General features: G+C 70.6%; 58 protein-coding genes (2 of these 58 running past the window's edge). 30 read left to right on the top strand and 28 right to left on the bottom strand.

Features of this window, described 5'->3' with window-relative positions:
* Nucleotides 1–108, top strand: the end of a protein-coding gene (gene deoD / locus WFK95_RS00790; protein ID WP_336669596.1) for a purine-nucleoside phosphorylase. The gene continues 600 nt to the left of window position 1, outside the view; only the last 108 of its 708 coding nucleotides appear in the window; its start codon lies beyond the left edge, outside the window; its stop codon occupies nt 106–108.
* Between the two features lie 6 nt (nt 109–114).
* Here the strand turns inward: deoD and WFK95_RS00785 are convergent, their stop codons facing one another.
* Complete coding sequence (locus WFK95_RS00785; protein ID WP_224651995.1) at nt 115–744, bottom strand: histidine phosphatase family protein; 630 nt, start codon at nt 742–744, stop codon at nt 115–117.
* On the bottom strand, nt 741–1,673 hold the full coding sequence (gene pheA / locus WFK95_RS00780; protein ID WP_224651993.1) for a prephenate dehydratase: 933 nt from the start codon (nt 1,671–1,673) through the stop codon (nt 741–743). The genes WFK95_RS00785 and pheA overlap by 4 nt, the downstream gene beginning before the upstream one ends.
* 87 nt (nt 1,674–1,760) lie before the next feature.
* Here pheA and WFK95_RS00775 point away from each other — a divergent pair, with 87 nt between their 5' ends.
* Nucleotides 1,761–2,738 (top strand): hypothetical protein, encoded by a 978-nt coding sequence (locus tag WFK95_RS00775; protein WP_336669595.1) that lies wholly within the window; start codon nt 1,761–1,763, stop codon nt 2,736–2,738.
* A gap of 92 nt (nt 2,739–2,830) precedes the next feature.
* Entirely contained in the window at nt 2,831–3,790 is a 960-nt protein-coding gene (locus WFK95_RS00770; protein WP_336669594.1) for a hypothetical protein, read from the top strand.
* A 12-nt stretch (nt 3,791–3,802) separates the two neighbouring features.
* On the opposite strand, the gene WFK95_RS00765 is transcribed toward WFK95_RS00770, so the two are convergent.
* Nucleotides 3,803–4,198, bottom strand: a complete 396-nt coding sequence (locus tag WFK95_RS00765; RefSeq protein ID WP_224651987.1) for a hypothetical protein — start codon at nt 4,196–4,198, stop codon at nt 3,803–3,805.
* Nucleotides 4,199–4,289: 91 nt separating this feature from the next.
* Here WFK95_RS00765 and WFK95_RS00760 point away from each other — a divergent pair, with 91 nt between their 5' ends.
* Nucleotides 4,290–5,024 carry a DUF2470 domain-containing protein gene (locus WFK95_RS00760; protein ID WP_224651985.1) on the top strand — a complete coding sequence of 245 codons (735 nt, stop codon included), beginning with the start codon at nt 4,290–4,292 and terminating at the stop codon, nt 5,022–5,024.
* Nucleotides 5,025–5,034: 10 nt separating this feature from the next.
* On the opposite strand, the gene WFK95_RS00755 is transcribed toward WFK95_RS00760, so the two are convergent.
* Together WFK95_RS00755 and WFK95_RS00750 are read right to left on the bottom strand one after the other, a co-directional pair.
* Nucleotides 5,035–6,564 (bottom strand): MFS transporter, encoded by a 1,530-nt coding sequence (locus tag WFK95_RS00755; protein ID WP_224651983.1) that lies wholly within the window; start codon nt 6,562–6,564, stop codon nt 5,035–5,037.
* On the bottom strand, nt 6,564–7,127 hold the full coding sequence (locus tag WFK95_RS00750) for a TetR/AcrR family transcriptional regulator (protein ID WP_224651981.1): 564 nt from the start codon (nt 7,125–7,127) through the stop codon (nt 6,564–6,566). Before WFK95_RS00750 ends, WFK95_RS00755 begins: the two co-directional genes overlap by 1 nt.
* A 78-nt stretch (nt 7,128–7,205) precedes the next feature.
* Here WFK95_RS00750 and WFK95_RS00745 point away from each other — a divergent pair, with 78 nt between their 5' ends.
* On the top strand, nt 7,206–8,042 hold the full coding sequence (locus WFK95_RS00745) for a hypothetical protein (protein ID WP_224651979.1): 837 nt from the start codon (nt 7,206–7,208) through the stop codon (nt 8,040–8,042).
* A 6-nt stretch (nt 8,043–8,048) separates the two neighbouring features.
* Here the strand turns inward: WFK95_RS00745 and WFK95_RS00740 are convergent, their stop codons facing one another.
* A complete protein-coding gene (locus WFK95_RS00740; protein ID WP_336669593.1) occupies nt 8,049–9,509 on the bottom strand; it encodes an NCS2 family permease in 1,461 nt (486 codons plus the stop codon).
* 64 nt (nt 9,510–9,573) lie between these two features.
* Here WFK95_RS00740 and WFK95_RS00735 point away from each other — a divergent pair, with 64 nt between their 5' ends.
* The 3 genes from WFK95_RS00735 to WFK95_RS00725 all read left to right on the top strand — a co-directional run bounded on the left by WFK95_RS00735 (nt 9,574) and on the right by WFK95_RS00725 (nt 12,561).
* The gene (locus tag WFK95_RS00735; RefSeq protein ID WP_336669592.1) at nt 9,574–10,353 is read left to right on the top strand and encodes a CPBP family intramembrane glutamic endopeptidase; all 780 of its coding nucleotides are present in this window, start codon (nt 9,574–9,576) and stop codon (nt 10,351–10,353) included.
* Between the two features lie 66 nt (nt 10,354–10,419).
* Entirely contained in the window at nt 10,420–11,892 is a 1,473-nt protein-coding gene (locus WFK95_RS00730) for an LCP family protein (protein WP_336669591.1), read from the top strand.
* A gap of 9 nt (nt 11,893–11,901) precedes the next feature.
* Nucleotides 11,902–12,561 carry a TetR/AcrR family transcriptional regulator gene (locus WFK95_RS00725; protein ID WP_224644942.1) on the top strand — a complete coding sequence of 220 codons (660 nt, stop codon included), beginning with the start codon at nt 11,902–11,904 and terminating at the stop codon, nt 12,559–12,561.
* Between the two features lie 30 nt (nt 12,562–12,591).
* On the opposite strand, the gene WFK95_RS00720 is transcribed toward WFK95_RS00725, so the two are convergent.
* The 7 genes from WFK95_RS00720 to WFK95_RS00690 form a co-directional block, all read right to left on the bottom strand.
* Nucleotides 12,592–13,488, bottom strand: a complete 897-nt coding sequence (locus WFK95_RS00720; RefSeq protein ID WP_224644941.1) for a DUF5926 family protein — start codon at nt 13,486–13,488, stop codon at nt 12,592–12,594.
* A gap of 10 nt (nt 13,489–13,498) precedes the next feature.
* Nucleotides 13,499–14,257, bottom strand: coding sequence for a glycerophosphodiester phosphodiesterase (locus WFK95_RS00715; protein ID WP_336669590.1), 759 nt, complete (start codon nt 14,255–14,257; stop codon nt 13,499–13,501).
* Nucleotides 14,242–15,075: a DUF4328 domain-containing protein gene (locus WFK95_RS00710; RefSeq protein WP_336669589.1), complete on the bottom strand. Its 834-nt coding sequence runs from the start codon at nt 15,073–15,075 to the stop codon at nt 14,242–14,244. The genes WFK95_RS00715 and WFK95_RS00710 overlap by 16 nt, the downstream gene beginning before the upstream one ends.
* On the bottom strand, nt 15,075–15,425 hold the full coding sequence (locus WFK95_RS00705) for a rhodanese-like domain-containing protein (RefSeq protein ID WP_336669588.1): 351 nt from the start codon (nt 15,423–15,425) through the stop codon (nt 15,075–15,077). Before WFK95_RS00705 ends, WFK95_RS00710 begins: the two co-directional genes overlap by 1 nt.
* A gap of 132 nt (nt 15,426–15,557) precedes the next feature.
* The gene (locus tag WFK95_RS00700; RefSeq protein ID WP_224644937.1) at nt 15,558–16,463 is read right to left on the bottom strand and encodes a S49 family peptidase; all 906 of its coding nucleotides are present in this window, start codon (nt 16,461–16,463) and stop codon (nt 15,558–15,560) included.
* Nucleotides 16,464–16,510: 47 nt separating this feature from the next.
* Nucleotides 16,511–16,930 carry a DUF2752 domain-containing protein gene (locus WFK95_RS00695; RefSeq protein WP_336669587.1) on the bottom strand — a complete coding sequence of 140 codons (420 nt, stop codon included), beginning with the start codon at nt 16,928–16,930 and terminating at the stop codon, nt 16,511–16,513.
* A 74-nt stretch (nt 16,931–17,004) separates the two neighbouring features.
* Entirely contained in the window at nt 17,005–17,403 is a 399-nt protein-coding gene (locus WFK95_RS00690; RefSeq protein WP_336669586.1) for a hypothetical protein, read from the bottom strand.
* 275 nt (nt 17,404–17,678) lie between these two features.
* On the opposite strand from WFK95_RS00690, the gene WFK95_RS00685 reads away from it, so the two are divergent.
* The 5 genes from WFK95_RS00685 (at nt 17,679) to WFK95_RS00665 (ending at nt 21,179) form a co-directional block, all read left to right on the top strand.
* Nucleotides 17,679–17,855 (top strand): hypothetical protein, encoded by a 177-nt coding sequence (locus tag WFK95_RS00685; protein WP_224644934.1) that lies wholly within the window; start codon nt 17,679–17,681, stop codon nt 17,853–17,855.
* A gap of 169 nt (nt 17,856–18,024) precedes the next feature.
* The gene (locus WFK95_RS00680; RefSeq protein WP_224644933.1) at nt 18,025–18,627 is read left to right on the top strand and encodes a superoxide dismutase; all 603 of its coding nucleotides are present in this window, start codon (nt 18,025–18,027) and stop codon (nt 18,625–18,627) included.
* A gap of 94 nt (nt 18,628–18,721) precedes the next feature.
* Nucleotides 18,722–19,327: a class I SAM-dependent DNA methyltransferase gene (locus WFK95_RS00675; RefSeq protein ID WP_336669585.1), complete on the top strand. Its 606-nt coding sequence runs from the start codon at nt 18,722–18,724 to the stop codon at nt 19,325–19,327.
* A 299-nt stretch (nt 19,328–19,626) separates the two neighbouring features.
* Nucleotides 19,627–20,361: a TMEM165/GDT1 family protein gene (locus WFK95_RS00670; RefSeq protein WP_336669584.1), complete on the top strand. Its 735-nt coding sequence runs from the start codon at nt 19,627–19,629 to the stop codon at nt 20,359–20,361.
* A 59-nt stretch (nt 20,362–20,420) separates the two neighbouring features.
* Nucleotides 20,421–21,179 carry an SDR family NAD(P)-dependent oxidoreductase gene (locus WFK95_RS00665; RefSeq protein WP_224644930.1) on the top strand — a complete coding sequence of 253 codons (759 nt, stop codon included), beginning with the start codon at nt 20,421–20,423 and terminating at the stop codon, nt 21,177–21,179.
* Nucleotides 21,180–21,182: 3 nt separating this feature from the next.
* On the opposite strand, the gene WFK95_RS00660 is transcribed toward WFK95_RS00665, so the two are convergent.
* The 3 genes from WFK95_RS00660 to WFK95_RS00650 all read right to left on the bottom strand — a co-directional run bounded on the left by WFK95_RS00660 (nt 21,183) and on the right by WFK95_RS00650 (nt 23,380).
* Nucleotides 21,183–22,295: an MAB_1171c family putative transporter gene (locus WFK95_RS00660; RefSeq protein WP_224644929.1), complete on the bottom strand. Its 1,113-nt coding sequence runs from the start codon at nt 22,293–22,295 to the stop codon at nt 21,183–21,185.
* On the bottom strand, nt 22,286–22,798 hold the full coding sequence (locus tag WFK95_RS00655; protein ID WP_068523328.1) for a hypothetical protein: 513 nt from the start codon (nt 22,796–22,798) through the stop codon (nt 22,286–22,288). Before WFK95_RS00655 ends, WFK95_RS00660 begins: the two co-directional genes overlap by 10 nt.
* 90 nt (nt 22,799–22,888) lie before the next feature.
* Nucleotides 22,889–23,380, bottom strand: a complete 492-nt coding sequence (locus tag WFK95_RS00650; protein ID WP_068523327.1) for a helix-turn-helix transcriptional regulator — start codon at nt 23,378–23,380, stop codon at nt 22,889–22,891.
* Nucleotides 23,381–23,564: 184 nt separating this feature from the next.
* Between WFK95_RS00650 and WFK95_RS00645 the strand changes: the two genes are divergently transcribed.
* Nucleotides 23,565–24,644: a hypothetical protein gene (locus tag WFK95_RS00645; RefSeq protein ID WP_336669583.1), complete on the top strand. Its 1,080-nt coding sequence runs from the start codon at nt 23,565–23,567 to the stop codon at nt 24,642–24,644.
* A gap of 82 nt (nt 24,645–24,726) precedes the next feature.
* Nucleotides 24,727–25,668 (top strand): iron-siderophore ABC transporter substrate-binding protein, encoded by a 942-nt coding sequence (locus WFK95_RS00640; protein ID WP_336669582.1) that lies wholly within the window; start codon nt 24,727–24,729, stop codon nt 25,666–25,668.
* On the opposite strand, the gene WFK95_RS00635 is transcribed toward WFK95_RS00640, so the two are convergent.
* Nucleotides 25,665–27,212 (bottom strand): TM0106 family RecB-like putative nuclease, encoded by a 1,548-nt coding sequence (locus WFK95_RS00635; protein WP_336669581.1) that lies wholly within the window; start codon nt 27,210–27,212, stop codon nt 25,665–25,667. The two genes, WFK95_RS00640 and WFK95_RS00635, sit on opposite strands and share 4 nt — an antisense overlap.
* 96 nt (nt 27,213–27,308) lie before the next feature.
* Here WFK95_RS00635 and WFK95_RS00630 point away from each other — a divergent pair, with 96 nt between their 5' ends.
* Nucleotides 27,309–28,004 (top strand): DUF6474 family protein, encoded by a 696-nt coding sequence (locus WFK95_RS00630; protein WP_068523324.1) that lies wholly within the window; start codon nt 27,309–27,311, stop codon nt 28,002–28,004.
* A 1,232-nt stretch (nt 28,005–29,236) separates the two neighbouring features.
* On the opposite strand, the gene WFK95_RS00625 is transcribed toward WFK95_RS00630, so the two are convergent.
* The 4 genes from WFK95_RS00625 to WFK95_RS00610 all read right to left on the bottom strand — a co-directional run bounded on the left by WFK95_RS00625 (nt 29,237) and on the right by WFK95_RS00610 (nt 34,787).
* Nucleotides 29,237–33,349: an ADP-ribosyltransferase domain-containing protein gene (locus WFK95_RS00625; RefSeq protein WP_336669580.1), complete on the bottom strand. Its 4,113-nt coding sequence runs from the start codon at nt 33,347–33,349 to the stop codon at nt 29,237–29,239.
* A 44-nt stretch (nt 33,350–33,393) separates the two neighbouring features.
* Nucleotides 33,394–33,981: a hypothetical protein gene (locus tag WFK95_RS00620; protein ID WP_211132559.1), complete on the bottom strand. Its 588-nt coding sequence runs from the start codon at nt 33,979–33,981 to the stop codon at nt 33,394–33,396.
* Between the two features lie 91 nt (nt 33,982–34,072).
* A complete protein-coding gene (locus WFK95_RS00615; protein WP_336669579.1) occupies nt 34,073–34,369 on the bottom strand; it encodes a WXG100 family type VII secretion target in 297 nt (98 codons plus the stop codon).
* An 85-nt stretch (nt 34,370–34,454) separates the two neighbouring features.
* A complete protein-coding gene (locus WFK95_RS00610; RefSeq protein WP_068627341.1) occupies nt 34,455–34,787 on the bottom strand; it encodes a WXG100 family type VII secretion target in 333 nt (110 codons plus the stop codon).
* Between the two features lie 573 nt (nt 34,788–35,360).
* Here WFK95_RS00610 and WFK95_RS00605 point away from each other — a divergent pair.
* From WFK95_RS00605 to eccCa, 5 genes are all read left to right on the top strand, one after another.
* The gene (locus WFK95_RS00605) at nt 35,361–36,782 is read left to right on the top strand and encodes a DUF4185 domain-containing protein (RefSeq protein ID WP_336669578.1); all 1,422 of its coding nucleotides are present in this window, start codon (nt 35,361–35,363) and stop codon (nt 36,780–36,782) included.
* A gap of 48 nt (nt 36,783–36,830) precedes the next feature.
* Nucleotides 36,831–37,127, top strand: coding sequence for a hypothetical protein (locus WFK95_RS00600; RefSeq protein ID WP_224644921.1), 297 nt, complete (start codon nt 36,831–36,833; stop codon nt 37,125–37,127).
* A 54-nt stretch (nt 37,128–37,181) separates the two neighbouring features.
* Nucleotides 37,182–38,540 (top strand): EsaB/YukD family protein, encoded by a 1,359-nt coding sequence (locus tag WFK95_RS00595; protein ID WP_336669577.1) that lies wholly within the window; start codon nt 37,182–37,184, stop codon nt 38,538–38,540.
* A 305-nt stretch (nt 38,541–38,845) separates the two neighbouring features.
* Nucleotides 38,846–39,568, top strand: coding sequence for a hypothetical protein (locus tag WFK95_RS00590; RefSeq protein WP_336669576.1), 723 nt, complete (start codon nt 38,846–38,848; stop codon nt 39,566–39,568).
* Between the two features lie 29 nt (nt 39,569–39,597).
* Nucleotides 39,598–43,761, top strand: coding sequence for a type VII secretion protein EccCa (eccCa, locus tag WFK95_RS00585; protein ID WP_336669575.1), 4,164 nt, complete (start codon nt 39,598–39,600; stop codon nt 43,759–43,761).
* A gap of 12 nt (nt 43,762–43,773) precedes the next feature.
* Here eccCa and WFK95_RS00580 read toward each other — a convergent pair whose 3' ends face one another.
* On the bottom strand, nt 43,774–44,334 hold the full coding sequence (locus WFK95_RS00580) for a M15 family metallopeptidase (protein WP_336669574.1): 561 nt from the start codon (nt 44,332–44,334) through the stop codon (nt 43,774–43,776).
* A 154-nt stretch (nt 44,335–44,488) separates the two neighbouring features.
* Between WFK95_RS00580 and WFK95_RS00575 the strand changes: the two genes are divergently transcribed.
* Nucleotides 44,489–45,349, top strand: a complete 861-nt coding sequence (locus WFK95_RS00575; protein WP_336669573.1) for a glycosyltransferase — start codon at nt 44,489–44,491, stop codon at nt 45,347–45,349.
* A complete protein-coding gene (locus tag WFK95_RS00570) occupies nt 45,346–45,975 on the top strand; it encodes a VC0807 family protein (protein WP_336669572.1) in 630 nt (209 codons plus the stop codon). Before WFK95_RS00575 ends, WFK95_RS00570 begins: the two co-directional genes overlap by 4 nt.
* 12 nt (nt 45,976–45,987) lie before the next feature.
* Here the strand turns inward: WFK95_RS00570 and WFK95_RS00565 are convergent, their stop codons facing one another.
* On the bottom strand, nt 45,988–46,479 hold the full coding sequence (locus WFK95_RS00565; RefSeq protein ID WP_336669571.1) for a hypothetical protein: 492 nt from the start codon (nt 46,477–46,479) through the stop codon (nt 45,988–45,990).
* 85 nt (nt 46,480–46,564) lie between these two features.
* Here WFK95_RS00565 and WFK95_RS00560 point away from each other — a divergent pair, with 85 nt between their 5' ends.
* On the top strand, nt 46,565–47,491 hold the full coding sequence (locus tag WFK95_RS00560; RefSeq protein ID WP_336669570.1) for an SGNH/GDSL hydrolase family protein: 927 nt from the start codon (nt 46,565–46,567) through the stop codon (nt 47,489–47,491).
* On the opposite strand, the gene WFK95_RS00555 is transcribed toward WFK95_RS00560, so the two are convergent.
* Nucleotides 47,474–48,232, bottom strand: a complete 759-nt coding sequence (locus WFK95_RS00555) for a helix-turn-helix domain-containing protein (protein ID WP_336669569.1) — start codon at nt 48,230–48,232, stop codon at nt 47,474–47,476. The two genes, WFK95_RS00560 and WFK95_RS00555, sit on opposite strands and share 18 nt — an antisense overlap.
* Before the next feature lie 125 nt (nt 48,233–48,357).
* On the opposite strand from WFK95_RS00555, the gene WFK95_RS00550 reads away from it, so the two are divergent.
* Nucleotides 48,358–48,711: a nuclear transport factor 2 family protein gene (locus WFK95_RS00550; protein ID WP_336669568.1), complete on the top strand. Its 354-nt coding sequence runs from the start codon at nt 48,358–48,360 to the stop codon at nt 48,709–48,711.
* 55 nt (nt 48,712–48,766) lie between these two features.
* Here the strand turns inward: WFK95_RS00550 and WFK95_RS00545 are convergent, their stop codons facing one another.
* Nucleotides 48,767–50,317, bottom strand: coding sequence for a succinic semialdehyde dehydrogenase (locus WFK95_RS00545; RefSeq protein ID WP_336669567.1), 1,551 nt, complete (start codon nt 50,315–50,317; stop codon nt 48,767–48,769).
* A 225-nt stretch (nt 50,318–50,542) separates the two neighbouring features.
* Here WFK95_RS00545 and WFK95_RS00540 point away from each other — a divergent pair, with 225 nt between their 5' ends.
* The 3 genes from WFK95_RS00540 to WFK95_RS00530 all read left to right on the top strand — a co-directional run bounded on the left by WFK95_RS00540 (nt 50,543) and on the right by WFK95_RS00530 (nt 52,805).
* A complete protein-coding gene (locus WFK95_RS00540; RefSeq protein ID WP_224644909.1) occupies nt 50,543–51,475 on the top strand; it encodes a type IV toxin-antitoxin system AbiEi family antitoxin domain-containing protein in 933 nt (310 codons plus the stop codon).
* 42 nt (nt 51,476–51,517) lie between these two features.
* The gene (rraA, locus tag WFK95_RS00535) at nt 51,518–52,009 is read left to right on the top strand and encodes a ribonuclease E activity regulator RraA (protein WP_224644908.1); all 492 of its coding nucleotides are present in this window, start codon (nt 51,518–51,520) and stop codon (nt 52,007–52,009) included.
* Nucleotides 52,010–52,082: 73 nt separating this feature from the next.
* Complete coding sequence (locus WFK95_RS00530) at nt 52,083–52,805, top strand: MerR family transcriptional regulator (RefSeq protein ID WP_336669566.1); 723 nt, start codon at nt 52,083–52,085, stop codon at nt 52,803–52,805.
* A gap of 4 nt (nt 52,806–52,809) precedes the next feature.
* On the opposite strand, the gene WFK95_RS00525 is transcribed toward WFK95_RS00530, so the two are convergent.
* A complete protein-coding gene (locus tag WFK95_RS00525; RefSeq protein ID WP_224644954.1) occupies nt 52,810–53,037 on the bottom strand; it encodes an RNA-binding S4 domain-containing protein in 228 nt (75 codons plus the stop codon).
* 23 nt (nt 53,038–53,060) lie between these two features.
* Between WFK95_RS00525 and WFK95_RS00520 the strand changes: the two genes are divergently transcribed.
* Nucleotides 53,061–53,921: an alpha/beta fold hydrolase gene (locus WFK95_RS00520; protein ID WP_224644906.1), complete on the top strand. Its 861-nt coding sequence runs from the start codon at nt 53,061–53,063 to the stop codon at nt 53,919–53,921.
* Here WFK95_RS00520 and WFK95_RS00515 read toward each other — a convergent pair.
* Nucleotides 53,884–54,024: a hypothetical protein gene (locus WFK95_RS00515; protein ID WP_224644905.1), complete on the bottom strand. Its 141-nt coding sequence runs from the start codon at nt 54,022–54,024 to the stop codon at nt 53,884–53,886. The two genes, WFK95_RS00520 and WFK95_RS00515, sit on opposite strands and share 38 nt — an antisense overlap.
* A gap of 198 nt (nt 54,025–54,222) precedes the next feature.
* Here WFK95_RS00515 and WFK95_RS00510 point away from each other — a divergent pair, with 198 nt between their 5' ends.
* On the top strand, nt 54,223–54,747 hold the full coding sequence (locus WFK95_RS00510; protein ID WP_224644904.1) for a DUF937 domain-containing protein: 525 nt from the start codon (nt 54,223–54,225) through the stop codon (nt 54,745–54,747).
* Nucleotides 54,748–54,810: 63 nt separating this feature from the next.
* On the opposite strand, the gene WFK95_RS00505 is transcribed toward WFK95_RS00510, so the two are convergent.
* On the bottom strand, nt 54,811–55,162 hold the 3' portion of the coding sequence (locus tag WFK95_RS00505; protein ID WP_224644903.1) for a glutamate synthase subunit beta. It continues 1,115 nt past the right edge of the window; 352 of the gene's 1,467 nt are visible here — the last part of the coding sequence; the start codon falls outside the window, past its right edge; the stop codon is at nt 54,811–54,813.

Genomic DNA, 55,162 nt, shown 5'->3' with positions numbered 1-55,162 from the left:
CTCACGGTCAGCGACCATCTCTTCCGCGAGGAGGCCATGCCGTCCGAGGACCGCGAGAAGAGCTTCGCCGCCGCCGCGGCCATCGCGATCGAGGCCGCCTTCAGCTGACGGGCGCTAGCCCATCGGGTCCAGGTGCGACGGTGCGTCGGCCCAGCTCACGAGCTCCCACGCGCCGCCGTCGACGGGGCGGAGCACGATCTCGCCGGTGTTCGGCAGGTGGTGTTTGTGCGCGTAGGCACCGTCGACCCCGGACAGGTGGAAGCCGACGAGCCGGATGGCGGCCCCGTGGCTGACCAGGTAGGCGTCGCCGCGCGGCAGGTGCTCGGCGCGGATCGCGTCGACGGCGGGCAGGTACCGCGCGAGCAGGTCCTCGGCGCTCTCCCCGCCGGGCATCGCGGCGGTCGGGTCGCCCTCGTACCAGCCCCGCACGACGTCCTGGAAGACCTTGATGGACGCCTCGTCGTGGAATCCCTCGAGGTCGCCGGCCTGCACCTCGTGCACCCCGTCGATCGCGGCGGTCTCCACGCCCCACGCGGCGGCGATGTGCCCGGCGGTCTGCTGCGCGCGGCGGGCGACCGAGCTGAGCAGCACGGCGGGCGCGGCGTCCGGCCGCTCGGCGCCGTAGCGGCGGGCCTGCTCCGCCCCCTCGGGCGTGAGCGGCGCGCCGGGCGGGCGGGTGTCGAGGATCCGCGCGACGTTCGCGGTGGTCTGGCCGTGCCGGACCAGGTGCAGCAGCCCCGTCATCGCTCGCCCCTGCGCAGGCCGTCGAACCAGGCCTCGGAGTCGCCGGGGTCGACGGGGGCCGTGCCGGGCCCGCCGGGGCGGGGCCAGGAGCCGAGGAAGCGCAGCTCGTCGCACACGCGGTGCAGGGCGCGCAGCGCCTCGCCGACCGCGGGATCGTCGATGTGGCCGACGCAGTCGAAGTGGAAGACGTAGCTGCCGAAGACCGTTCGCTTCGGGCGCGACTCGATGCGGGTGAGATCGACGCCGCGCAGCGCGAATTCGGCCATGCAGAGCGCGAGCGAGCCGGGGCGACTGGGCACGTCGAGCACCACCGAGGTGCAGTCGCTGCCGGTGCGCGCCGGCGCGGGACCGGGCTTGCCGCACAGCACGAACCGGGTGCGGGCGTCGGCCACGTCGGCCACGCCGGTCGCCGCCTCGGTCACGCCGTACATCCGCGCGGCGAGGGCCGTGGTGACGCCGGCGTCGACGCGCCCCTCGGCCACGTCGAGCGCGGCGGCCGAGTTCGAGGCCGCCGGAACCACCTGCGCCTGCGGCATGTTCGCGGCGAGCCAGGCGCGGACCTGCGCGGCGGCCACCGGGTACGCGCCGACGGTGCGGGCCTCGTCGAGGGGCTTCGCGGAGGCGATGGAGAAGGCGACGGCGAGGTCCGTCTCGGCGAAGATCTGCAGCGGCGCACCGAAACCGAGCGTGTCGAGCGTGGGCGTGACCGGCCCCTCGACGGAGGATTCGATCGGCACGCAGGCGAGGTCGGCGGCACCGTCGGCCACCATCTCGAGGGCGGCCACCTGACTGGGAGCGCTGATCCGTTCCGCGCCGACGAGCTCGACGCCCGGCACCGCCATCGCGCCGCGGGCGGCGAGCTCCTGGCACTGCAGCAGCGCCATCTCGGTGAACGTCCCCTCGGGGCCGAAGTAGGCGATGCGCGTCACGCCCCGAGCCTAGCCGGGCCGCCGCGGTGGGGCGGCCCTCCGGTGATTCAGTACAGTCATTTCGTTCTTGCAGAAACAGGGGGCGATATGGCGCAGGACGAGAATCCACTGGACCGGATCAGCGCGGGACCGGCGCCGACGGGCCCGAACCCGTGGCGCTCGAACCGGCTGCCCACGGGCAGCCCCTACGCGAACGGCCTGTACGGCACCGGCGACGTGCGGAACCCGCGCCGGCTGGGCCTGGCCGGCTGGCTCACCCTCGTCGTCGCTGTCGTGCTCCTCGCGGGCGCCGTCGGCTGGGCCGCGGTCTCGAAGTCCGACCGCGACGACGCGGCGCTGCCCGGGATCACCGGGCGGGCGACGCCGCCGCCCGCGCCGAGCGTCGCGCAGATCACCGCGAACAGCCTGTTCGCGACCACCCTCACGGCCCCGGCGTCGTGCCCGCTCCCGGCCTGGTCCACGGAGCGGGCGGCCATGCAGGCCTTCGCCCAGGCCGGGACCGGGTGCCTGGGCGGGATGTGGGGACTGCCCGCCGTGCGGGTCGACGTCTTCACCCCCGGGGCCGACGGCACCGTCCCCGGGGCGTGCACCGCGAGCAAGCACGTCGAGAGCATCGTCACCTGCGACGACGTCCTCCTCATGAACTACGACCGGGCGCGCTCCGGCATCGGCAGCCAGGCCGGCGCCGCACTGATGTGGCTCGCGCTCGACGTGGCCGGCCGCGCCGAGCGGCGCAGCGGCGTCGCCGCGGACGTCGACGCCCTCGTGCGCCTGGACGGCGGGCCGACCGGCGTCCAGGGCGGCGAGCACCTGCGCCGCCGGCACGTCCAGAACCTCTGCCTCGCGGGCGGCACGCTCGCGAAGCTGGTGGGCCACGGCATCCAGCCGCGCGACATGGAGGAGGCGTCGAGCGAGGCGGCCTCGTGGACGATCATCAGCGCCACGTCGAACCAGCCCGTGCTGGCCCGCGGCACGGCGCAGAGCTGGTTCGATCGCGGCCGCCTCTCGCCCACCCTCGACGTGTGCCGGACGGCCTGGACCGTCCCCGTCGACCAGGTCTCCTAGCCCGCAGTGCGACGAAGGTTACACAACCCCCATTGAGATTCTTCGTTAGACTCATTCCTCGCATTCACGACGATCAACGGGGGAAATCAGCGATGACCGGACCGCAGGACACACGGCCCGACCAGTACCCGGCGTTCGTGCCCTACGAGCCCCATCCGGCCGGCCCGCCGCAGCCCGCCGGGCTGTCCCGCAGGATGCAGATCGCCCTGGTCGTGCTGATCACGACGGTCGCCTTCCTCGTCGTCGCCGCGGTCGCCGCGGTCGCGATCCTGGCGGTCGGCGCCGCGACGAAGCCGGACCGGACCGCGGCGCCCACGCTCGAGCCCGCGACCCTCCACGTACCGACGATCACCACCCCGGCCGTCCCCACCGTGAATCAGGTGCGGTTCAACGCGATCCTGTCGAAGACCCTGAGTGCACCGGCGTGCACCCTCCCCGCCTGGTCGACCACGCTCGGCGGGATGCAGGCCTTCACCGACGCGGCCAACGACTGCTTCGGCCGGGTCTGGGGCACGCGGATGCCCCGGATCACGGTGTTCGAGTCGACCGGCAATCTCGCGCCCGCGTCCACCGGCTGCCCCACGGATCAGCCCACCCTCGGCTTCTGGGTCTGCTCCGGCGGCTCTGCCACCAACTACACGTCGATGGTGAGCAGCATCGGCAGCCAGCTCGGCTCCGGGATCGAGTGGCTGGCGCGGATCGCGGCCATCCGCGTCTCCTTCGACGGGGGCCAGCGCGCCGACGTCAAGGCGCTCGTCACGCAGGTCGGCGGCAGCGCGACCCCGCTCGGCACGGAGTACCTGCGGCGCCAGGCGGCGCAGCGCGCCTGCCTCACGGGCGGCATCCTCGGCATGATGGTCGACCACGGGATCAGCCGGGCCGACCTCGAGGGCGCGGCGGCGGCCGCCGCGCTGTGGACCGACCTGGACGAGGCGACGGGCCACACGCTGGCCGGGCCGGCGCTGACCACCTGGTTCAACCGCGGCGCGGCCGTGCGGACCACCTCGCCGTGCGCGGACGCGTGGTCGGCCCCCGTCGATCAGCTCCCCTGAACGGCCGCGGAGCTACTTCAGGCCCAGGGCGTGCAGGCGGTCGGTGAGCGCCTGTGGGTCGGGCAGCACGACGTGGCGCAGCCGCTCCCGCACGGCGTCCTGCGCCATCGGGTTGAGCGCGGCCAGGCGCGCCTCGTCGGGCGCCGCGAGCGCGGCCGGGATGTCGTCGCCGGTGAGCGCCGCGACGACGGCGCACAGCACGGCGACGGCCTCGTCGGCGTCCGCCACCGCGATCTCGAAACCGGGACCCTCGTCGTGCACGCCGTGCACCAGGAACTCCGCCAGCGCGGTGGGGTCGCCGGGCGCGTAGGTGCAGCTCGCACGGCCCGACGGTGCCGCCACGGCCAGCCCGTCGACCAGGGACATCGGCTCGCGCGGGGGTGCGAGCAACTCCAGTTCGATCGCCATCACGATGACCCTAACTCTTGCCCGGGGTTGCTCGCCGCATTAGGTTAGGGTTACCTTCATGACTGACAACCACCGAGCGAGAGGAGTCGTCATGAGCGCCCCGACCATCGCCGAGCCGACACCGGCCGAGCGCGTCCGTTCCATCGCGGCCGTCCCCCACGCCGCGGTCCTCGCGGCCGACGGCTACGAACCGATCACCGTCGCGCTGCACCACATGCTGGGCGATCGCCTGGTGGTCGCCGTCGCCGACGACTCGCCCTGGCTCGAGGGCGTGCGCGCCATGGTCGAGATCAACGACATCTCGCCGCTGCCGCTGCGCGAGCGCACCCGCTCGCTGGTGTGGCTGTCCGGCCGGCTGTCCGAGGTCGCCGACGGTGCCGCCCTCGCCGCCCGCATCGCCGTGGACAACCCGCTCGAGGCGCTGCTCGACGTGGGCAACGGCGCGCGGCTGCTGACCATGCCGATCGAGACGGCCGTGCTCGCAGACGCCGCCGGCGCCTCGTCGGTGACGGGCGACGAGCTGGCCGCCGCCGAGCCGGATCCGTTCGCCGGCTACGAGACCGCCTGGCTCGCGCACGTCGAGACCGGGCACCCGGAGATGGTCGGGCAGCTCGCCCGCCGCCTGCCCGGCAAGCTGCGCAACCACCGCATCCGCCTGCTGGGCATCGACCGCCTGGGCATCCGCCTGCGCGCCGAGCACCACGAGCTCTCCGACGTCGACGTGCGGCTGAACTTCGCGCAGCCCGCCGACGACATGGCCGCTCTGCAGCGCAGCATCCGCATCCTGCTCGGCTGCCCCTTCCTCAACGGCCTCCGCGCGAGCTGATCTGCCGAGCTCAGTGCGCCTGCTGCGTGATGTCGGTGCCCTTCGGGGTGAGCACGTAGACGCCCAGCGCGACGGCGAACAGGATCACGCCGCCGACCAGGCCGGTCGTCTGCAGTGACGCGGTGAAGCCGGTGGTCGCGTGCTCGGCGAGGGCGGGCAGGCCCGCCTGCTGCGCGATCGCCATGGCGGCGCCCAGCGACTCCCCGGCCGCGCCGGCGGTGGCCGCGTCGACGCCGGGGATCGAGCCGAAGTCGGCGTCGGCCGTGTAGAGCATGGCCGCGACGCTGCCGAGGATCGCGACGCCGAGCACGTTGCCCAGGTCGTAGCTCGTCTCCTCGAGCGCGGCGGCGTTGCCCGCCTTCTCCTCCGGCGTGCCGGACATGATCATCGCGGAGGCCACCGTCATCGCGCCCATGCCGACGCCGACCAGGACGAGCGGCGCGAGCAGGCCCGCGTAATCAAGCTGCGCGGGGGCCGCGATGAGCACCATGCCGACCGCCGCGGCGACGAGGCCGCCGGCGAGAACGACGCGCGCATTGAGCACGTTCGCCAGCCACGGCGCGGCGAGCGACGCGACGACCGCGGCCACCGCGACGGGCAGCAGCCGGACGCCGGTCTCGATGGGGCCGTACCCCGCGACCAACTGCATCCACTGCGCGAGCAGCAGCAGCGCCGCCGCCATCGCGAACATCACGCCGAGCGCCGCGAGGATCCCCGCGGAGAACTGGCGGCGCTCGAAGAGCCGCACGTCGAGCAGCGGGTCCTCCCGGCGCAGCGACCGCCGGACGAACAGCCCGAGCACCACGACCGCGAGCAGCAGGGCGAGCAGCCCCGGACCCGACAGCAGTGTGTGGTCCTTCGCTAACCGCTTGATCGCCCATACCAGCGCCACCATCCCGGTGATCGACATGAGCGCGCCGAGCCAGTCCCAGGCGCCGGTGGTCGCGACCTTCGACTCGGGGAGCAGGAAGACGCCGATGATCAGCACGATCACCATGATCGGCACGTTGACCATGAAAGCGGCTCGCCAGGAGAAGTTCTCGAGCAGCACGCCGCCCACGATCGGCCCGACCGCGGCGCCGACGCCCGAGACCGCGGCCCACAGGCCCAGCGCCTTGGCGCGCTCCGCCGGATCCGTGAAGATCACGCGCAGCATCGTCAGCGTCGTGGGCATGATCATCGCGCCGCCCACGCCGAGCGCAGCCCGCAGGGCGATCACCTGGGCGGGCGTCTCGGCCCACAGCACGAGCGCCGAGGCGACGCCGAAGACGACGTAGCCCAGCAGCAGCATCCGCTTGCGCCCGAAGCGATCTCCGAGCGAGCTGGTGGAGACGAGCAGGCCGGCGAGCACCAGCGAATAGACGTCGATGATCCAGAGCTGTTGCGCGGCAGTCGGCCTCAGGTCGGCCGCCAGGTCCGGCACGGCGATGTTGAGGATCGTCATGTCGACGGTGATGACGAGCAGGCTCGCCGAGAGCAGCAGCGCGGCGGCCCACCGTCGGGCGGCGGACGCCACGATCGGAGTCTGGAGGTCGGTCATCAGTTCGTCTCCTGTCGGGGGTTCCAGAGGGCGGTGATCGCGCGGTCGAGCAGACCCGGATCGGCCGGTCGTCCGGTGAGGGTGGTGTGCATGATCGCGCCGTCGGTGAACATGGCGACGGCCGCGGCGCTCTCGGGCGTGACGTAACGCTCGAGCGTCGCGGCGAAGTCCGCCGCCCACCGGTCGCTGAGCTCCTTGAGCCCCGGATGCAGCGGCGCGGCACAGGTCAGCGCGAAGTCGGCCCCGACGAGATTCGGGTCGCACAGGTAGCGGTGCAGCGCCGCGACGTAGGCCGTCGGAGATGCCCCCTCGCGGACGAACGTCGCCTCCAGTTCGTCGAGCCACTCCTCCGCCTCGACGATCAGCGACGTCAGGGCGGCGGCGCGCAGGTCGTCGAGGGTCGCGAAGTACTGCGTGGTCGAGCCGAGGGGAACCCCGGCGCGCGCGGCCACCTTGCGGTGGGTCAGAGCGTCGGGCCCCTCTTCCACAACGATCGCCGCGGCCGCCTCGACGATCTCGCGACGGCGGCGCTCGGGATCGCGCCGACGGGGTGCTGCGGGCATCACTCTCTCCTCATGGACGTTTGTACATGTACAAACGTACACTATGTGCGGCGGCAAAGATCGGGTTAGATTGGTGCGATGAGCGCCACACCGGACGATCCCACCCCCGACCAGCCCGAAGGCGCGTCGAAGCCCGACTTCGCGACGCGCGCGAAGACCCACGTCGACGACGCGACGACGCGGGCGAGGACCCACGTCGACGACGCGGCCACGCGGGCCAAGACCCATGCGGACGACGTGGCCACGCGGGCCAAGACGGCGGCCGGCGACGCCGCCACCCGCGCCGGGGACGCGGCGAAGAAGTGGCTCAAGCGCGCGATCGTCGCCGCGATCCTCGTGGCGGTCCTGATCGCCGCGTACTTCGCCCTCGCCGCCTACCTGCCGCGCAAGTGGGCGGACATGCTGGTCGGCTGGGTCGGCACCGACGGCGGCACGCTCAAGGGCACCGTCTTCGGGCTCGGCATCGGCTTCCTCTGCGCCGGGCTGCCGCTCCTGATCCTGTGGTTCGCGGCTAAGCGGGCGGCGAGCCATCCCAAGATCGCGACCGTGCTCGGGCTCATCGCCGTCGTCGCGGCCGTGCCGAACCTCATGACGCTGGCCGTCGCGATCGGCACCGGAAGCGGCGCGAACTACGCGCGCACCAAGCTCGACCAGAACGCCGCCGGGTTCCGGTGGTCCACGCTCATCGGCGTGATCATCGGCGTGGTGGCCGCGATCGCCGTCGCGATCTTCCTCGAGGTGCAGCGCCGCAAGCGCGCGAAGAAGAAGGAACAGAAGGCCGTCGAGAAGCAGGCCAAGGCGCTCGCCAAGCAGATGGACAAGGACGCGAAGGCCGCCGAGAAGGCCGGCCGCGGCCGCGCGCCGAGCTTGGACGAGTCACCGTCGGGCGATCCCACGGGCGGCGACGGGAGGTAGCTCCCGTCAGATCCCGAACAGCACCTCGATCGGCTCCTTCGCGAAGTACAGCAGGAACAGCCCGGAGACGATCCACAGCAGCGGGTGCACCTCCTTGGCCTTCCCGCGCGCGACGGCCATCACCACCCAGGTGATGAAGCCGATGCCGATGCCGTTGGCGATCGAGTAGGTGAAGGGCATCGAGACCACGGTGAGGAAGACGGGCAGGACCACGTAGAACTTGGTCCAGTCGATGTCCTTGAGCTGGCCCAGCATCATTGCGCCCACGACGACCAGCGCGGGAGCGGCGGCCTCGGACGGGACCACCTCGTAGAGCGGGGTGAAGAACATCGCGGCGAGGAAGAGCACGCCGGTCACGATGTTCGCCAGGCCCGTCCGGGCGCCCTCGGCGATGCCCGAGGCGGACTCGACGAAGACCGTGTTCGACGAGGCCGAGGCGCCGCCGCCCACGATCGCGCCCGCGCCCTCGACGGCGAGCGCCTTGCCGATGTTCGGGACGGTGCCGTCCTCGCGCATCAGGTCCGCCTCCTTGGTGAGGCCGGTGATCGTGCCCATGGCGTCGAAGAAGTTCGACAGCACCAGCGCGAAGACCAGGACGGACGCGGCCAGCACGCCGATCCGGGTGAAGGCGCCGAAGACGTCCACCTCGCCGACCAGCGAGAGGTCCGGCAGCCCGCCGAGGCTCGACGGGAGCTCGGGGATGTTCAAGCTCCAGCCGTGCGGGTCCTTGAACGACGGGCCGAGGCCGGCCACCTTCTGCACGATCAGGGCGACGATCGTGGTGATGACGATGCCGAGCAGGATCGCGCCCGGCACCTTGCGCACCACGAGCACGCCGATGAGCAGCACGCCGAAGACGAAGACCGCCGTCGGCCAGGCCGCGACGGAGTTGCCGATGCCGAGGCCGACGGGCACCGTCGTGCCGGCGGCGTCCGGGATGCGCCGGACGAAGCCCGCGTCGACGAAGCCGATGAACGCGATGAAGCAGCCGATGCCGGCGGCGATCGCGGCCTTGAGCTCGGCGGGGATGGCGCGGAAGACCGCGGTGCGGAAGCCCGTGACGCCGAGCAGCACGATGATGATGCCGTCGATCACCACGAGGCCCATGGCCTCGGGCCAGGTGACCTGCGGCGCGATGCTCACGGCCAGGAGGCTGTTGACGCCGAGGCCGGCGGCGATGCCGAAGGGGTAGTTGACGATCGCGCCGAAGACGATGCACATCAGGCCCGCGGCGAGCGCGGTCACGGCGGCGACCTGCGCGGTGGGCAGCACGTTGCCGAGCACGTCGACGTTCTTGGAGTTGCCGACGACGCCGCCGATGATGATCGGGTTGAGCACCACGATGTAGGCCATCGTGAAGAAGGTGACGAGGCCGCCGCGGAGCTCGCGGGGCACCGTCGAACCGCGCTCGGAGATGCGGAAGTACCGGTCGATGGGCCCCAGCTGGGGCTCGGTGGGTGCGGACACGCGTGTTCCCCTTCAGCGGCGGTAGGACCGCGCGATCGTACAACGCGCCCGATAGGGTGGCCCGGTGAACGCCCCCGAGCCCGTCCCGACCGCCGAGCGCCGCCCGCTGCGCGCCGAGGTCGCGATCGTGCTGCTGGTGACTTTCGCCTGGTCGGGCCTGTATTCGACGGTCCGCCTCATCGGTTACCAGCTCGGGCCCGGGGTCCGCGGGACGACGGTGACGCTCAACCCCGTCCGCAGCCCGCACGCGGTGATCGACTTCCTCCTCCAGGTGCTGGGCGCGGTGCAGCTCTTCGGCTGGGCCGCGCTGGCGCTGTACCTGCTGTACCGCTCCGGGATCCGCTTCGCCGACATCGGCTTCGCGCTGCGCCGGTCGCGGCGGCAGGTGCTGCGCGACATCGGGCTGGGCACCGGCCTCGCGGCGCTCATCGGCATCCCCGGCCTGGCGCTGTACGCGGCCGGCCGCGCGCTGGGCGTCACCGCGAGCGTGGTGCCCGCGTCGGGCGACGTGCAGTGGTGGCGGATCCTCACCTACGTCCTGCTGGCGGCGGGGAACGCCGTCGCGGAGGAGGTCGTGGTCGTCGGCTACTTCATGACCCGGCTGCGGCAGCTGGGCGTGGGGCGGGCCGGGTCCATCGCGGCGTCCTCGGTGCTCCGCGGCTCGTACCACCTGTACCAGGGCTTCGGCGCGGGCCTGGGGAACCTCGTGATGGGCGTGGTCTTCGGCGCCGCGTACGACCGCTGGCGGAAGCTGTGGCCGCTGGTCATCGCGCACTTCCTGCTCGACGTCGTGGCCTTCGTCGGCTACGCGCTGCTCCGCCCGCACCTGGGCTTCCTCGGCTGACCCGGCCTGCGACCCGGATCACGCGCTGAGCCGATTTCTCAGTTGCGGCCCGTACAGTCGATGTGCGTGAACGACGAACGACCGCGCGACGAGCGGAACCTCGCCTGGTCGCAGGTCCCCGAGGGCGACCCGCGCTCCCGCGCGCCCCGGCACCCGCAGGGCATCCCCCGCCCGCGCCAGGGCCAGCGGCCCGTCCCGCCCGCGCAGCAGCGAGCGGCCCAGCCGCCGCGCCGCCCCGCGCCGCAGAACCCCGCGAACCAGAACCCCGCACAGCAGGGCCGCGCGCCGCAGCAGCCCGCGCCCGCCCAGCCCCGCGCCACCCGCGTCGAGCGGCCGCAGCCGCAGCCCCGGCAGGAGTGGGCGCCGCGGCAGGAGCCCGAGCCCGTCCCCGCGGGCGAGGTCAAGCGCACCGTCGGGGCCCGGGGCAGCAGCGACGGGCGCGTCCCGCCGCCCCCGCGTCCGCCGCGCAACCGCAACCGCGGTCGTGACCGGGAGCCCGGTCGACGGTCCGCCGCCCCCGCACCCGAGGCGCCCGCGCCGAAGAAGGTCCGCCGCAAGCGCAAGCTGCACCCCTTCCGCTGGCTCGGCGTCTTCCTGGTGCTGCTGCTGGTCGGCACGGTGGCGGGCACGATCTACTTCGACGGCAAGCTCACGCGGATCGACGCGCTCGCCTCGTACGCGGGCCGCGTCGCCGACACGCCGGGCACGAACTGGCTGCTCGTGGGCACCGACGCCCGCGAGGGCCTGACAACCGCGCAGCAGAAGGCGCTCGCGACCGGCGGCGACCTGGGCGGCGCCCGCACCGACACGATCATGCTGGTGCACGTCCCGAAGTCGGGCGATGCGACGGTGGTCTCGATCCCCCGCGACCTCTACGTGCAGATCCCCGGGCAGGGCGGACACAAGATCAACGCGGCCTACTTCCTCGGCAGCACGTCGGGCAACGGCGACGCGGCCGGCGCGCAGCTGCTGGTGCAGACCTTCGAGAAGGCCTCCGGCGTGCGCATCGACCACTACGCGGAGATCGGCTTCGGCGGCTTCGCGAACATGGTCGACGCGATCGGCGGCGTCGAGATGTGCCCGAAGTACCCGATCAACGACCCCAAGGCCGGCCTGCGGATCAAGGCCGGCTGCCAGACGCTCGACGGTGCGCAGGCGCTCGGCTACGTGCGCACCCGCGCCACCCCGAACGCCGACCTCGACCGGGTCGTGCACCAGCGCGAGTTCATGTCGGCGCTGTTCAAGGAGGCGACCTCGCCCACGACGCTGCTCAACCCGTTCGAGATGTGGGGCCTGTCGAACGCGGTGGTCGACGCGCTGTCCGTCGACAAGGACACGCACCTGTGGGATCTCGCGCGCCTCGCGTGGGCCATGAGCGGCAGCACCGTCACGACCACGACGCCCACCGCGGGCAGCGAGTACACCAGCGACGGCGACTCCCTCGCGTGGGGCAAGAACACCGATGAGTTCTTCGGTCTCATCGCCGCCGACCAGCCCGTTCCCGCTCGCCTCCTCAGTGGGACCCCGGGAACCGGTTAAGGTGGCGCCATGACTGAACGCGGCCGGATCGGCCGTCCGCCGAAGGTGAACCGGGAGCAGGTCGTCGCCGCGGCGGCCGACATCCTCACCACCGACGGCCCGCTGAAGTTCTCGATGCGCACCCTCGCGGCGCGCCTCGACATCAGCGCGATGGGCATCTACCACTACTTCGACTCGAAGAACGACCTGCTCGGCGCGGTGCTGGAGCACCAGTCGTGGAACACGCCGGTGCCCGAGTTGGCCGAGGACCCGCACGAGCGGCTGGTGCAACTCCAGCTCACCGTGATCGACCACCTCACGCAACACCCGTGGGTCGTCGACGTGCTCTCTGCCGACGAGATCATCGACGCCTACTCGGCGTGGGCCTTCGACGAGTTCCTGCGCACCACCGACGAGATCGGCATCCCCGAGCAGGAGGCGCTGCACCTGCTGCTGGCGCTGTGGCGGTTCACGATCGGCGAGGTCACCGTGCGCACCAACCAGGCGATGCGCGACGCCCGCCCGTCGTCGAGCGCGTGGGTGGACCGGGAGATCCCGCAGCACGTGCTGGACCGGCCCCGCCTGTCGAGCGCGCTCGGCTCGCTGGCACCGAGCGCCGAGACCTACGACGTGCGGCAGACCATCCGCGCGTACCTCCGCGGCGCCCTCGGCGACCGCTTCCACGGCTGACCCGGCCGGGGCCGGATCAGCCGGCCCGGCCTACAGCGAGACCTGGCGGCCGCGCAGGCCGTCGCGGGAGCGTCGCTGCGCGGCGGTGAGCTCGGAGTCGTCCGTCAGGGCCTCGGCGAGGCGCTTCGCCAGTTCGACGGTGCCCGGCACCCACTCGTCGGGGTGCGACTCGCGGTCGAGGTCGAAGACGGGCACGAGCAGGCCGTCGGAGCGGAACGAGCCGGCGAACCGCGAGCCCTCGCCCACGGTGAGGCCTCCTGCGGCGTGCACGCGGGCCAGGGCGGCCATCAGCTCGTCCTCGGGCGCGGGGTGCACCCAGCGCAGGTGCGCCTTGGAGCCGGTGTCGGCCCACCACGGCGCGCCGATGCCGTCGGCGCCCAGGTCGAGGCGCGCGGCCGGGGTGATGAGCGAGTTGGCGTGCTCGACGAGCTGCCGGGTCTGCGCGTCGGCGTCGCCGGCGAGCCACCAGTCGAAGTCCTTGTGCACGGTGACCTCGAGCGGCGCGTCGGCCTCGAGGACCTCGAGCAGGGCACCGTCGGACTCCTCGGACAGCGCCTCCCCCACCGCGGCGTCGGCGGCGAACCGGGCGGCGCCGGCGAGCGCGGCGCCGGGCTGCAGCGGGCGGATGGCGGTCTGCAGGGCGGCGTAGCCGATGACCCCGTCGGCCTCCTCGCGGACGAGGGCCTGCGCGGCGCCCGGGAGCACCGTCGCGAGGCGGATCTCGCGGTTCGCTCCGGCGACCTTCAGCGGCGCGGTGGCGCTGGGCACGAAGTTGCGCAGCGCGACGATGTCGCACTCGGCGGCCAGGCCCTCGAAGGGACGGCCGGTGTCGGCGACGCTCGCCTCGGCGCGGGCGCGCTGGGCGGCCAGCTTCTCGGCACGGTTCGATCCCTCGCGGGGAGTGGCATTGCGTTCGCGTCTACCCATGCCCGGCAGCCTATCCCCGCAGCCAGGAGCGCGTGCGGGCCGGGTGGTTGGTGGCGACCCACTCCACGCCGAGGCCGTTGCACAGCGCCACGTCGGCCTCGGAGTCGACGGTCCAGCAGTAGGTGAACCGCCCGGCGGCGCGGGCCTTGGCGACGGTGTCGGGCCGCTCGCGCAGCGAGTCCACCGACGGCCCGATGCCCTGGGCGCGGACCGCGGTGGCCGCGCCGCCGCCGAGCAGCCGCGAGGCCTCCCCGAGGAGCACCGCGGGCACACCGGGGGCGTTGCGGCGCACGCGCCAGACCGCGGAGCCGGAGAAGGAGATGACGATGACGGGCGCGTCGGCGAGGTCGCCGGACTTGGCGAGGCCGTGGCGCTGCAGGGCCGCGAGCAGCTTCTGCTCGACCATGCCGCCGAATCGCACGGGGTGCTTGGTCTCGACGAAGAGCTTGCGTCCGGACGTGCGGGCGAGCTCGATCAGCTCGTCGAGGGTGACCACGGACTCGGGATGTCCGGGCCGCTTCCACGAGCCGAAGTCCATCGCCTGCAGGTCGGCGAGGTCGAGCTCGGAGACGGCGCCGGTCCCGTCGGACGTGCGCTCGACGGTGCGGTCGTGCAGGCAGACGAGGTGCTGGTCCTTGGTGAGCCGGACGTCGCACTCGATGGCGTCGGCGCCCTCGGCGACCGCGGCCTCGAAGGCGCTCAAGGTGTGCTCCGGGTATTCGCCGCTGGCGCCCCGATGCGCCACGATCCCCGCTACGCCGCCAACCATCGCGTCCCGTCCTCCTGCTCCCGGGCCGTCGGCCCCCCGTCGATCATCCGGACCAACCGTGCCGTGACCAGCAGGAACGCCCCGCTCAGCAGGTAGGTCAGCGCGGTGTAGACCATCGCGTCGGCGCCGTGCTGCAGGCCGCCGTCCGCGCGCGAGTACGCCGTGCACCCCACGGTGACGATAGTCAGCGCGACCCACCCGGCCCACCATCGCCGGATGAACATCGCGCGACGATCCGTCGGCTCCCCCGCCGCGCGCCGCTGCGCGTCGGCCAGTTCCAGCACGAGCACCGGCGCGGCCACCAGATTCACCACCGGGACCAGGCAGTACACCCACAGCTGCCAGGCCGGGCGCGGCTCGCGGGTGCCGAGGGCCGCGTACGCGCGCTCGCGCGCGACCCGCAGCCACAGCGCGAGCACCACGAACAGCGCGATCACCGCGATCACGGCGAGCCAGCCCGCCGCGAAGACGGCGACGGTGGCGATCACGGCGAGCCAGCCGGGCAGGGGACCGGATCGGTTGATCACGAGCAGGAGGTACGCCAGGCCCTCCACGAGGGCCGCCGCGAACACGATGCCGGTGGTCAGCCGCAGGACGAAGGGGGTCGCCTCGGCCGCGGCCTCCGCGGTGGTCGGCGCGGCGGGCGCGGCCGGGGTGAAGTCCTGGCGCAGGCCCCAGCGCGGGGTCGCGGGGTAGCGCGGCGTCGGCTTCGGGGCCGACGGTGCGCGCCGCGGCACCGGCAGCGTCTCCGGCGGGCGCCGGGCGAGCCAGCGCAGGCGGCCGCGGGGTTGCGCGGTGCGCGCGGGACTCGGGTGCATCAGACGGTCCCCTCGCTGCCGTCCGGCCGCACGACGGGCCGTCCCACGGACGCCCAGGCGATCATCCCGCCGTCCACGACGGCGGCTTCTATCCCCACGGTTTCGAGATAGCGCACGGCCTGTTCGGAGCGGCCGCCGCCGCGGCAGATCACGTACACCTGGTCGTCGAGGTCGATCTCCTCGAAGCGCACGGGCAGGTCGGGCAGCGGCAGGTGCACGGCGCCGGGCGCGTGACCGAGGTCCCATTCGCCCTGGTCCCGGACGTCGAGCACGGTGAGGCCCGCCGCCGCGGCGAGGTCGGCGGGCAACGCGTCGACGGGGATCGGACCGTCTGCGGGGTAGTCCGTCATGGCTCCAGTCTTCCACGCGCGCCGGGGACCGCCGACGATTCATCCACAGTTTCCACAGGCTCATCCACAACTTGAGGGTTGTGCGGCGAGCCCTTCACCAGCGCGGATTCCGCGCCCTGTGGATCGAGCATGTCAAGCCCCGAAATTCGCCCACAGGCCGCGGCGCTGCAGGCCGGCGATCGCACCGTCGAGCACGCCCGCCGTGACGGAGGCGGCGAGACCGGCACCGTCGACCGCGGTCCCGCCGAGCAGGCGGGCGAACAGCGGCTTCGGGGTGTGCATGGCCTCGATCTCGGCGTCGGGGAAGCGCTCCTCCAGGACCCCGCGCAGGGTGCCGACGCCGTCCGCGAGGCCCAGGTCGACGGCCTTGCGGCCGATCCACACCTCGCCGGTGAACAGGGCGGGGTCGTCGCCGAGGCGCTCGCCGCGGCGGCTTGTGACCCACTCGCGGAAGGCGCTGTGGATATCGCCCTGGAGGCCGTGCAGCCATTCGACGTCGCCCTCGCGGACGTCCTCGAACATGTCCAGCCGGTGCTTGGCGTCGCCCTCGGTGAAGACCCGGCGCTCGAGGCCGATCTTCCCGATCAGCTCCTTCGCGCCGAAGCTCGCGGAGATCACGCCGATGGACCCGACGATCGAGGTGGTGGTCACGAAGATCTCGTCGGCGGCGCAGGCCAGCCAGTACCCGCCCGACGCGGCGACGTCCTCGCAGAAGGCGAGCACGGGTAGCTCGTGCTTCGCTGCGAGCTGCCGGATCCGGGCGGCGATGAGCTCGGACTGCGCCGGGGAGCCGCCGGGGCTGTTGAGCACCAGTGCGACGGCGACGGCATCGTCGGTCTCGAAGGCGCGACGCAGCACCGACTCGACCCCGGCCAGGTTGAGGGTGCCGCGGCCGAGCCCGCCCGACATGGCGGGCGCCGCGATGGGGCCTTCGAGGCGCACGACGGGGACGACGCCGCCGGCCTGCCCGAGGGCGGCGCGCACGCGGTGGCTGGCGGCCTTGGCCGCGTCCTGCAGATCGGTCACGAGGGGACTCATGGACCCGACGGTAGCGGGCGAATCCGACACTCCGCCGTCGCCGCAGGTCAGGGCGCCAGCGGCGAACCCGGGAAGTTCCGCGCGACGGTCCAGACCACCGCCAGCACGCCGACGGTGATCCACAGGTACTTGTTCTGCGGCACCGCCGGCACGGTGAATCCGACCCGCCGGCCGAGCCAGGCGAGCCACAGCCACGCGAGCACGGCGCCCGCCGGGTAGATCAGGGCGTTCGAGCCGAGGGCGGCGAGGAACTCGCCGTTGGTGACGTCGTTGACGGCGCGCAGGCCCCCGCAGCCGGGGCAGTAGAGGCCGGTCGCCGCGTACAGCGGGCACACGCCCCAGCTGTTCTGGACGTGCGGATCGCGCAGGTGCAGCGCGAGGACGACGGCGCCGGTGCCCGCCGCGGCGGCGAGCGGCCACGCGGCCGCCCGCAGGCGTGCGGACGGCGACGGCGCGGTCGTGGTCATGGCCCCCAGGTTAGCGCCGGGCGCGGACCTGGCGCCCGGGCCCACCGCCTCGGGCCACGGCGTGGATCTGCGGGTCAGAAGGCGGAGGCGAAGGCGAGGCCGCCGAACAGGCAACCGAAGGAGACGAGGGCGTCGAGCAGGGCGTACCCCCAGGCGTTGCGCCGGTTGAGCAGGTTGAGCACCGCGTGCGCGCCGAAGGTGGTGCCGAGCAGCAGCGACGTGAGGAAGGTGATCGCCAGCACGTCGAAGGTGCCCGTGTAGGTGCAGGCCATGGCCGCGCACTCGCGGATCGAGGGCATGGCGCGCGCGGCGAGCGCCAGGTTGACGATCGTCGCCGTGAAGGACACCACGAGCAGTGTCATCGACACGATGATGTCGGCGCGGGTCTGGCGGCCGCCGACGAGGGTGCGAACGCGGCCGGCCCGATCCCCGCTGAGGCGCTGGGTGCGCGCCCCGAAGCTGGTTCCGGTCATGTCCACCATGTTCCCGCGCCGCACCCGGGATTCCAAGCGTTTGCGATAGGAACCGACCGCGTTTCTATCGGACGGCGTCGCGCCGCCGCAGGTGGACGCCGTAAATCAATCCATCGGTCTAATAGGTCACATTTGCTTGAATGAACAACAAACATCGGACATTCTCGGCCCGACTGTCCACCGGCGCCGGATCCCGCCGTGTTCCGGGATCGATTTCCTACAGCCCTGAAGGTCCGCTACAGTGTTCCACACCACATCTGTGACGAGCTTCACAGGTGCAACACACGGAAGGCGGCGCGATGACGGTCAAGCACTCCCACTCCCTCTCCGCCGGTCCCGACGCCGCGTCGCGCAGCTCCTGCACCGTGTACTTCTCGCGCTCGCTGACCCGCACGCTGCTGACAGTGGGCGTGCTCGCACTCGCGCTGGTGCTCATCGTCGTCCTGGGCTGACACCCGGCCTGAACGCCCCGTCGGCTCTCGCCGGTCCGCGCCGCGAACCTCAACTGCACTTCATGCGCTTTCGGCCGTCCTTATTGCGGAACCATTCCAGATAAGAAAGGCTGGAAGAGTACGAAGGACGAAACAGGAAGCGATCGCTTCCGCAATCGAAGGGAAAGACGTGGCCGTCTACACTCTGCCGGAACTCGACTACGACTACAGCGCTCTCGAGCCCTACATCTCGGCCGAGATCATGGAGCTGCACCACAGCAAGCACCACGCCGCGTACGTCGCCGGCGCCAACCAGGCCCTCGAGCAGCTCGCGGAGGCCCGCGAGGACGGCTCGATCGCGACCAAGGCGCCGCTGCTGAGCAAGAACCTCGCCTTCCACCTGGGTGGCCACACCAACCACTCGATCTTCTGGAAGAACATGTCGCCCAACGGTGGCGACAAGCCGGTCGGCGACCTCGCCGCGGCCATCGACGACCAGTTCGGCGGCTTCGACAAGTTCCAGGCCCACTTCAACGCCGTCGCGATGACCCTGCAGGGCTCCGGCTGGTCCGTGCTCGCCTACGACCACATCGGCCAGCGCCTCATCATCCAGCAGCTGACCGATCAGCAGGGCAACATCTCGGAGGCCCTCACCCCGCTGCTCCAGCTGGACATGTGGGAGCACGCCTTCTACCTGCAGTACAAGAACGTCAAGGCCGACTACGTCAAGGCCTGGTGGAACGTCGTGAACTGGGACGACGTCGCCGCGCGCTACGCCGCCGCCACCGCCTGAGTCCTTCTTCCTCAGCCTCGAGACCCCGTCCAGCGCATCGCGCCGGCGGGGTTTCGTCGTTCCCGGTGTCAGTGCCTCCTGACACAGTGGGCACATGACACAACCGGGATACGACGCCCTCGCCGACACGTACGCCGAGATGTTCCCGGAGCCGTACCAGTACCCCATCGAGCGGCACGCCGCGGCGGCGTTCGCGGAGGCCGCCGCGGGGCGCCCGGGCCGGACGGTGGACGTCGGCTGCGGGCTCGGCCACGTCGCCGCCGACCTGGCCGGGCGCGGCCTGGACGTGATCGGCGTCGACCCCAGCCCCGGCATGCTCGCGTACGCGCGCCGCCTGCACCCGGAGGTCCCCTTCGTCGACGGTGACGCCTCCCTCGCCGCCCTGCCCGACGGCCCGATCGCCGCGATCCTCGCCCGGTTCAGCCTGATCCACGTGGAACCGGCCGAGGTCCGGTCGACGGTGCGCGCCTGGTCGCGACGCGTCGACGCGGGCACACCCGTCATGGTCGCCTTCCAGGCGGCCGACGATCCCGGGCCGCCGCTCGCCTTCGACCACGCCGTCGCCCCCGCCTGGCGCTGGCATCCCGACGAGTTCGCCCGCGTCCTCGCCGAGGCCGGCTTCGAAGAAGCGTGGCGGATCGTCGTCCGCGACAAGGACTACCGCTTCCCCATGGCGCAGCTCCTCGCCGTCCGCGACTGACCACGCGGCACCGTGCCGGGCGCCCGGCACCGTCGGATCCGGGTACCCGAAACCCTCGGGCCGGGCCCGTGAAGAATCAAGACAGGGCTCCAAAACTCCTGCGCTACTTGTCATTTCAGAGACACGCGACTAGCCTGGAGCTCGCACGAAGGGGAGTAGCCCCCAATCGCGCGGTCGACACACTGGCGAGAGCCCGGCCGCGCGAACCGGAAGACCTCCGGTGGGCGAGACCTTTGTGCCACTTGCGCGGTCCGACGGTCGGATCCGTGTGGCACAGGTCTTCGCAGGAGGTATGCACCGTGCTCAACGCGTTGCTCATCAGTTTCGCCGTGGTCTTCGTGGCCGAGCTCGGCGACAAGTCCCAGCTCATGGCGATGACCTTCGCCGCCCGCTTCAAGTGGTGGGTCGTGCTGCTGGGCATCACCGCCGCCACGGCGCTGACCCACATCGCGTCGGTCGGCATCGGCTTCGCGCTCGGCTCCGCCATCCCCACCCAGCTCATCACCGCCGTCGCGGGCATCTCGATGCTGGTCTTCGCCTTCTGGACCTGGCGCGGCGACACCCTCTCCGACGACGAGAGCGGCACCGCCGACCGGGTCACCCGCTCCGTCTTCCTCGCCGTGGCGTCCGCGTTCTTCCTCGCCGAGCTCGGCGACAAGACGATGCTCGCCACCATCACCCTGACGACGCAGCACAACTGGTTCGGCGTGTGGGTCGGCTCGACGCTCGGCATGGTCGCGGCCGACGCCCTCGCCATCGCGGTCGGCGCGCTGCTCGGCTCGAGGCTGCCGGAGCGGGCCATCGCCATCGGCGCGACGATCCTGTTCTTCGGCTTCGGCGCGTGGCTCCTGGCCGAGGCCTGGCCGGAGCTCGACGGTGCCGGCCGGATCGTCACCGGGCTGGTCGTCGCCGTCACGATGATCGGCGGCGGGCTCGTCGTGCGCCGGGCGCACCGCGCCGCGGCGGCGGCACCGTCGAACCCCGAGGTCCCCGAGGAGAGCACCCCCGGCCCCGGAAGAACCGCCCTTCACTAATGTGAGGTGGGTCGCGCCGCCCACCGGCGAGTGCGCTCCACTACAGAAGGGAACCAGCCATGGACGTCTCCGGCTCCTCCGTCATCGTCACCGGTGGCGCATCCGGCCTCGGCGCCGCCACCGCGAAGCGCTTCGCCGATGCCGGCGCCACCGTCTTCGGCCTCGACCTGCAGCCGTCGATCGACAAGGCGACCCCGGTCGAGAACGTGCACCTCGTCGCGACCGACGTGACCAAGGAGGACGAGGTCCTCGCCGCGATCGCCGAGGCCGTCAAGGCGGGGCCGCTGCGCGTGGCCGTCAACTGCGCCGGCGTCGGCTGGGCGGGCCGCATCCTGTCGAAGAACGGCCCGCACGCGCTGGAGCTGTTCCAGACGGTCATCAACATCAACCTGGTGGGCACGTTCAACGTGATGCGCCTGGCCGCCGACCAGATGAGCAAGCAGGAGGCCGTCGACGAGCAGGGCTCCCGCGGCCTCATCGTCAACACCGCCTCCGTCGCGGCGTTCGAGGGCCAGATCGGCCAGATCGCCTACACCGCGTCCAAGGGCGGCGTGCACGCCATGACCATCACCGCCGCGCGCGACCTGGCGCAGTTCGGCATCCGCGTGAACACCATCGCCCCCGGCACCATCAACACCCCGATGCTGGCCGGCGTGACCCCGGAGTTCAAGAAGACGCTCGAGGCGGGCATCCCGTTCCCGTCGCGCCTGGGCGAGCCGAGCGAGTACGCCCAGCTGGCCTACTTCCTCGCGGAGCACGATTACATCAACGGGGAGACGATCCGCATGGACGGCGCACTCCGCATGGCTCCGCGGTAGCCGTTAGATCTGCAGTTCCTCCGCCGGCGTCGCCCCGACCGCGTCCGACAGGACGAGGAGCGGGGCGGCGTCGTCGTCGATGGAGGGGCCGTCGGGCGGCAGCACCATCGACGACGGTGCCGGGGCCGCCCCGGCCTCGTTGCGCAGGTCGATCGCGACGAGCAGGTTGTGCACGTTCTCCTCGGGCACCCCGTCGCCGAAGTCCTCGGGCAGGTAGGGGCTGAGCTGCACCAGCACGTCGCGGATCTCGACGACGCGGCGCTGGAAGCGCAGGTGCGGGTCACGGCGGGCCTTGCCCGCGTCGAGCACCACCTCGGGGACCGCGGTGGTGAGCAGCGTCCACAGCGGCTCGAGCCGCTTGTAGTCCCGGCGGTGCTTCTTGCGGTACTGCATCTGCACGACGAAGCCGCGCACGCCCGGGTAGCTCAGGCCCACGACGAACAGCAGGATGCCGCCCGCGGTGCAGGCCTGCGACAGGGTGAGCAGCACCGGCCAGGAGGCGACGTGGCCCGCGCTGGTGAGCACGAACGCGACCTGGGTGAGCGAGCCGACGGCGGTGATCGCGAGGCCCGCCGACATGAGCCGCAGCGACGTCGTGAGGTAGCCGTCGGCGAAGGGCATCAGCCGGGTCAGGGAGAGCACGCAGTCCGCGAGCCCGTACATCAGGTAGCCGCCCGCGATCACGAAGAAGACCGCGAAGCCCAGTTCCTGCACGGTGAGCGTGTCGAGGCTGGCGTCGCGCAACGACGGCGGCGTCACGTTCATGGCGACGGACAGGCCCACGACGGCGGCGATGAGCGGGATCGCCTCCATCCCCGCGCGACGTTGCCGGGCGGATTCGGTGGGGCCGTAGAAGAAGGCGACGGCGAGCGCCGCGACGCCCAGCGCCAGCGAGGCGTAGCCGCCGAGGCGGGAGGCGCCGCGCCAGAGCGCACCGTCGATGGTGGGAGCGAGCGGCGAGCCGAGGAGGAGCACGGCGAGCGTGAGCGCGGCGATGGCGACGGTGACCGCGACGGCCTGGATCCCGGCCTTCGCGCGGTAGAGCCGGTCGATGCGCCAGCACAACACCAGGGTGAAGAACGCGACGCCGAGTACGTTCACGAGCTTCACAGCCACCGGGAATGACCTCCCAGGGCGCGCTGGATGCCGCGCAGGCTGTCGTGTTTGGCGGTGCGACCCGCGAGGGCGCCGGCCTCGGAGGCCCAGCCGAGAATGATGGAGGCGATCATCTCGGCCTCCCACTCGTGCTCGTCGTCGTAACAGGTGCGGTGCAGGGCGGCGTCGGCCTCCGGGGAGGACATCTCCGCGGTCTGCGGTGCGGCCGCTGTTGGACCGGCGTTCTGGTGGCCTGCGATGAGGTGGCCGAACTCGTGGATGATGATCTGGTCGCGGTGCGTCCGCGAGGTGTTCGCCTGATAGAAGAAGTAGTCCGCGTCGTCGCCCACGAGCCACAGCCCGTTCGGCATGCCGACGGGCAGCGGCTGCGAGATAACGAGGATGTCGCGGCCGCGCCGCTTGCCGTACTTCTCGCACAGCTGGACCGCGTCGAAGGGCAGGTCCAGGTCGAGGCTGCGCACCTCGTTCTCACACAGGCGGCGCAGCGCTTTGACGGAACGCATAGCCCACCTCCACACGGTCGTAGAGGGACGACGCGCGCCGGAGGCACACTCACGGCGCCCGGACGGGCTGCGGCGTGTCAGCCGGTGAGGCTAGAGCCCCTCATTTTCGCGCGAGTCTACGGGAAGCTCGGGCGGGTCGGCGGGCAAGCCCTGCTGCACTCGCAACACCTTGATGAGCTCGTTGACCATGTTCACCGAGTCGGGCGAGAGCCCTGCCAGGCGGAACGCGGCCATCTGCACCTTGGTGTCGGCCTGCAGGCGCATGAGGTGGATCTGGTCACGGGTGCGCTGGGCGGCCTCGTCCTCGAGGAAGTAGTGCACGTCCACGCCGAACGCGGCCGAGATGCCCTCGACGGTGCGGAAGGACGGCGACTTCGCCTTGCCGGAACGCAGCTGGCTCAGGTACGACTCGCCCAGGCGGAAGCCCAGGGCGGTCGAGCGCTGGGCGATCGCCTTCGCGGTGAATGCGCGGCCGTTCGGGCCGGGCACCGTGCGGAACAGCTCCTCGAGCCGACTCGCGAACAGGCCCTGGCCCACCAGAGCGTCGCTGTCGTACTTATTACCTGTATCCACTTGTGCCATCCCTCTCTATCACCGGCACGACCTGTGACCCGCGGAACACATTATGTTGCGAGTCCACAAGCCTCGATCACACTATAGCGCACTTCACCATGGAACACGACCGCTTCGTGATCGACTATCGTCCGCATGGGCGGATACTGTATTCTTACCTACGCCTGTGGATGAAGAGCGGAAGGGGTGTGTTGTGTCGCGTCCGACCCATCTCCCGCGTCGACTTCGCGCCATCGGCATCACCGCTCTCGCCATCGGCGCCATCGCCTCCGCGCCCGCTTGGGCGACCCCCGATTCGTCGGATTCCGACAACAGCTCCGGCTCGGGTAGCTCGACCTCGCAGAGCACCGGAAGCAGCGACTCCTCGTCGTCGAGTGATGCCGGCGACGCATCATCCACGTCAGGTACCGCGGGTCGAGCGACGGGCAACGACTCCCGAATCGGCAGCAACGGCTTCGGAGCCGGCAGCAGCTCCTCTCGCGGCAGCGGCTCGGACGAGCCGAACGACACCGGGTCATCGAACGGCGCCGGCACGACAACGGGCGACGAGACCGAGACGGGCAGTAACAAGCCCGACAAGGACAAGGGCCACGGCCACGGCGGCGGCCTGATCGGCATCATCGGCGGCATCTTCGGCGGTGGCGGCTCGAGCAGCGGCGGCTCGACCGGCACCGCGACCCCGCCCACGATTCCCAGCGCGGGAGGCTCCGATTCGGGCTCGTCGTCGAGCTCGTCCGCCGGCTCCACCAACTCGACCGGCTCCGGCGGCGCCTCGATCTCCAGCGGCAGCGGCGTCCGCACCGGCAATCCGCTCCCCGAGTCGACGTCCTCGGTCAACGACGGCAGTGATGGCGGCACCGCGCAGTCCCCCAGCGTTCCGGCGGCGCGTCCTGCGGCAGTAGCGCCCGCGGCCCCCGTCGTCGTGGCGCCCGTCATCGTCCCGCCGATCGTCGTGGCGGGCCCGGTGCTCCCGGCCCCCGCTCCCGCACCGGCGAAGCCCGCCGCCCCGAAGCCGGCGGCTCCGGCCCCCGCGGCCCCGGCACCGTCGAACACCGACCGCACGCCGACGGAGCAGAGCTCCGGCAGCAGCGGGAACAGCACCGTCTTCGCGGCGGCGTACACCTCCGCGCAGCGCGTGGCGCCCGTCGCGGCGGAGACGGCGCGGCAGCTCTCCCCCGCGATGATCGCCATCCTCGGCGGCATCGCACTCCTGGGCAGCGGCAGCTTCGCCGACGCCCTGCGCCGCGCGCATATGCGCCAGGCCCAGGCCTAGCCCCCCGAGCAGATCCCGAGTCCCTCTCGCCGGCACGAGGGCGCCCGCACCACTCCAACTATCCTTAGCCTAACCTAAAGCGATGACCTCCCCGAGTACTCGCTCCCCGCTGCGCCGCCCCCTCAGCCGACGATCGCTGCTCCTCGGCGCGGGCGGCCTGGGCGCCGCTGCCGCGCTGTCCGCGTGCGGCGCCGACGGCACGTCCGCGCAGACGGGCGACGACGGCCCGAAGCGTGTCGTGGCGCTCTCCACCGGGCACCTGGATCATTGCCTCGCTCTGGGGACGGTGCCGGTCGGCCTCGCGGTGGTCGCCCCGGAGGCGAGCAACAGCACCGGGATCCCCCAGTTCATCCGCGACGCCTTCGGCGACAAGTACGACCTCGACGCGATCCGGATCGTCGGCGAGCGGATGACGCCGGACCCGGAGAAGATCGCCGCGCTCAAGCCCGACCTGATCCTGTCGAACAAGCGGGCCGACAAGTCCCTCAACGAGCAGCTGGCGAAGATGGCCCCGACCGTGCTCACCGCGGGCGGCTCGGAGGCGTTCAAGACCGATCTGACGACCGTCGCCGAGGCGCTGAAGCGGCAGCAGGCCGGTGAGAAGCTGCTCGCCGACTACGAGGGCCGCGCCCGCGCGTGGGCACAGTCGCGCGGCGACGCCGCGACCGTCTCGCTGGTCCGGGCGCGGGGCGATCAGTACCTGTACTTCGGGACGCTGGCCCTGGCGAGCATCGTCGGCACGGACGCCGGCCTGACCCGCCCTCCGGCCCAACGCTTCTCCGACGTCGCGAGCCGCGCGCTGTCGCCGGAGGAGGTGGGGATGCTCGACGCCGACTGGCTGTTCTACTCGTTCCCGAAGGCCTCGCGCGACATGACGGAGGCGGCGCTGTGGAAGAAGCTGCCGGTCGTCGAGCGCGGGCGCGCCTTCGAGGTCGACGTCGACCCCTGGTTCCTCAACGCGTCCACCGTCGCCGCGGAGCGCGTCCTCGCCGACATGCAGAGGTTCACGGCCGGCAGGCCCTAGCCGCCCACGACCGGCAGCGCGAGCACCTTCTCGCTCGACATGAACGCGCGCAGCGCCGCGGTGGCCTTCACGTCGTCCTCGTTGTAGTCGAGGATCCGCTGCCGCTGGACGGCCCGGTCCTCGTCGGCGAAGCCGGCGTCGATCCCGACGCCCACGCGGTACCAGAGCATCGACGCCTCGCCGCCGGCCTCCGCGTCGCGCCAATGGAATCCGGCGACCGGCGCCACCTTCTTCAGGCCGCGACCCTCGAGGGAGAGGAAGGCGTCGCCGACGGCGTCGAACATGTCGACCCACTCGGGCGAGGCGATGAACTCCTCCACCGCCCGCCGCACGGGCACGCCCGGCTCGCCCGCGAACCGGTCCGCAGAGGCCAGCAGCCACTTGTTCTCGGCGTTCTGCGAGTAGCAGTACGCGGCGAAGGTCTTGCCCGCGGCGTGCGCCTCCGCGCGACGGTCCATGAGGAAGGCCCAGAACTCGGCGAACGAGCGGGCCTCGTCGCGCGTGGGCACGGGGTCCCAGGTGACGAAGGGCCGGTAGCCGAGGTCGACGCCGTCGCGCCGCAGCCATGTGCCCCACAGGTAGGCGCCGTACTCCTGGTAGCTCTCCATGTCGACGTCCACCTCGACGTCGGCCCGGCGCACCTTCACCTCGGGCTGCCGGCGCACGAGCACCTGCCCGTCCCGCCACGCGCGGGCCATGGCCCGCAGGTCGGCGATGGGCACGGGCACGTCCTCGGGCTGGGGCCCCGCGTACTCGGCCAACTGGTCGACGGTGCCGATGCCCGCCTCGCGCAACCCGGGCGCCGAGCGCCCGTCGGCCACCAGGCTCACGTCCCGCGCGAGCGTCAGGGTCTGCGCGCACTGCGGCCACCACGGGCACCGTCGGCACTCGGCCACCCGCACGGGCTCGGTCTCCACGGTGCCGGCCAGCACGGCCCGACGGTCCGCGAACCGCTCGTCGTAGGCGGCGAGGAGCGGCCCGACCTCCTGGACGACGATGCGCGCACCGTCGACCCCGATGCTCCCGCCGAGCAGCGTCCGCGACGCGAAGCCCGCGTCCTGCAGCATCCGGGTGAGGTGCGCGAGGCGCATCTGGTCGCCGCGGTGCTGGCGGGAGCGGACCGTCTCGTCCTCGCGGGGCTCCCAGCGGTCCAGCGGCGACGTCACCGCGCCGGCGCCGGGGTCGCAGGTCTTGTGGTTGACGACGATGACGGGGATGTAGCCGTCGGCGAGGCGGACGAGGAGCTCGCTGTGACCGCGGCGGTCGTGCGCGGTGGGCAGCACGGCGTTCCAGATCCGATCGGCTCCCGCCTCCATCGCGGCGAGGGTGCGGCGCACCGCGCCCTCCCCCGGCTCGATGACGGTGAGCCCCGGCAGCCTGTCGCGGACGGACGCGCGGAAGCCGGCCGCGGCCTCCACCCGGAGCGCCATGCCCGGGTCGGGCTCGCCCTGCGGGGCGCGGGCCTCGAGCGCCAGACGGTGCCGACAACCGGTGAGCGAGCGCGCGCTCACCGGAGTCGTCTTGATGCCCTGGTCGATGTCCACTGCTTAGCAGTATGGCGGGCGGCACCGACAACCCGCGGAGCCGCGCTGTGCAATGCTGTACCGGACGGCAGTACTGACCTACAAGGACGTGCACTGATGGGTTTGTTCGGCAAGAAGACGAAGTCCTCCCGCGCGGAGCGCCGCGCGCAGGCCAAGGCGCTCAAGTCCAAGGGACGCCTCGAGGCGAAGCTCGCCGCCAAGAACGCGGACCGTGACGCCAAGCGCGTCGTGAAGAACGCGTCGAAGAGCGAGCGCAAGGCGCTGAAGGCCGACCTGCAGCGCTCGAAGATCGTGGCGAAGGCGCAGGGCAAGGCCGATGCGGCGAACCTGAAGATCGCCGAGACCCAGGCCCGCGCGGCCGTCGACGGCAAGCTCCTCTCCGAGGCGCGGCTCAAGCGCTACATCTCGACCGCGCGCCTGCTCGCGCCCGTCGTGGTGCCGATCGCCTATCGCGCGGCGCAGGCCGGCCGGAACCAGCTCGATGCGGCCAAGGCCTCGCGCCTCGGCGTGCCCGTCGACGAGGTCGCGGCGTTCGCCGGCTACGGCGGCGGCCTCTCGGCCCGCGTCGCCGCGGCCCGTCGCTCGCTGGACCAGCTGGCGGCCACGCACCCCGATGCGGAGACCAAGTCCTTCACCACCGCGGTCGCGCAGCGCCTCGACGACCTGGGCACGGCCATCACCGCGTCCGAGTCGATGCCGCCCGCGCGCCGCCGCCCGGCACACCAGGCCATCGCCCGCGAGCTGGACGGCATCGACGCCGACCTCCTCAACCGCCTCGGCGTCAGCTCCTAGTCCTGCGCTCCGCGCGGCGGTTATGCGCTGCCGCACGGAGACGTCGGACAAGTTGAGGACTGTTGCCGAACGAGAATCGGCCTGGCAATCGCCCTTCCTCGTTTGAAGACGGCATTCGCCTCACGTTCGATCGATTCGAAGGCGCGGCACAGAGGAAAGAAGCCTTCGTCCGTGTGGTGGGGGTAGAACGTGGTCGCGCAATCGCGCGCTTCATTGAATGACCAGTGGACACTCTTCTCTTTAGCGTCGCGCCGTCGATGACATTCAGATCATCCTCGGCCGAACGTATTGTATTGGATGATACCGTCGCAGCCGGGTACGGTGCTGGTTCGGTGATGCGGCGACTCTGCTGCCTTCGGAATTGACGAACCGAACATTCTCAGAGGTCGCTGCAATTGATCTGCCCCCAATCGATGCGATAGCGACAATGGATTTTGTTGAGCATCTCACTGTTGCCTTCAAACGCCTTCTCGATCTCGGTCGATCAGAACATGTTCCGGAATGCGTCCGTCGGGCGTCCGTCGGATGCCAGTCATCTGACCCTTGCAATGCATTCGCGGTTTCTCCGGCGCGCGGTTCACGTACTCCCAGCCGGGGATGGCGCCTCCCTTCGACCAGGTTGCCTTAGGAAGGCTTGAGGGCCATACACCAGTGTGCTACGGGTCGCCGGATTTATAGTGCGCCCCCTGGTTTGGGGCAGATACGTGCCGGGGAGTGGGCGTGTTCCACATCCCATACGCAGTTGTAGTACATGAGTGCCACCACACGCTCGGTGGAACCGCGCGATGGGTACGGGACTTGAAAGAAGTCGGGCGTTGCGAGCTCGGACAGGCCTTCCCTGCCTTCGATGATCGGCATTAGCCTGTCCGCATCGTCACCCGCGTCGTGTTAATCCCGGCCAGCCACGCCCGACATCGACACCGAGGGACCACCGTATCGTCGGGCCCGCACTGCTGCTGCGAGATGTCATCTTTTCGCGTGCGGTAACGCCCGTGGGGAATTAACAGGCGATCAACGTCCCCTACTCATCAAATTTCGGAGAAGCCTCTGTCGTTCGCCCATCCAGGTAAGCCTGTTGCCTCTCAGCTTGAAACGCCTTCAAGTTGCGTTCAGCTTCCTCGATTTCAGCAGGAGCTAATGGTTCCAAACCGAATTCTTCAGGACTTCCGAAAGTTCTTCCATTTACTGATTCCGACACTCTACGTCCACCTCTCTTGGTTTTTTCGGCCATTTCAAGGAGCCACCCTCTGGATCATTGCAATGATGGTTTCTCCGGTGACCGGATCCACACTCTTGCTCAGCACTTGGAATAGGCTATCCGTAGGAAACAGTACTTCCATCTCCCCGGGAATCGCAGAGAGGGGCTCGACATACTTTCCAGATGTCGATTGAATAATGAATCTGGTATTTCCAGAGAAGGCTTTAGTCGGATCGATGGTCGTACTTGTGAATGGCGCCTCCCGCACGACAGCCCCTGGCTGATATCGCGCAAGATCGGCCGGACTCAGATCGACGCCGCGAACGACTTGCCCGCTGTAGTCGGGAAGCTTCGCCAATGCTGCGTTAATCGCATTGGCCATTGTTCGCTGCTCTCCGGTAACCACACCGCTCCTCAATCCTGCGTTCAAGGTCTGATAGTGCTTATTACCAGTGTAGTCGAGAATCGCCTGCCTGTCCGCCCCAGTAAGACTCTGCCTAGCTGCGATTCCGCTGGCTTCGTCTGTGGTTGTGCGGAGGGCTGCTACCGCAGCCTTCTCGCCACCTTCCTTGAGGGCATTGGATGCGATCTGCTCTCCGCCGACTCGGAGAAGGCCTCCGAGTGCGCGGCCTGCGCCAGGTGCGGCGGCGGCGACGCCGACGACGTCGAGGATGCCGAGGAATGTGTCCAGGCTCTTGTCCTGTACGACGCCCTTCGACATGTACTGCGTGCCTTCGTACCCGTTGGTCGAAGAGATCGTCGACGTGTTTATTCCCATCCCGACGTCTTGGGCGACGCTAAACCCGCCGTCAGGGCGTGCGACAATATTAGCCATCAACGGCTTCCCGTTACCACCGATGATGGGCTTTCCGTCGGGGCCGGTCATCGGCGCCTCGTAGGTGCCGTTTCCGGTCTGGATTATCTGACTGGGGTCGAACTTGGGGACGAGGCCGTACTCGCCGAGGGCCTCAATGAGTGCAGCGTAGGTCCTCTTTACCTGCCCTTGAGCGGCAGTAATCGCCGCCCCGTCACCCGGGCTCATATACAGGTCGCGCACCGCACGCTCGTAGGCTTCTTGGGCGGGCTTGACCTTTTCGTTGAAGATCTTCAGGCGTGCTGGATCGCCGAGCTCGTTGATGCGGCTCGCGGCGAGGACCTCTTCGTCGACGCCGTTGATCCGATAGTGCTTGGCGAGACCTTGCTGCCCCATATTCGTGATGGTGGACTCGATCACGTCTCCGTTGGCGTTTACGCCGGTCGTCTCGTAAACGTTGCCTGTCTCGCCCGTGGTGATCGTGTCGGTGTATCCGCCGCCGTACTGGTCCGCAACGTCGACATGGGTGCGCTGTTGGGGGCTGGTGTTGTCGACGGTTCCTTGGTTGCCGGGTGTGTCGGTCCACGTCGAGGAGACGGGCTTTCCGTCAGGGCTGAGGGTGGTGTGGCCGTCGATGCGGGTGCCGTCGAAGGTCTGGGTGATCGTCTCGATCCCGTCGAGGGTGCGCGTCGACTGCGTACGGCTGGTCGCACCGTCACCACGCACGAGGTAGGTGTCTACCTGCTTGCCGGGGTCGCCGATCGACACTGAACTGATGTCGTTGTCCTGCGGCGTCCCCGGCACCGGGGACTTGACTTTCACCTGCGCTCCGCCGGCTTGTAGCTGCGGCACGATCAGCCCCGCCACCGGGCTCTGCCCCAGATCGGGGGCGAGCTCTACCGACACGATCGGACCGGTGTCCTTGACGACCTTGCCGCTGGGATCGATGTGGTAGCCGAGGGCCTGCAGCATTGCCGAGTTCATCAATCCTGACTGGACAAGTCGGGTCAGCTCAGCCGACCTGTCACCAGGCGCAGGAACGCCACCACCAGTGTTGACGTTCGGGTCGGCGACGCTCTTGACACCGACCTCGGAGCCCGAAACGTCCTGGAAACTGCTGCCGGTGTCGGTGACGGCTCCGACGTAGGTGTCGGGCTGCTTGTCGTCCTGACCAGATTCGGCGTCCGGCTTCGGCGGCGCCTCTGGTGCGGGGGTGGGCCGGTACGGCTGCGGGTCGGTGTTCGCGGTACCACCACTGCTTGCTCCAGCAGAAGGACTGTAGGGCTCGGATTGGACGTTCGGGGTCGTGGTGCCCCCATTGCCCTGTGGCCGCTCGAAAGGGGCGTTGACCGCGTTCGTCGTCGTCGGCCCCGAAAAGCCATCGGACTGTACCGTCGGCGCCGAGCCGCCCGCAACCTGCCCGACGGAAGCGCCAGCACTAGCGCCTGCGGTGGCCCCGCCGCTAATATCCGCGATCTGCGATCCTGAAGGCGGCTTGATCTGCGCCCCCGCAGGAGCGTCCGCGATCAGGGGGTACAACGCGTTCTTGTTCGGGGCGATGTGTTGGGTGATCGTCGACGTTTGGTCGTCGACCTTATCGATGGAGTACCAGGTGGGTTGATCGCGTCCGACTGCGTCTTTCGCCCACGGAGTCTTGATCGTACGGACGATCTGTCCGGTGCCGCTGTTGACCAACACGACGGAGCCGTCGGCGCGTTCGATGAGTTCCTCATCGGGACCGGTCGCGACGTTGGTGGTGAAGTTTCCGGGGCTATCAGGGGTGGCGAGGATGTACCAGGCTTTGGGTTCTCCGCCTTCGAGATCGGGGAGGGTGAAGGTGACGTATCCGCCGTTGTCGGCGTGGATGTCCACGTCGGGCGTGGTGACGTGCACTTCGCCGGTGTTGGCGACTGCCTGGCCTGCTTCGAGGTTTTTGAGGGTGAGGGCGTCCAGGGCGGAGGTGAGTGTTTCCTTCGCGCCTTCGCGGGCGAGTTCGCCTGGCTTGGTCGCCCACTCCACCAGCCCGTAGACCCAGCCGACGAACGGCACCGCGGCGGGCGCATGGGTTGCCGCCGAGCCGGCTGCGGCGACGGGGTCGGCCAGGATCTGCTCGGGTGTCGCCGACGCCACGGCACGACCAGCACCCGCAACGGGGCTGGTGACGTTCGAGAGCAGCCCCGTCCACGCGCGCACGGGGTCACCACCGACACCGATCAGCGCGGCATTGCCGGCGATGGTGTTACCGAACCGGTCGACGGCTCCGCCGACGAACCGTCCCGGCACCGAGACCACCTGACCGACCGCATTCTCCGCGATCGACTGCGCCTTCGACTCCTCACCCGACCATCTACGCCCGGCCGACTTTTTGCGCGGCTGCTCGCGCAGCAGGGTGTTCGGGGAGGCGAGCATCATCATCGCCGTCGGAACACCAGTGGGATCGAGTCCGAGGATGTTCGTCGCCTGCCCGTCCCGCACGAGCTTCTGTGCCTGCTCGCTCGTGGGATCGGTGAGGAGCTGGTCGCCGACCTTGATCCCGTCCGGGGTCACCTGCGGCGCGAGTTGCTGGCCGCGGGCGGTGATCTGCTGCGGAACCGAGGTGACCGCACCGGCTACGGCACCCAGCCCATCGGCGGTCGCCTTCGCGGCGCGTCCCGGAGCACCGGTCACGCCACCGGCAGCGGAGGCCGCACGCGAGGCGGTCGACCGCGCACCCTGCGCCACAACACCACCCGCCACCGCTCCGCCAGGCAGCGTGGAGAAGTAGTCATTGACCGGCACCATCGCCTCGGTGCCCGCGTTGATCACCGCGGCCGCCTGCTGCCCGGCCACCGCCACCCGCTCGTGCACCACACCCGCGGCGCGAACGAGCTCATCCCACTCGCTGCGCAATCCCGAGTACTCCGTGAACGGAACGTTGACCTTGATCCATACCTTCTGCATGTGCTCGAACACCGCCCGCGCCCGCGCTTCGAGGGGTTTCAACGCTGCTTGGGAGGCGTCGAGTTCGCGGGCGAGTTCCTTGATCCCCGAACCGACTCGGGAGTACGACTCCACCGCCGCGCCGAGTTGCATCGCCAGCTCGCCGGGGACTCGGCCGCGGAAGAACTGGCCCTCCACACCGACGAACTCGGGTACCTCGAGTCCGCGAACCCGCGAGTGCGCCGCCTGCGCGGCCTCCGCGAATCCCAGATACAGGCGCGCATGATCGAGTACCTCATCGACGCTCACCCCCGGCAGCGTGAACACCGCCTCCGGGAACCCGCCGACGATCAGATCACCAAGCAGCTCCAACTCCCCGACGATGCCGTCACCAGGAGTGATGTCGAAACTCATCGCAAGAGGCCTCTCTAGGCAGTGACTATGGGGCGCGGAGGGGGTCAGGCGGGCAGGCGGATGCCGTAGCCGCGAAGAAGCTCGTTCTCCAGCTGCGGCAGTCTGTTCCGGTCGAAGGTGCTCACACCGACGTAGATGGCCAGTGTCTCCTTGCTCGTCTGCGCCGCGGTGTAGCGGCCGCTGACGAAGTACTCCCGCTCTGTCGCGGTCGCTGCGTAGCGGATTGTCACCGCCTCGGTGGGCAGGCCGCAGGGTCCGGCGACGGACCGCCGGGAGAGCACCTGCTTACGGGCGGTCTCCACATCGGCGAGCTGGGCGGAGGTGGTGATCTTCTTGTCGGTGGGCACACCGATCCACGCGTCGAGAGCGTCGCGGTTGGATGCGTCCACCAATCGGCCGAGTGCGAGGCGGGACGCACCAGCGGGGACGGCGCCCTCGTGCCACCCCGGTGCGGCAGGAATCTCCACGCGGACTGTGCCTTCCGCGCCCAGCGTCAGTGCCGGTTGAGGTACGGCACGGCAGCCGGCCGTGGTCGGTGCGGCTTCGGCGGGCGCGACGACAGCACCGGCGATCGCGATACTGGTCAGCGCCGCTACCGACAGCCGCTTGGCAAGGGTGAAAATGGAGGACATCAGCTCAGTGATCCTTCGATAGACAACGACAGGGACGCGGCCGCGCAGGCACAGCGCGGCCTTGAGGACTATGACGAGCTCGTGAGGACAGTCAGTTGCGCGACAGCGCGGAGCGCACCTGCGACCGCATGCCACGAACCTGCTCGGTGTTCGTGCCGAGCGCGGTCTTCATCTGCCCGAGGATCTCGCTCACCGACGCCGCGGCGTTGTTCCACTTGGTCTGCACGCCGCGGTAGAGCACCTGCTCATCCGCGTTCCACTGCGACTCCACCGACGCGACGTACCCCTGCAACTGCTCCAGGTTCGCTTCCAACGCGGCGACGATCGACGCCAGATCATCACCGGCGGTCTCCGCGCCACCCTCGTCGTACGCATACATCTCAGACATGATCATCCCCTCATCGGAAGGCTCAGAAGCAGCTCACGGAAGTCCGTGGCTGCAGATCAAAAGTCGGGCTCGAAAAGCCCCAGAGTCAGCGGAACTTCGCCTGATCCCAGGCCATACCCCGAGCCGCCTGCTCAAGGTTCGCCGCCTGCTGCTGCTCACCGGAGGTGTACAGCTGCCCCGCCTGCCCCACCGACTCACGGATCGTCGTCAACGCCGCATTGAGCTCCTTGAACGAAGCATCCCACCGCGTCGTCAACTGATCCCACGCGATGAACGACTGCCCCTTCCACGACGCCGGCAGCGCCTCCACCGCGGAGACGAACCGCTTGCCCTGAGCGTTCAACGCCCCCGACACCTGCTCGATGTTGGTCGCGTGCGTGGTCACCGCATGATTGGCGACTGAGAAACGAGTACCCATGGCCGTCGTGCCCCTCCGGGAATCTTCCGGGGCAAGACACCCCAGGTTGAATTTGCGCAGGACACTACAAGCGGTTACGACCGTTCGCAACAGTTACCGCAACCAACGTACCCTTCGTCACATCAAGTAGCGAGGGCTGAATCCGCGCGATAAGGTCGCCGCGATCCATATGAAAATCTCAGGTTTACTGGAGCGGCACTCCAGCGAACCCAGACCAGCGGGGAGCACGCCGTGGCGAAACATGCTGTACGTCACAACCGATCTCGAGGTACGTCCGTGCTCCTCTCGCGCGTGCGTGCCGCTGCGGTCGGCTCCGTGGCGGTGTGCACCGTCGCCGCGTGCTCGACTTCCTCAGCACCCTCTCAGACGGTGGAAGCGGGCGCGCAGCCCTCTCAGGTCAGTGCCCAGGGTTCATTTCCCTACGCCGTGCCCCCCGCTCCCGGGGTTCCGGGGCTCCCCATCGTCGCAGCCGCACCGAACGGTCCCGGCGGGCCGGGCGGACCCGCGAAACCGGCCGCTCCGGCCGCCGAACCTCCCGGGGCCGGACAGCCCGCCCTCCCGCAGGGTCGATCGGTGACGAACGCCTTCGTCTCGAAGATCACTGGCGCCCAGTCGTATTCACACACCGACAAGAACTGGGGCGTCGCCGGCGCGGCCTGGGCCGTGCCGTTCGCGGACTCGCGGGGACGAACTCTCGTCGCGTTCGGCGATACGTTCAGCGGCCCGCGCGCGACCGGCGAGCAGGCCACGACTCCGCCGCTGGTTGACGGTAGCGGATTGAACGTGCCGATCATTCCCTCGGCGGTCAAGATCCCCGTGCCCGACATCCCGTTGATCAACATTCGCGCCGGCGGCCAGCAGGGTTCAGGGTCCGGCAGCGGCGGCTCGGGCAGCTCCTCGGAGGGTTCCGGCGGCGGCACCGGGCAGCAGAGCCCCGGCGTCGGTTGGACGGGGACCACGGGACCGACGGGATTCGACTGGAGGTCCAATTCGCTCGCAGTCGCAGACGTCTCCAATCCCTCGGCGGGCATGAAGATCACCTCGTTCATCTCGGACCGCCCTGGCCACGCCAAGGAGATTCTGCAGAGCGCGAAGGCGAAGGGTGCCGAAGAGACCGTCATCCCGACCTCCGGGTTCGCGATCGGCGACCGCACCTTCCTGACCTACACCTCCATTCGGAACTGGGGTCCTTCGTCCGGGCAGTGGGTGTCGAACTACTCGGGCATCGCCTACTCGGACGACGGTGGCTCCACGTGGTTCAAGGCCCCGAAGGCCGTCTGGCGCAACTCCGAGCGGAACACGGCCTTCCAGATGACCTCCGCCGTCGTCGTCGGCGACGAGGTCTACCTGTACGGGAGCCCGCCCGGCCGCATCGGCGGCGTCTTCGTGTCGAAGACCAAGACCAAGGACGTCCTCGACTCGTCGAAGTACAAGGTGTGGAACGGCGGCGAGTTCTCCGCGGCGGAGAAGACCGCCCCGTCCCCCCTCGCCTGGGGTGCGCTCGGCGACTTCAACGTCGCCTATCATCCCGGCGTTCAGCGGTTCGTGATGGTCAATACGGACATGGTGCGCAACGCCATCGTGATGCGTCAGTCCGCGTCAGCGCTCGGCCCGTGGTCGGATCCCGAGATCATCGCCTCGGGCACCGACTACCCCAGCCTCTACGCACCGCGGGTCCTCCCCGGTTCCTCGGGCAACGATCTGTACTTCGTCGTGTCTCAGTTCAATTCGTACAACACGTACCTGATGCACACGAACGTCACCAAGCAGAATCCCAAGCCGCCGGCGCAGTTGGCCCCGGTCACCCTGCCCGGTGGAGCTCAGGTCCCGTCGATCCCGGTGCCGGACGTGGGCCAGAGTCCGCTCCCGAACGCGCCCTTCCTCCCGCCCGGGCCGGCGCAAGGGGCGCCCACCGGACCGACCAGCCAGCTACCTCCCACCACCGGCAAGCCCTCCCCCTCGTCGTCCACCGCGACGGCGCGGGCCGCGTCCTGACCGTTCCTGCTCCGCATCTCGCCATCTCGACCGGAAGGGCCGAAGCCGATGAACTCCTCGTTCTCCCAGTTCCCGCTCGACGACCTGCTCGACGCGAGCAGCAGTCTGCGGGTGGTATCCGCGTCGCTGTCGGCCCCGGCACGCCCCGCCGTCGCCGGCGCAGGAGCGGAAGCAGGTGCGGCGGTCAACGCAGCCATGGCCGGTCATGCCGAGGTCGGCGGGGTCTTCACCCAGCAGCTGATCGCGAACATCGCCGAGTTCGGCCGCGCCGCCGACGGTATCGCCGCGCGGGCATCGGCGTCGGACATCGCCGGCAAGGCCCTGTTCAACCGCGTGCAGGCGTGACCGGGCACGCGTCGAACGGCGCACACCTCACCTCCGCCCGGGCGGGGACGTTCCGTGGCTGAGTTCGTCCGGGTCACCGTCATCGGCCCGGAGGACAACGCCGCCGACGTCACCGCGCCGCTCCGACGCCCCGTCGCCGAGGTCGTCGACCAGGTCGCCGCCGTTCTCGGTCTCGATCCGTCCGACGAGACCGGATGGCAATTCGCGTCGGTGGCGGCCGGTCCCCTCGCCGCGCACGGGAAGCTCAGCGACTACGGCGTCGTGGACGGGGACCTGCTCTACATCGTGCCCGCCGCGAGCGAGGTCGCCGCACCGGAGATCTTCTCCGCGATCGACGTGGTCGCCGACTACGTCGAGGACGACCGCCGGATGTGGACCGGCAGCGCCCGGCATTCCGTCGTCGTGGGCTACGCGGGAATGCTGGTCATCGTGGCGGCCGTCGCCTTCGCCGTCACGGGGGGCCTCGTCGCCGGCGCATGCGCCGCAGCGATGGGCGCGTTCATCCTCGCGACCTACGCAGCCCCGGAGCCGGCCCGTCACCTCGTCTGGATCACTCCGATCTGCTTCGCCGCCGCGTCGGCGGCGGTGTTCCACGCGTCCCCGTGGCCGCAGGTCGTCCTCGCCACCGTCGGCGGCGGCCTGTGCGGAATCGCCATCACGACCTTCGTCCTGTCACCGGCCCGGTGGGCGATCGTCGCATCGTCGTCGATCGCCGGCGCAACCGCGATCGCCGCTGTGATCGCGATCCGGTTGGGAGTCAACGCGACCGCGCTCGCGGCATGGACTTCTCCGGTCCTCATCATCGGCCTCGCCTGCGCCGGACGGCTCTCGGTGGCGTGGTCGGGACTGGGCGGCGTCGTGGCCCGCACCGAGGAGGAGTCTCCCGCCGCCTCGTACGAGGCCGGACGTGGGCGCCCCGGTCGCCCCGAGATCGTGCGGCGGGCGGTCATCGCCACCGACCTCCTCGACGGGATCGTGTGGGCGTGCTGCGCAAGCGCCGTGGGAGCCGTTCTCGTGCTGGCGATCACCGGCGTGTGGGAGCAGGCCGCGTTCGGCGCCTACATCGGACTGGCCTTTCTCCTGCGGAGTCGAAGCTACTCGGAGGTCCGGCACGTCGCGCCGATCATCGGCGTCGCGGTGACGAGTGCGTTCATCGTGCCGGTCGCCCTGATCGGTCAGCGCATCGGGGAGTCGGCGACGTTCATCACCGCGGCCGCGACCATGGTCATCGCCCTGCTCCTCGGCGTGATCATTCTGTTCCTCGGCTACTTCGAGCTCCCCACCGTCACCGGCGCACGCCTGGCTCAGCTCTGGAACGTCGTCGATGCGCTCGTCCTACTGGGGCTGATTCCCATGCTGTTCTGGGCTCAGGGCATCTACCAGTACATACTTGGTACCGACCTGGGGCGCTGATTGTGACTTCGCACCCATCCAGCCGGCGATCCACACTCCCGCCAGCACCGCCGCCGCGGCGATCGCCGCGATCGCTACCGACCACAGCACGAGCATCACGACCGATGCCGTCGACCGCGGGGGGAGCTTTCCGTTCAGGACCGCGGCAGTGGTCAATTTCGTACGGAGCGAATGCGCCTGCAGAATCCGCTGTCGTTCCGACCGTTCCCAGTGCACCCGCTGCACCTGCTGACGCGAACCCGCTACCTGATCGTCGACCTGCATTCCGCAACGGTATCGCGTGCACGACCTCGAGAGGCCACTCCGTGACGAAATCGACAGCCCGAGCGCCGCAGCATCATTCGGCACACTTCACCGGTGCCGTCCGCGGCGTCACGATCGCCGTAGCCGTGGTGGTTCTGCTAACCGGATGTTCCGCGCGCCTGACGCGAACACCCGACGCCCCCGCTTCCTCGGCCTCCAGCGCGCCGTCGACACCGCGTGCGGCGGCAGCGATGGCCAAATGGGCTGCCATTCACAGCGGCCCCTACCTCACCCCGACGACGGCGCTGGAGTCCTACTCCTGGGCCGCCCTGGTGATGGGGAAGAACGCACCACGCTGCCAACTCGGCTGGGCCACACTGGCGGCCATCGGGCGCATCACCTCCGACCACGGGACTTCCCGGAGTCACCGCCTCGGCGACGACGCCGTTGTCCAGCCGTCCTTCCGCGAAGCGCAGAAGCCGGCGGCCAAGGACACGGACGGCGGATTCTACGACGGCGACGCTTCCGCGGACCTTCTCATGGGCCCACTTCTGTTCGCCCCCACCGTGTGGGAGCAATGGGCCATCACCGCGAGCTCCGACACGAACACGCCACCGAACCCCGACAATCTCGACGATGCCGCCTTGACCCTCGGGCGCCTGCTCTGCGGCGCCGGCGCCGACATGTCGACCCCCGAGGGCTGGCAGAAGGCCGTCGCCTCGTACAACCCCGATCCCAAGTTCATCGAGGCCGTCAACTTCCAAGCCAAGTCGTTCACCGACTGAAGCGCCACCCGCGGCAGAAACGAACCTCCATGTCGGTCAACATTTTCCGCCGGCCCGCCCGCGGGCGTGGTCCCGAGCTGAACGTCGCCCCCCTCGACATCCCCGCCGTCCCCGCCACCGCCCGTGGCGCGGGCGGAATATCGACCGTCGTCCGCGCGGTGCTCCCGCTCGGCGCGGCGATCGGCGCCGGGGCGATGCTGTTCTCCGGCAACAACCCGATCCGGATGCTCGCCGGCGTCGCCATCATCGCCTCCATGGTGCTCGCCGCGATCGCCAGCGTGATCTTCGCCCGCACGGGTAGCCGCCGGGAAGCACGTGAGGCCCGCCTCGGGTACGTCGACTACATCGGGCGACTCCGCGTGGGTATCGACCAGGAAATCCTCGACTACCGTGCCGCGATGGCGTGGCGCCACCCGGCACCCGAAGCCCTACCGCAGATCGCGGTCAACCGCCTCCGACTGTTCGAACGACGCCGCGGCGATATCGACTTCCTCGTGGTCCGCATCGGTGAGGGCATCGGCCCGATAGCGCGTTCCGTCACCCTTCCCGGCGCCTCCGGCTCCGCCGCGCCACCCGATCCGGTCGCCGCGGCGCATGCCGACAGGCTCCTGCAACGCGCGGAGTCGGTCATCGGAGTACCGGTCGCCGTCCGGCTCCGCGGCACGGTCTCGGTGCTGGGCGAGGGGCATGAGACCGGACGGACGATCACGGCCCTCGTACTCGGCGCCGCCGCTCTTCACGCTCCCGCCGATCTGCAGATCATGCTGTGCACCACGCCCGATGACATCGGCACACCCCCCGACCCCGTCACCGGGGCAGGCCGATTCGACTGGATGAAGTGGCTCCCGCACACGGCCGACCCGGGGCGCTTCGACGGCCCCTTCCCCGCCCGCCGCATCACCACGGATCCGGACGAGATGCGGACGCGGCTCGTCGAACTCATCTCCGCGCGCATCACCGCCCTCAGCGACCGGGGCCACCGGTCGCGTTCGGAGTCCGCATGGGACGGCCCGACGCTCGTCGTCATCATGACCGAAGCCGCCCGCATCGGCAGTGGCCTAGGGGCGGGCACCGATCCGGCCGACCTGCTACCTCCGGGAGTCTCTCCCGAACAACTCGGGATCTGCTTCGTGACCGAGACACTGCGCCGCGTCGATGAGCCGGGACACGTCGACACCCGCGTACGCGTCTCCCCGACGGGCGAGGTGGATGTGACCGACCTGACGGGAGTACTGACCAGGCTTCTCGGCGGAGACGACTCCGACGCCGACGGTGAGGCGGACACCACCGACGGCGCTACCGCCGTGCGGAGCTCGCGATCCGGATACGACGGCGACGACGGCCGGATCTCCGCGGCATCGATCAACGGGATCGACCTCGACAGTGGACCGGGATGGGTGAAGCGTCTCATCCTGGGGACTGACCGCGGGACCGTCGACGCCTGGACCCTCGAGCTGGCCACCGTCTGCGCCAGGCGACTCGCGCCCCTGCGCCTCGTCGCGGACCCGATCCCGTCGAGTGCCCTCGAAGCCACCTTCGATCTTCCGTCCCTGCACGACATCGGTGATCCCGCAGATCTCGCCCCGGCGGCACTGTGGAGCACGCCGAGACCGCTCGGCGATCACCTCAACGTTCCGATCGGCGCGGATGCGGCCGGCGCGCCGGTCCGCCTCGACATCAAGGAGTCCGGCCAGAACGGGATGGGGCCGCACGGCCTCTGCGTCGGCGCCACGGGATCCGGCAAGTCCGAACTCCTTCGAACGCTCCTCACCTCCATGGCCATCGCGCACCCGCCGGATCTCCTGTCGTTCGTCCTCGTCGACTACAAGGGCGGGGCCGCGTTCGCCGGCTTCGAGCGCCTTCCCCACACCAGCGCCTCGGTCGACAACCTGGCCGACGATCTCGGGCTGGTCGATCGCCTGCACGACGCCCTTCTCGGTGAGCTCCAGCGGCGTCAGCGCGTCCTCGCCGATGCCGGCAACCTGCCGAACGTCACCGAATACCAACGCCTACGGCGGATCCGGCTCGCCGATCCCACTGCGGAGCCGCTGCCACCCCTCCCCGCGCTGTTCGTCGTGATCGACGAGTTCGGTGAGATCCTCTCGGCCAAGCCCGACTTCATCGATCTCTTCGTACAGATCGGGCGGATCGGCCGCTCGATCGGCGTCCACCTCCTCCTGTCCACTCAGCGTCTCGAGGAGGGCCGGCTCCGCGGTCTCGAATCACATCTCTCGTACCGGATCGGGCTGCGGACGTTCACAGCGCAGGAGTCCCGGACGGCACTCGGTGTGTCCGATGCGCACACCCTGCCCGCCGTGCCGGGCTCGGCGATCCTCAAAGTCGACCCCGACGTCTTCACGAGGTTCAAGGCCGCGTTCGTCTCCGGCCCGTACCGGCCCAGCGTCGAGCGCGTGCAGAGCGAGGCCGCGCCGGAGGTGTCCCGGTTCGAGTTCTCGCCCGTCGCGGAGAATCCCGGCCGCCATTCCGCAGTACCCACGATCGCCCCGACCGACACGACGACGCTCGACGTCATCCTCGACGCGCTCGATGCGCCCGCCCTCCAGTCCCGCCGCATCTGGCTGCCCCCGCTCCCGGCGGCCCTGCCCCTCGATCAGGTCGGCGCGGGCTCGACCCACTCCGTGGACGGCCTCGCAGTCGCGATCGGCCTCGCCGACGAGCCCAAGCGGCAACGTCAGTCACCGCTCACCGTCGACTTCCGAGGAACGTCGGGCAACGTCTACATCTCGGGCGCCCCGCAGACCGGCAAGACGACCACGCTGCGGACCATCGTCGCCGCCGGCGCGATCAGCCACCCGCCGGCGACGCTCGGGTTCCACGTCATCGACGCGAACGGAACGGCGCTCGCGGACCTCGAGCGGCTCCCCAACACCGGGAGTGTCGCGACGCGCTACGACGGCGACCTCGCACGCCGGATCGTGGCCGATCTCCACGGCAGTCTTGATTCCCGCGAGCAGTTCTTCGCGTCGCGCCGAATCCAGGGTATCGCCGACCTCCGGGCGCGCATCGCGAACGGCGAGCAGTTCCCCGAGATCGTGACGGCCGACATCGTCCTCGCGATCGACGGCTGGGCCTCCTTCAAGGAGAACCACGAGGACCTCGTCGACGTGGTCCAGGACATCGGCAACCGCGGTCTCGCGCTCGGTATCCACGTCGTCATCGTCGGTGGGCGATGGGCCGACCTCCGGATGTCGATGCAGGCGGTGATCGGCACCAAGATCGAGCACCGCCTCAACGATCCACTCGATTCGACGATCGGCCGCGCACAGAACGCGCTGATCCGCGCCGATCAACCCGGTCGCGTCATCACGACGGAACCCCTCGGCGCGCAGGCCCAGATCGCCCTCCCCCACCTCTCCTCCGACTCGGGCTTCGACGAGGTCGTCGAAGTGGCGCGGCACCGTGCCGCGGGTCAGGCCATGCCTCCGGTTCCCACCCTCCCCGACGCGCTCGCCTATCGAGGCTTCCGCTCCGGATTCCCCGAGCGCGAGCCGCTCCTCGTCGGCATCAACGAGACCGACCTCGCTCCGCTCGTCCTCGATCCGACGACGACCGACCAGCACCTGCTCGTCATCGGCGAATCCCGTTCGGGGAAGACGAACCTCCTCCGCGTGATCGTCGAGGAACTCGTCTCGACCCACACCGACGAGCAACTCGTCATCGGCCTCTTCGATCCCCGGCGCACACTGCAGGGCTTCGTCCCGGACGACTACCTGGGTGGATACGCGGGATCGCCGCCCGCGGCCGGAGCCCTTGCGGCGGGGATCGCAGAAGAACTGCAGCGGCGGCTCCCGCCGGAGGACCTGCAACAGCAGGCGGCGCCGTTTACGGGACCGCACATCTACCTCATCGTGGACGACTACGACCTGCTCGCGTCCGGCACCTCGAACAATCCGTTGGCCCCGCTGATCCCGTACCTCCCCTACGCGGCCGACATCGGGCTGCACCTGGTGGTCGCCCGCCGTTCAGCAGGCATCAGCCGCGCGCTCTACGACAGCGTCGTCGGCGGAATCCGCGAGCACAACGCCACGATGGTGCTGTTCTCCGGCGACCGCCAGGAAGGCAGCCTGGCGCCCGGCGTCCACCTCACCCATCAGCCGCTCGGCCGCGTGCGCATCATCCGGCCCCATTCCGCACCCGTCCACGCCCAGACCCTGCTCCTCGAGTCCGACTGACCGGTCACCTACTCATCGCTGCCGCGCAGAGGCGTCGGACACCATCTCCGGGCACGCACGCCCGGCCCGCAGCTCGTAGTGCCACACCTCGTTCGCGTACGTGCGGCACAACCCGAACCGCTCCGAGTAGCGGTCCATCCAGTACGCGGCCTCCGTCGGCCCCACGTCCACCGCATCGCCCGTCACGTGCTCCGAGGTCGACGGGGTCGCGACCAACCGCGCCGCCTCCTCCGCCCCGTCACGCCGCACGGCATCGTCGTAGAGGAACTGCTGATACCGCTTCGACCGCCACCCCGACGTCAGGTGCATCGCGACGCCCTCCCGGGCCGCCGCGCGTGCCGCCGACCGGATCGCCGTGCGCAGCTTCGGATCGAGCCTTGTCACCGCCGGCACATCCGCATCCACCGCCACCCGGTCCAGCACCACGCCATCCGCCTCCCCCAACTGCCCGACGGTGCCCGTCTCCCCCCTTCCCGGTATTCCCGGGAGCGCTTCCGAGCACGCCGCGATCACCGCCGCCACGGCGACGAGGACGACCAGCGCGGCAGCCGATTTCGTGAGTAGATGAGCCATGTCCTCACGATGGGCCGCCCACGTCCCGGTACCGTCGCCGACGGTCCGCGGTCCCGTCCCGGTTGTGTTCCAAACGCCACACCGCCGGCGACCTGTGAGTAGTCTCACCGGTCGCCGCGCTGCGACGGCCCCGAGGCGGACGTAGCGTTTCGCCATGGCAGAGAGCACATTGACTGTTGTCGTTCCCGCCTACAACGAGGACGAGGTCATCGAGGAGTGCCTCGAGCGACTGTTCGCCGAAGGTTCCGAGATCGACGAGATCATCGTGGTCGACAACAACTCGACAGACCGCACCGTCGCCCTGGTGGAGGCCGCCGCCGCGGCGAACCCCGTCGTGAAACTGATCCGCGAGACCCGGCAGGGCCTGGTGTGGGCCCGCAACGCGGGGCTCGACGCCGCCACGTCGTCGGTGATCGCCCGGATCGACGCGGACACCGTCGTCGCTCCGGGGTGGGCGCGGCGCCTGCGCACGTTCTTCGACTCCGACGACGGCCGCGGCTTCGACGTCGTCTCCACCCTCGGGGAGTTCCGCGGGCTCCCCGGCCGGCGATTCCAATCCGCCCTGAACAAGTGGAACGATCCGTTCGGGCGCAACGAGAAACGCGCGCAGCGGGTGAGCTACTGCTTCGGCCCGAGCATGGCCTTCCGCGCCGAGACGTGGCGCCGGATACGGCCGCACGTCACGATGCGCAGGGACGTCTTCGAGGACGTCGACATCGCCCTCTGCGTCCAGGACTCGGGCGGGGAGTGCGCGCTGATCCGGGACGTCGTGGTGGAGGTCTCGCCGCGCCGCTTCTACACCGGCGTCGGCAGTTACGCGACGTACGCCGCGTACCTGCCCCGCACGTTCTGGATCCACGGCCGGCGGGGAACGGCCACCTGGCTGACGGCGGCGCTCCCGCTGACCGTCGGCTTCCACGCGGCGCGGCTCGCCGTCCTGCGCGGCCTCGGCGACGGCGGCTTCGCGTTGCGGAACGTCTTCCGAAGCACCGGGACGGAGCGCGAGCGACCATGAAGCGACCGCCCCCGGCGATCCTGGGCGGGCTCCTCCCGGTCATCGTCTACTTCAGCGCCACCCGCCTGGGCGGCCTCTCGCAGCTGACCGGCGTCGTGCTCGGCATCGTCACGGGCCTGGTGATCGTGACCTGGCGGATGCTCGTGACGCGCCAGGTCGGGCAGCTGGAGCTGTTCACGACCGCCATCCTCGCGGTGGCTCTCATACCGTCGCTCGTCACCGGCGAGCCGCGGATCGCCCTTGCGGCACAGTCCATCGACGGCTTCTTCGCGGCGGCGTACTTCCTCGTCTCGGCGTTCACCCGCAGGCCGCTCGTGGCGAGCATTCTCGGGCCGATGTACGTGAAGGCGCTCAAGGTGGAACCGACGGCGTGGGACCGCTGCCTGGACGAGTCGCCGCGGTTCCGCAGCCGGATCCGGTGGATGAGCGTGGTCTGCGCCGCCACCGCGGTCACCGGATCGTCGGCCGGCCTGTACCTCGCGCTGCACTACCCGATCGACACCGTGGTCCTCGTCGGGCCGGTGATCGGCTTCGTCCTCGTCCCGCTGGCCCTGCTCGTCATCAAGCTGGCGGACCGGCCCCTGCGCGCGGAACTCCGTCGTCCGGTGGATCCTCGCCCGGCCTGAGGCCGGGCGCGGTCACCAGCGCAGCGTGAGCTCGCCCCCGTCGGGGAGCGCCGCCCAGCGCGGGGCGAAGTCGTCGTAGCGGGCGAAGATCCGCTCGCACAGGGCGGGATCGATGTCCGCGTCCTCGAGGGCGCCGGGCCACGCGGGCTCCGGCTTCCGGTGCCCGCGCTCCACCTCCCACAGCGCCGCGGTCAGCGACGCGAGGTACTCCGAGCGCGCCATGTCCGCGGACTGCGCGGCCGTCGGCTGCCGCTTGCGGCGGGACGCCTTGCGACGCTCCCCCGGGTCGGCGGGCCAGAACAGCCCGTCGAGGCCGTTCGCGTCGGCGATCCGCCCGAACACCCCGCCACGCAGGCCCGCCTCGGCCTCGACGATGAGGTGCGCCGCGTCGTGCGGCACCGGCGGCCGACCGCCTGGGCCGCCGCGGGGCGCCAGCTCCGGGCCCTTCGCGCGCGTGATCCGCACGTCGTACCCGTTCCGGCGCTTGACGAACGTGACCTCCATGCCTCCAGGGTGCGTCGCACGCCGGGCCGCCGCAACCGGTTTTCGACGGGCTGCGGGCCGCGGCCGCGCGCAATACAGTGGCGGCATGTCGATGCGCGCCCGCCCGTCCCTGTCCCTGCTCGGCGCGGCGGTCCTCGCCACGACGGCCGTGGTCGGCGTCGCGCCGGCGCACGCGGCCCCGGCCGCGCCCACTTACGTCGCGCTCGGCGACTCCTACTCCTCCCTCCCCGCCGACGCCACCGTCGGCGCCTCGCAGCAGGAGCGCGCCTGCGGGCGGTCCACGCACAACTACCCGAAGCTGGTGGCCGCGTCGCTGGGCCTGGCCCCGGACGCGCTGCGGGACAACACCTGCGGCGGCGCCAAGACGCGGGACGCCTTCGCGAGCCAGCACGCCGGCTCCGCGAAGACCGGCTACTACGACGCCGCGCCACAGCTCGACGGGATCACCCCCGCCACGACGCTCGTCACCGTCTCCCTCGGCGGCAACGACGGCGACCTCTACTCGAGCATCCTCGAATCCTGCGCGGTGGCACCGCGATCGGCCGCGGTCCGCTGCACCGCCGATCAGCGCACCCGCCCGGCCCGCCTGGCCGACGGCGCCGTCGCCTCCCGTCTGGCGAAGATCACCGCGGCGAACGAGCGCATCATCCGCGCCGTCCGCGAGCGCTCGCCGCGGGCGCGGATCCTCGTGGTCGGCTACCCGGCCGTGTTCGCCGGCGACCGGACCTGCGCCACGATCGCCCCCTTCCGCTCCGCCTCGATCCCGTGGATGCGCAGCATCCTCACCGAGCGGCTCAACGGCGCCGTCCGGCGGGCCGCCGTGAACGCCCGCGCCGAGTACGTCGACATGGAGGCACCGTCGAAGGGCCACGAGCTGTGCAGCGCGCGCCCGTGGATCAACGGCGTCGACGAGGTGCCCCGCGCCGCTGCGCTGCACCCCTTCCCCGAGGAGGGCGAGGCGGTCGCCACCGCGGTCACCGCCGCCGTGCGGGCGTCAGGCCCGCGCCTGTAGCCGCTCCCGCGTGGCCTCGTCGGCGGGCAGGAAGGTCTCCAGGTGCAGCTCGTCGACGGTGGCGTCGTGCGGCGTGAGCACGGCGCTGACCACGCTGAACAGTCGCAGCGGCGCGCCGTCGGGCATGCGGAGGACGAGCTCGACGACGGGCCCGGACGGCGCGGGTGCCGGGCCTCCGCCGGGGTAGCCCCGGCACTCGGCGAGGAGCGCCGCCAGCCGCGGATCGGCGGTCCGATCGGCGCGCGCGGCCACCTGGTGCAGCAGGTGCTCGCGCCAGGCCCCGAGGTCGACGATGCGCGGCGCCAGCCCGTCGGGGTGCAGGCTCAGCCGGACGACGTTGACCGGCGGCTCCAGCAGGTGCGACGCGCAACCGGCGAGCAGCGGGGCGACGGCGTCGTTGGCGTCCACCAGGTCCCAGTACCGGTCGAGGAGGACGGCCGGGTAGGGCGCGTGCGCGTCGAGCAGGGTGCGGAACGATGCCAGCACGCCCGCGGCGTCCGCCGGGCTGTCGTGCCGCGGGGCGAAACCGCCCGCCACGAGGAGGGCGTCGCGCTCGCGGGGCGGCACCTCCAGGTGGTCGGCCAGCCGCAGGATCATCTCGGCGCTCGGCCGGGACCTCCCCGTCTCGACGAAGCTCAGGTGCCGCCCGCTGACCTCGGCGCGGCTCGCGAGTTCGAGCTGGCTGAGCCGCCGCCGCTGCCGCCAGGTGCGCAGGAGCGGCCCCACCTCGATCGTCGTCATGCCCGCGAATCTATCCGCGCCGGGGAGGCGCCACCATTACCTCCGAGGTAATCGCCACGACTCGCGATCGGCGGCAGACTCGGCGTCGCTCCCATCGAACCGACCGAGAACACCTGGAGGACACCATGAACCACGTCGTCGACGCCTACCTCGCCACCTGGAACAGCACCGACCCGCAGGCCCGCCGCGACCTGCTCGCGCGGCACTGGGCGCCCGGGGCCACGTACACCGATCCGATGGCGGAGGTCGCGGGGACTGAGGCCATCGGCGCCGTCGTCGCCGGCGTGCACGAGCAGTTCCCCGGCTTCGAGTTCACCCTCGTCGGCGAGCCCGACGCGCATCACGGCCAGGTGCGGTTCCAGTGGGGCCTCGGCCCCGCGGGCGCGGAGCCGCCGGTCATCGGCTTCGACGTGGTGACCGTCGACGCCGACGGTCGCATCGCCACCGTCGCCGGCTTCCTGGACCGCGTCCCCGCCTGACGAGAAGACGGCGATGGCCCCCTCCGCGTGGAGGGGGCCATCGCCGGGTGCCGGACTACCGGCCGATCAGCTTGAGCGCCTTGATCGCCGACGGAACGACGTTCAGGAAGACGTTGCGCGGCACGCCCTTGATGCCGCCGATGCCGATGATCCGCTGCTGCGCGATGGTCTTCGACTCGCAGTACTTGAGCAGGCCCTCGGTGCCGTGGCGGCGGCCGACGCCCGAGATGCCCATGCCGCCCATCGGCGCGGCGGTGGAGCCCCACGCGGCGGCGTAGCCCTCGTTGATGTTGACGGTGCCGGCGTTGATCCGCTCGGCGATCTCCTGCGCCTGCTTCGTCGTTCCCGCGAAAACGCTGGCGTTGAGTCCGTACTCGGTGTCGTTGGCCTTCTCGACGGCCTCGTCGATGGAGTCGACGGGGTAGATCGAGACCAGCGGGCCGAAGGTCTCCGACTTGAAGCAGACGGCCTCCTCCGGCACGTCCTTGAGCACGGTCGGCTCGTAGAAGAACGGGCCGAGGTCGGGGCGGGCCTTGCCGCCGGCGAGCACCGTCGCGCCCTTGGCGACCGCGTCGTCCACATGCGCGGCGACGGTGTCGATCTGCGACTTCGATGCGAGTGAGCCCATCTCGTTGTCGAAGTCGTAGCCGGCGCCCAGTGCGAGCGCGGCGGTGCGCTCGGCGAAGGCGCGGGCGAACTCGTCGGCGATCGCCCGCTCGACGTAGATCCGCTCGATCGAGATGCACAGCTGCCCCGAGTTCGAGAACGCGGCGCGGGCCGCACCGTCGGCCGTGTGCGCGATGTCGGCGTCCTTCGTGACCACCATGGGGTTCTTGCCGCCGAGCTCGGCGGAGAAGCCGATGAGGCGCTTGCCGCACTGCTCCGCGAGCGTGGCGCCGGTGGCGGAGGAGCCGGTGAACATGAGGTAGTCGGCGCGCTCGACGATCGCGGTGCCCACGACGCCGCCGGGGCCGGGGACCACGGCGAACAGGTCGCGCGGCAGGCCGGCGCGGTACAGCAGCTCGACGGCCGCGAGGGCGCAGTACGGGGTCTGCGAATCGGGCTTGAGCACGACGGCGTTGCCGGCGGCCAGCGCGGCGACACCGTCGGAGACGGCGAGGGTGATCGGGTAGTTCCACGGCGCGATCACGCCGACGACGCCCTTGGGCTGGTAGCGCACGCGGGTCTTGGTGAACACCGGCAGCATGCCGTCGGTGCTCTTCTCCGCCAGGATCTTCGGCGCGTTCTTGCCGTACCAGCGGGCCGTCATCGCGACGTCCAGCGACTCCTCCTGGGCGTACTGGCGGGCCTTGCCGGTCTCCAGCTGCACCATGTCCATGAGCTCGGCGCGGTGATCGTTCACCAGGTCGGCGAACTTGAGCAGCACGGCCGCGCGGTCCTTGGCGCTGCGGGCCGCCCACTGCTTCTGCGCGAGGCGGGCCCGCTCGAACGCCTTCTCCACGTCCTCCACGGTGCCCACGGGAATCGTGGTGACCTTCTCGCCGGAGAACGCCTCGAGGACGTCGCGCGACTCGCGCTGCTCCGGGTGGTCGATCGCCGCGAGGGCGCGAAGACGGTCGAACGTGGCCTGGGTAGGTGCTGGCATGACGCCAGATTACCCGCTTGTTGATGCGCACTCAATAGTGTCGCCGTCCGACGCTCGTGAATGCGGCCGAATCCTGGGCGACGAGGCCAGAATCGGCCTCCTGACCTGCTAGTCCGCCGGTTTCACGACGGCTTCCTCCACAGCTGAGCGTACGAAACGTGTTTTCTCCACAGCGGCGCTCCCGACGAGCCCGTCCAGTCCTACGCCGGCGTCACGCTGGGTTCCATGCACACCATCGAGATCCTGCAGGCGCTGGCCGCTCCGGACGGCGGCGTCTTCTCCCGCCGAGCCGCGCTGCGTGCGGGCGCCGACTCCGCGGAGATCGAGCGCCTTCGCCATCTGGGCGACATCGTCGTGATCCGTCGGGGCTGGTACCGCCTCCCCGGAGCGAACACCGCGGTCGTCGCCGCAGTGAAAGGCGGCGCCGTGATCACGTGCGTCTCCGCACTGGCGTTCCGCCCCGGCGTCTGGATCCCGCCACGCAGATCCACAAAGACTGCCAAGGCCACGCTGTCGAAGTCGAAGACCCATCTGCGGCGCGAACGACATCGGCGGACGCGATCGCACGCCGACTGCGACGCGTTTCAACGCCTCCCTTCACCGACCCGCGCCGTCGACGACCTACCCACCGCTCTGCGCTGCGCGGCGAACTGCCTCGACGCCGACGAGTTCGTCGCGGTACTCGACTCGCTCCTGCGCAAGCCCGATCCCTACAGTCTCCAGGACCTGGAGGAGATCTTCGCGGACGCCCCGAAGGCCACGAAGCGGCTGCTGAAGTACCTGGACCCGCTGGCCGGCTCCGGCACCGAGTCGCTGGTCCGGTACCGCCTGACCTGCCTACACATCCGCGTGCGCAGCCAGCAGACGATTGCTGAACTCGGCCGGGTGGACCTGCTCGTCGGCGACAAACTCATCATCGAATGCGACAGCACCGACCACCACAGCGGCGCGCAACGGCTCGTGGACAACAGGCGCGACCGGACCGCCACGCGCGGCGACTACCGCGTCATGCGGTTCGACTACTCCGAGGTCATCGGGAATTGGGACGCGATCCTTGCCGAGATCCTCGACATCGTCCGCACCGACCGGCACGTCGGCGTCGTCCGGGTCGTGAAACCGGCAGGTGCCGACGATACGAAGCCGGATCTGGCCTCGTGACCCCGGAATCAGCCGGATTCACGAGGCGATACCCTGGCGACCATGAGCAACGTGCAGTTCACCCCCACCGCGGACCTGGTCGACGAGATCGGCCCCGACGTGCGCAGCTGCGACACGCAGTTCCGCCAGTTCGGCGGCCGCAAGCAGTTCGCCGGCGAGGTCGTCACGGTCAAGTGCTTCCAGGACAACGCGCTGCTCAAGTCGATCCTGGGCGAGCCCGGCGAGGGCCGCGTGCTGGTCATCGACGGCTCCGACGAGAACGGCGTCCCCTCGCTGCACACTGCGCTGGTCGGCGACCTCATCGCCGAGCTCGGCCGCGGCAACGGCTGGGCCGGCATCGTGGCCTACGGCGCGGTCCGCGACGCTGCCGTGATCGGCACGCTGGACATCGGCGTGAAGGCGCTCGGCACCAACCCGCGCAAGTCCACCAAGACCGCCGAGGGCCAACGCGACATCCCGCTCACCTTCGGCGGCGTCACGTTCAACCCGGGCGACAGCCTTTTCAGCGACGACGACGGCATCGTCCTCCGGTGACGCACCTCGCCCCCGGGGCCACCCTCCTCCAGCGCCGCGACGGCATCGTCCTCCGGTAACGCCCACCACGCCCATGTGGAGCACGCGCGAGGTCGCTGAGCTGGCGGGGACCAGCCTGCGCACCGTGCGGCACTACCACGACGTCGGGCTACTGGACGAGCCCGCGCGACGGTCCAACGGCTACAAGACCTACGGCGTCGAGCACCTGGTGCGGCTGGTCTGGATCCGTCGCATGACGGGGCTGGGCTTCAGCCTCGCGCAGATCGCCGCGATGGACGCCGACGATGTGGACGACGCGGCGGCCGCCGAGCTCGATGACAAGCTCGCCGCCGACATCGAACGGCTGCAGGCGATCCGCGAGGACCTGCGCGCGCTGCGCACGTCGACGGCACCGTCGGACCTGCCGCCCGAGCTCTCCGCGGCGGCGACGGCCCGGAACCTCTCCCCCGCGGACCGCAAGTTCAGCGCCGTCCTCGCCCAGCTCGTGGGGCCGACCCGCGCCGAGGAGTACGCACGCATGCTGACGGCGTACAGCCGGACTGACGCTGCCGACGACTTCGACCGGCTGCCCGCCGACGCGGACGAGGCCACCATTGACAATCTCGTCGCCCGCCTCGTCCCCGACGTCCTGCACCAGGTCGCGGGCTTCCCCGACCTGGGCACCTGGTCCGACGAGGGCGGGCACGATCAGCGCACCGCGCAGCGCGTGATCCTCGCGGCGCTGACCGAGCTGTACAACCCGGCGCAGCTGCAGGTGCTCGGCTGGGTCGCAGCCGCGGCCGCGGGCGAAGACTGACCGGTCAGCGCGCCACGCGGGCGGACCGCCCGAAGACCTCCACCACGTCTCCCACCGCGAGCTGCCGGCCACGACGCAGGTCGACCTCGCCGTTCACCGCCACCTCGCCCTCGGCGATCACCGCCTTGGCCTCGGCCCCCGAGTCGATGAGACCCGCCAGCTTGAGGAACTGCCCCAGCCGGATCACATCGTCGGAGATGGTCACGTCGATCGCCTCACTCACGCGCACCATCATGCCCGACTATCCTCGCCGGTGTGCTGCTCGATCTGGCGGGTACCCGCACCCACGTGGTGGTCGACGAACCGATCGCCCCGGCGAGCGGGCCTCCCATCGTGCTCAGCTCCGGCCTGGCCGGGAACTGGTTCGACTGGGACGCGGTCACGGAGCTCCTGACCGCGAGCCGCACCGTCGTCCGGCTGGACCGACCCGGGTACGGCCTCTCCGATCCCTGGCCCGACGGTGCCGTCCCCACCCTGGACTCCGAGGTCACCCGGCTGCGCGAGCTGTTGGACGCGTTGGACATCGGCGCGGCGGTGATGGTCGGGCATTCGATGGCCAGCTTCTACGTCGAGGCCTTCGCCCGCGAACACCCGCACCGCACAGCGGGATCCGTCCTCCTGGACGGCAGCGTCGAGACCTCTCCCCGCTGGGTGGTGCCGGGCGAGCTGCGCGACGCCGCGCTCCTGCGGTCGGCCGACGCGGCGGCCGCGGTACGGATGAACCTGTTCGGCCCGTTGGTGCACCGGATGCTGGGCGCGGGCGCGCCGCCGCCCGAGTACGCGGAGATCCTCTCCTCCGAGGCCTACTTCCGCGCCGCGTTCCTGGAGAACGGTCGATACCCCGTGCTGGCGCACGAGCTGGCCGATCTGCGGGAGCGGACGCCGCTCCCGGCCGGCGTCCCGTGGACGGTGGCCGCGGCGTTCGCCGGGCGGCGCACCCCGTGCGCGACGCACTGGCTGGAGCAGCAGCAGGAGCTGGCCGACGTGCTGCATGCGCGGTTCGCGGTGATCGCGCCGAGCGGACACCAGGCCATGGTCGATCAGCCCGCGCAGACCGCGGCGCTGATCCTGGACGTGACTAGCCGACCCGCAGAACCCGCAGGTCCGACGCGGTGACGAGGCGCTCGCCGTCCTCGGCGAGCGTGCGCGCGAGTCGGCGGTTCCGCAACCGGGAGATCGCCTTCGAGCCCAGCAAGGTGGTGCGACGGTGCAGCTTCACGACGGTCTCCGGTGCGATCTCGATGCGGAACGGTTGGTTACAGATACTGTATTCCTCCCGCGCGGCGGGGTCCAGCGCTCGCGGCCGAAGCGTGTCGCTCCTCACATGCGGGTTCCGGCGAGCGCCCGCGCACGCCGCGGCTACGCTGTGGGTGTTCGTGCAGCAATTTGCGTCCTCACACATCCTCCAAGGAGAACCGTGTCCGATCTCGACGACCTGATCAAGTCCATCCCGCTCGCGGATATCGCCGCCCAGCTCGGCGTCTCGGAGGACGTCGCCTCGGAGGCCGTCAACCAGACGGTGCCGACCCTGCTCGCCGGCCTCCAGGCGCAGGACACCACCGAGGCCCCGGCCGATCTCGCGCAGGCCGCCGACAGCGGCGACGGCCAGCAGATCGTCTCCAGCCTGTTCGGCGAGAAGACCGACGACGTGGCCGCCGCGGCCGCCGCGCCGCTGTCCTCCGGCGTCACCGACGGCCTGGTCAAGCAGCTGCTCCCGATCCTCGCGCCCATCGTGATCAGCTTCGTCATGAAGAAGCTGACCAGCGGCGGCGCGGCCGCTCCGCAGCAGGAGCAGGCCCCGGCCCCGCAGCAGCAGAGCGGCGGCGACGTCCTCGGCAGCATCCTGGGCAACATGCTCGGCGGCGGCAACCAGCAGGCCGGCGGCAACGCCGCGGGCAACGTGCTGGGCAGCATCCTGGGCGGCCTGCTCAAGGGCAAGTAACCCGCTCGAACGACCGAAGGCCGGCCCCCGCGAGGGAGCCGGCCTTCGTCGTTCGACGGTGCGCTACCGCTGCGGCGCGGCGGTGGGGACGATCGGCGCGGGCAGCGCGGTGTCGCCCATGAGGAACCGGTCGACGGCGGCCGCGGCGCTGCGGCCCTCCGCGATGGCCCACACGATGAGCGACTGGCCGCGGCCGGCGTCGCCGGCGACGAAGACGCCCGGCACCGTCGACTGGAAGTCGTCGCCGCGCGAGACGTTCCCGCGCTCGCTGTACTCGACGCCCAGCTTGTCCAGCAGGTCGTCGCGCTGCGGGCCGACGAAGCCCATGGCCAGCAGCACGAGGTCGGCCTCGAGGGTGAAGTCGGTGCCCTCGACCTTCTCGAACCGGCCGCCCTCCATCTTGACCTCGTAGGCC

It is taken from the genome of Tsukamurella sp. USMM236 (genome assembly GCF_037148755.1).
Lineage (GTDB): Bacteria > Actinomycetota > Actinomycetes > Mycobacteriales > Mycobacteriaceae > Tsukamurella.
This window is presented reverse-complemented; position numbering and strand designations above follow the sequence as displayed.

Coding starts and splice junctions, on each gene's coding strand:
- WFK95_RS00785 (WP_224651995.1), bottom strand. CDS start 744: ATGACGGGGCTGCTGCACCTGGTCCGGCACGGCCAGACCACCGCGAAC.
- WFK95_RS00620 (WP_211132559.1), bottom strand. CDS start 33,981: ATGTCCTCCATTTTCACCCTTGCCAAGCGGCTGTCGGTAGCGGCGCTG.
- WFK95_RS00690 (WP_336669586.1), bottom strand. CDS start 17,403: ATGACCGGAACCAGCTTCGGGGCGCGCACCCAGCGCCTCAGCGGGGAT.
- WFK95_RS00600 (WP_224644921.1), top strand. CDS start 36,831: ATGAACTCCTCGTTCTCCCAGTTCCCGCTCGACGACCTGCTCGACGCG.
- WFK95_RS00750 (WP_224651981.1), bottom strand. CDS start 7,127: ATGCCCGCAGCACCCCGTCGGCGCGATCCCGAGCGCCGCCGTCGCGAG.
- WFK95_RS00640 (WP_336669582.1), top strand. CDS start 24,727: ATGACCTCCCCGAGTACTCGCTCCCCGCTGCGCCGCCCCCTCAGCCGA.
- WFK95_RS00625 (WP_336669580.1), bottom strand. CDS start 33,349: ATGAGTTTCGACATCACTCCTGGTGACGGCATCGTCGGGGAGTTGGAG.
- WFK95_RS00525 (WP_224644954.1), bottom strand. CDS start 53,037: ATGGTGCGCGTGAGTGAGGCGATCGACGTGACCATCTCCGACGATGTG.
- WFK95_RS00610 (WP_068627341.1), bottom strand. CDS start 34,787: ATGGGTACTCGTTTCTCAGTCGCCAATCATGCGGTGACCACGCACGCG.
- WFK95_RS00540 (WP_224644909.1), top strand. CDS start 50,543: ATGCACACCATCGAGATCCTGCAGGCGCTGGCCGCTCCGGACGGCGGC.
- WFK95_RS00550 (WP_336669568.1), top strand. CDS start 48,358: ATGAACCACGTCGTCGACGCCTACCTCGCCACCTGGAACAGCACCGAC.
- WFK95_RS00555 (WP_336669569.1), bottom strand. CDS start 48,232: ATGACGACGATCGAGGTGGGGCCGCTCCTGCGCACCTGGCGGCAGCGG.
- WFK95_RS00650 (WP_068523327.1), bottom strand. CDS start 23,380: ATGGCACAAGTGGATACAGGTAATAAGTACGACAGCGACGCTCTGGTG.
- WFK95_RS00705 (WP_336669588.1), bottom strand. CDS start 15,425: ATGACGGACTACCCCGCAGACGGTCCGATCCCCGTCGACGCGTTGCCC.
- WFK95_RS00755 (WP_224651983.1), bottom strand. CDS start 6,564: ATGACCGACCTCCAGACTCCGATCGTGGCGTCCGCCGCCCGACGGTGG.
- WFK95_RS00565 (WP_336669571.1), bottom strand. CDS start 46,479: ATGGAGGTCACGTTCGTCAAGCGCCGGAACGGGTACGACGTGCGGATC.
- WFK95_RS00775 (WP_336669595.1), top strand. CDS start 1,761: ATGGCGCAGGACGAGAATCCACTGGACCGGATCAGCGCGGGACCGGCG.
- WFK95_RS00770 (WP_336669594.1), top strand. CDS start 2,831: ATGACCGGACCGCAGGACACACGGCCCGACCAGTACCCGGCGTTCGTG.
- WFK95_RS00745 (WP_224651979.1), top strand. CDS start 7,206: ATGAGCGCCACACCGGACGATCCCACCCCCGACCAGCCCGAAGGCGCG.
- WFK95_RS00570 (WP_336669572.1), top strand. CDS start 45,346: ATGAAGCGACCGCCCCCGGCGATCCTGGGCGGGCTCCTCCCGGTCATC.
- WFK95_RS00630 (WP_068523324.1), top strand. CDS start 27,309: ATGGGTTTGTTCGGCAAGAAGACGAAGTCCTCCCGCGCGGAGCGCCGC.
- WFK95_RS00760 (WP_224651985.1), top strand. CDS start 4,290: ATGAGCGCCCCGACCATCGCCGAGCCGACACCGGCCGAGCGCGTCCGT.
- WFK95_RS00530 (WP_336669566.1), top strand. CDS start 52,083: ATGTGGAGCACGCGCGAGGTCGCTGAGCTGGCGGGGACCAGCCTGCGC.
- WFK95_RS00665 (WP_224644930.1), top strand. CDS start 20,421: ATGGACGTCTCCGGCTCCTCCGTCATCGTCACCGGTGGCGCATCCGGC.
- WFK95_RS00715 (WP_336669590.1), bottom strand. CDS start 14,257: ATGGTTGGCGGCGTAGCGGGGATCGTGGCGCATCGGGGCGCCAGCGGC.
- WFK95_RS00695 (WP_336669587.1), bottom strand. CDS start 16,930: ATGACCACGACCGCGCCGTCGCCGTCCGCACGCCTGCGGGCGGCCGCG.
- WFK95_RS00560 (WP_336669570.1), top strand. CDS start 46,565: ATGTCGATGCGCGCCCGCCCGTCCCTGTCCCTGCTCGGCGCGGCGGTC.
- WFK95_RS00575 (WP_336669573.1), top strand. CDS start 44,489: ATGGCAGAGAGCACATTGACTGTTGTCGTTCCCGCCTACAACGAGGAC.
- WFK95_RS00725 (WP_224644942.1), top strand. CDS start 11,902: ATGACTGAACGCGGCCGGATCGGCCGTCCGCCGAAGGTGAACCGGGAG.
- WFK95_RS00765 (WP_224651987.1), bottom strand. CDS start 4,198: ATGGCGATCGAACTGGAGTTGCTCGCACCCCCGCGCGAGCCGATGTCC.
- WFK95_RS00710 (WP_336669589.1), bottom strand. CDS start 15,075: ATGCACCCGAGTCCCGCGCGCACCGCGCAACCCCGCGGCCGCCTGCGC.
- rraA (WP_224644908.1), top strand. CDS start 51,518: ATGAGCAACGTGCAGTTCACCCCCACCGCGGACCTGGTCGACGAGATC.
- WFK95_RS00675 (WP_336669585.1), top strand. CDS start 18,722: ATGACACAACCGGGATACGACGCCCTCGCCGACACGTACGCCGAGATG.
- WFK95_RS00720 (WP_224644941.1), bottom strand. CDS start 13,488: ATGGGTAGACGCGAACGCAATGCCACTCCCCGCGAGGGATCGAACCGT.
- eccCa (WP_336669575.1), top strand. CDS start 39,598: ATGTCGGTCAACATTTTCCGCCGGCCCGCCCGCGGGCGTGGTCCCGAG.
- WFK95_RS00545 (WP_336669567.1), bottom strand. CDS start 50,317: ATGCCAGCACCTACCCAGGCCACGTTCGACCGTCTTCGCGCCCTCGCG.
- WFK95_RS00580 (WP_336669574.1), bottom strand. CDS start 44,334: ATGGCTCATCTACTCACGAAATCGGCTGCCGCGCTGGTCGTCCTCGTC.
- WFK95_RS00655 (WP_068523328.1), bottom strand. CDS start 22,798: ATGCGTTCCGTCAAAGCGCTGCGCCGCCTGTGTGAGAACGAGGTGCGC.
- WFK95_RS00700 (WP_224644937.1), bottom strand. CDS start 16,463: ATGAGTCCCCTCGTGACCGATCTGCAGGACGCGGCCAAGGCCGCCAGC.
- WFK95_RS00615 (WP_336669579.1), bottom strand. CDS start 34,369: ATGTCTGAGATGTATGCGTACGACGAGGGTGGCGCGGAGACCGCCGGT.